The 56,172-nt window shown below is 70.7% G+C and carries 59 protein-coding genes and 1 tRNA gene (2 of these 60 only partly in view); 54 read left to right on the top strand and 6 right to left on the bottom strand.

The features are described from left to right. The 5 genes in view from ACNHYB_RS08015 to ACNHYB_RS07995 are tightly spaced (each overlapping or abutting the next) and all read left to right on the top strand, a layout consistent with a single transcriptional unit that may run on beyond the window. Positions 1–1,043, top strand: partial view of a pyridoxal phosphate-dependent decarboxylase family protein gene (locus ACNHYB_RS08015; protein ID WP_418277900.1) — the 3' portion only. 517 nt of this gene lie to the left of the window's left edge; 1,043 of the gene's 1,560 nt are visible here — the last part of the coding sequence; the start codon falls outside the window, past its left edge; it ends in the stop codon at positions 1,041–1,043. Further along, entirely contained in the window at positions 1,040–2,440 is a 1,401-nt protein-coding gene (locus ACNHYB_RS08010) for a lysine N(6)-hydroxylase/L-ornithine N(5)-oxygenase family protein (RefSeq protein ID WP_418277899.1), read from the top strand. Before ACNHYB_RS08015 ends, ACNHYB_RS08010 begins: the two co-directional genes overlap by 4 nt. Beyond that, complete coding sequence (locus ACNHYB_RS08005; protein WP_418277898.1) at positions 2,437–4,899, top strand: GNAT family N-acetyltransferase; 2,463 nt, start codon at positions 2,437–2,439, stop codon at positions 4,897–4,899. The genes ACNHYB_RS08010 and ACNHYB_RS08005 overlap by 4 nt, the downstream gene beginning before the upstream one ends. Next, positions 4,896–6,986: a penicillin acylase family protein gene (locus ACNHYB_RS08000; protein ID WP_418277897.1), complete on the top strand. Its 2,091-nt coding sequence runs from the start codon at positions 4,896–4,898 to the stop codon at positions 6,984–6,986. Before ACNHYB_RS08005 ends, ACNHYB_RS08000 begins: the two co-directional genes overlap by 4 nt. Then, positions 6,983–7,594, top strand: coding sequence for a GNAT family N-acetyltransferase (locus ACNHYB_RS07995; RefSeq protein WP_418277896.1), 612 nt, complete (start codon positions 6,983–6,985; stop codon positions 7,592–7,594). The genes ACNHYB_RS08000 and ACNHYB_RS07995 overlap by 4 nt, the downstream gene beginning before the upstream one ends. Before the next feature lie 24 nt (positions 7,595–7,618). Here the strand turns inward: ACNHYB_RS07995 and ACNHYB_RS07990 are convergent, their stop codons facing one another. Next, a complete protein-coding gene (locus tag ACNHYB_RS07990; RefSeq protein WP_418277895.1) occupies positions 7,619–8,695 on the bottom strand; it encodes a LacI family DNA-binding transcriptional regulator in 1,077 nt (358 codons plus the stop codon). 93 nt (positions 8,696–8,788) lie between these two features. Between ACNHYB_RS07990 and ACNHYB_RS07985 the strand changes: the two genes are divergently transcribed. Together ACNHYB_RS07985 and ACNHYB_RS07980 are read left to right on the top strand one after the other, a co-directional pair. After that, entirely contained in the window at positions 8,789–10,054 is a 1,266-nt protein-coding gene (locus ACNHYB_RS07985) for an MFS transporter (RefSeq protein ID WP_418277894.1), read from the top strand. Then, positions 10,051–11,292 carry a UDP-N-acetylmuramate dehydrogenase gene (locus ACNHYB_RS07980; protein ID WP_418277893.1) on the top strand — a complete coding sequence of 414 codons (1,242 nt, stop codon included), beginning with the start codon at positions 10,051–10,053 and terminating at the stop codon, positions 11,290–11,292. Before ACNHYB_RS07985 ends, ACNHYB_RS07980 begins: the two co-directional genes overlap by 4 nt. A gap of 18 nt (positions 11,293–11,310) precedes the next feature. On the opposite strand, the gene ACNHYB_RS07975 is transcribed toward ACNHYB_RS07980, so the two are convergent. From ACNHYB_RS07975 to ACNHYB_RS07955, 5 genes are all read right to left on the bottom strand, one after another. Beyond that, positions 11,311–12,315, bottom strand: a complete 1,005-nt coding sequence (locus ACNHYB_RS07975; RefSeq protein ID WP_418277892.1) for a L,D-transpeptidase family protein — start codon at positions 12,313–12,315, stop codon at positions 11,311–11,313. 228 nt (positions 12,316–12,543) lie between these two features. Beyond that, positions 12,544–13,560 carry an adenosine deaminase gene (locus tag ACNHYB_RS07970; RefSeq protein ID WP_418277891.1) on the bottom strand — a complete coding sequence of 339 codons (1,017 nt, stop codon included), beginning with the start codon at positions 13,558–13,560 and terminating at the stop codon, positions 12,544–12,546. A 31-nt stretch (positions 13,561–13,591) separates the two neighbouring features. Beyond that, positions 13,592–14,203 carry a response regulator gene (locus ACNHYB_RS07965; RefSeq protein ID WP_418277890.1) on the bottom strand — a complete coding sequence of 204 codons (612 nt, stop codon included), beginning with the start codon at positions 14,201–14,203 and terminating at the stop codon, positions 13,592–13,594. Between the two features lie 2 nt (positions 14,204–14,205). Then, complete coding sequence (locus ACNHYB_RS07960; protein ID WP_418277889.1) at positions 14,206–15,444, bottom strand: sensor histidine kinase; 1,239 nt, start codon at positions 15,442–15,444, stop codon at positions 14,206–14,208. 87 nt (positions 15,445–15,531) lie between these two features. Beyond that, a complete protein-coding gene (locus ACNHYB_RS07955) occupies positions 15,532–16,509 on the bottom strand; it encodes an ABC transporter ATP-binding protein (RefSeq protein ID WP_418277888.1) in 978 nt (325 codons plus the stop codon). Positions 16,510–16,825: 316 nt separating this feature from the next. On the opposite strand from ACNHYB_RS07955, the gene ACNHYB_RS07950 reads away from it, so the two are divergent. The 47 genes from ACNHYB_RS07950 to rplQ form a co-directional block, all read left to right on the top strand. Beyond that, positions 16,826–16,901 (top strand) — tRNA-Trp (locus ACNHYB_RS07950). 130 nt (positions 16,902–17,031) lie between these two features. Beyond that, a complete protein-coding gene (gene secE, locus ACNHYB_RS07945; protein ID WP_418277887.1) occupies positions 17,032–17,286 on the top strand; it encodes a preprotein translocase subunit SecE in 255 nt (84 codons plus the stop codon). A 62-nt stretch (positions 17,287–17,348) separates the two neighbouring features. Next, positions 17,349–18,170, top strand: coding sequence for a transcription termination/antitermination protein NusG (gene nusG, locus ACNHYB_RS07940; protein WP_418277886.1), 822 nt, complete (start codon positions 17,349–17,351; stop codon positions 18,168–18,170). Between the two features lie 93 nt (positions 18,171–18,263). Beyond that, positions 18,264–18,695 (top strand): 50S ribosomal protein L11, encoded by a 432-nt coding sequence (rplK, locus tag ACNHYB_RS07935; protein ID WP_418277885.1) that lies wholly within the window; start codon positions 18,264–18,266, stop codon positions 18,693–18,695. 103 nt (positions 18,696–18,798) lie between these two features. Beyond that, on the top strand, positions 18,799–19,506 hold the full coding sequence (rplA, locus tag ACNHYB_RS07930) for a 50S ribosomal protein L1 (protein WP_418277884.1): 708 nt from the start codon (positions 18,799–18,801) through the stop codon (positions 19,504–19,506). Positions 19,507–19,769: 263 nt separating this feature from the next. Continuing rightward, positions 19,770–20,378: an RNA polymerase sigma factor gene (locus ACNHYB_RS07925; RefSeq protein ID WP_418277883.1), complete on the top strand. Its 609-nt coding sequence runs from the start codon at positions 19,770–19,772 to the stop codon at positions 20,376–20,378. Further along, positions 20,369–20,866, top strand: a complete 498-nt coding sequence (locus tag ACNHYB_RS07920; RefSeq protein WP_418277882.1) for a hypothetical protein — start codon at positions 20,369–20,371, stop codon at positions 20,864–20,866. The genes ACNHYB_RS07925 and ACNHYB_RS07920 overlap by 10 nt, the downstream gene beginning before the upstream one ends. A gap of 75 nt (positions 20,867–20,941) precedes the next feature. Next, complete coding sequence (locus ACNHYB_RS07915) at positions 20,942–22,741, top strand: S8 family serine peptidase (protein WP_418277881.1); 1,800 nt, start codon at positions 20,942–20,944, stop codon at positions 22,739–22,741. 8 nt (positions 22,742–22,749) lie between these two features. Then, the gene (locus ACNHYB_RS07910; RefSeq protein ID WP_418277880.1) at positions 22,750–25,353 is read left to right on the top strand and encodes a CHAT domain-containing protein; all 2,604 of its coding nucleotides are present in this window, start codon (positions 22,750–22,752) and stop codon (positions 25,351–25,353) included. Positions 25,354–25,571: 218 nt separating this feature from the next. Beyond that, positions 25,572–26,102: a 50S ribosomal protein L10 gene (gene rplJ, locus ACNHYB_RS07905; RefSeq protein WP_418277879.1), complete on the top strand. Its 531-nt coding sequence runs from the start codon at positions 25,572–25,574 to the stop codon at positions 26,100–26,102. A gap of 81 nt (positions 26,103–26,183) precedes the next feature. Continuing rightward, positions 26,184–26,573, top strand: a complete 390-nt coding sequence (gene rplL, locus ACNHYB_RS07900; protein WP_418277878.1) for a 50S ribosomal protein L7/L12 — start codon at positions 26,184–26,186, stop codon at positions 26,571–26,573. Between the two features lie 471 nt (positions 26,574–27,044). After that, positions 27,045–30,557 (top strand): DNA-directed RNA polymerase subunit beta, encoded by a 3,513-nt coding sequence (gene rpoB, locus ACNHYB_RS07895; RefSeq protein WP_418277877.1) that lies wholly within the window; start codon positions 27,045–27,047, stop codon positions 30,555–30,557. Positions 30,558–30,616: 59 nt separating this feature from the next. Continuing rightward, the gene (locus ACNHYB_RS07890) at positions 30,617–34,498 is read left to right on the top strand and encodes a DNA-directed RNA polymerase subunit beta' (RefSeq protein WP_418277876.1); all 3,882 of its coding nucleotides are present in this window, start codon (positions 30,617–30,619) and stop codon (positions 34,496–34,498) included. Positions 34,499–35,040: 542 nt separating this feature from the next. Further along, positions 35,041–35,412, top strand: a complete 372-nt coding sequence (gene rpsL / locus ACNHYB_RS07885) for a 30S ribosomal protein S12 (RefSeq protein ID WP_418277875.1) — start codon at positions 35,041–35,043, stop codon at positions 35,410–35,412. After that, positions 35,412–35,882, top strand: a complete 471-nt coding sequence (gene rpsG / locus ACNHYB_RS07880) for a 30S ribosomal protein S7 (protein WP_418277874.1) — start codon at positions 35,412–35,414, stop codon at positions 35,880–35,882. The genes rpsL and rpsG overlap by 1 nt, the downstream gene beginning before the upstream one ends. A 113-nt stretch (positions 35,883–35,995) precedes the next feature. Beyond that, on the top strand, positions 35,996–38,098 hold the full coding sequence (gene fusA, locus ACNHYB_RS07875; RefSeq protein ID WP_418277873.1) for an elongation factor G: 2,103 nt from the start codon (positions 35,996–35,998) through the stop codon (positions 38,096–38,098). Between the two features lie 129 nt (positions 38,099–38,227). Beyond that, positions 38,228–39,424, top strand: a complete 1,197-nt coding sequence (gene tuf / locus ACNHYB_RS07870; protein ID WP_418277872.1) for an elongation factor Tu — start codon at positions 38,228–38,230, stop codon at positions 39,422–39,424. Positions 39,425–39,891: 467 nt separating this feature from the next. Next, positions 39,892–40,200 (top strand): 30S ribosomal protein S10, encoded by a 309-nt coding sequence (gene rpsJ / locus ACNHYB_RS07865; protein ID WP_013837837.1) that lies wholly within the window; start codon positions 39,892–39,894, stop codon positions 40,198–40,200. 11 nt (positions 40,201–40,211) lie between these two features. Further along, the gene (rplC, locus tag ACNHYB_RS07860; RefSeq protein WP_418277871.1) at positions 40,212–40,865 is read left to right on the top strand and encodes a 50S ribosomal protein L3; all 654 of its coding nucleotides are present in this window, start codon (positions 40,212–40,214) and stop codon (positions 40,863–40,865) included. Positions 40,866–40,870: 5 nt separating this feature from the next. Further along, positions 40,871–41,575 (top strand): 50S ribosomal protein L4, encoded by a 705-nt coding sequence (gene rplD / locus ACNHYB_RS07855; RefSeq protein WP_418277870.1) that lies wholly within the window; start codon positions 40,871–40,873, stop codon positions 41,573–41,575. Further along, positions 41,572–41,874, top strand: a complete 303-nt coding sequence (gene rplW / locus ACNHYB_RS07850) for a 50S ribosomal protein L23 (protein WP_418277869.1) — start codon at positions 41,572–41,574, stop codon at positions 41,872–41,874. Before rplD ends, rplW begins: the two co-directional genes overlap by 4 nt. 31 nt (positions 41,875–41,905) lie before the next feature. Then, entirely contained in the window at positions 41,906–42,742 is an 837-nt protein-coding gene (gene rplB, locus ACNHYB_RS07845) for a 50S ribosomal protein L2 (RefSeq protein ID WP_418277868.1), read from the top strand. A 15-nt stretch (positions 42,743–42,757) separates the two neighbouring features. Continuing rightward, a complete protein-coding gene (gene rpsS, locus ACNHYB_RS07840; protein ID WP_418277867.1) occupies positions 42,758–43,039 on the top strand; it encodes a 30S ribosomal protein S19 in 282 nt (93 codons plus the stop codon). Between the two features lie 43 nt (positions 43,040–43,082). Next, complete coding sequence (rplV, locus tag ACNHYB_RS07835) at positions 43,083–43,451, top strand: 50S ribosomal protein L22 (RefSeq protein WP_418277866.1); 369 nt, start codon at positions 43,083–43,085, stop codon at positions 43,449–43,451. After that, positions 43,451–44,281, top strand: a complete 831-nt coding sequence (gene rpsC, locus ACNHYB_RS07830; RefSeq protein ID WP_418277865.1) for a 30S ribosomal protein S3 — start codon at positions 43,451–43,453, stop codon at positions 44,279–44,281. Before rplV ends, rpsC begins: the two co-directional genes overlap by 1 nt. A 3-nt stretch (positions 44,282–44,284) precedes the next feature. Beyond that, positions 44,285–44,704, top strand: coding sequence for a 50S ribosomal protein L16 (gene rplP, locus ACNHYB_RS07825; RefSeq protein WP_418277864.1), 420 nt, complete (start codon positions 44,285–44,287; stop codon positions 44,702–44,704). Beyond that, entirely contained in the window at positions 44,704–44,943 is a 240-nt protein-coding gene (gene rpmC / locus ACNHYB_RS07820; RefSeq protein WP_418277863.1) for a 50S ribosomal protein L29, read from the top strand. The genes rplP and rpmC overlap by 1 nt, the downstream gene beginning before the upstream one ends. Before the next feature lie 7 nt (positions 44,944–44,950). After that, on the top strand, positions 44,951–45,235 hold the full coding sequence (gene rpsQ / locus ACNHYB_RS07815; RefSeq protein WP_418277862.1) for a 30S ribosomal protein S17: 285 nt from the start codon (positions 44,951–44,953) through the stop codon (positions 45,233–45,235). Positions 45,236–45,368: 133 nt separating this feature from the next. Continuing rightward, entirely contained in the window at positions 45,369–45,737 is a 369-nt protein-coding gene (gene rplN / locus ACNHYB_RS07810; protein ID WP_418277861.1) for a 50S ribosomal protein L14, read from the top strand. Positions 45,738–45,739: 2 nt separating this feature from the next. Continuing rightward, a complete protein-coding gene (gene rplX / locus ACNHYB_RS07805) occupies positions 45,740–46,081 on the top strand; it encodes a 50S ribosomal protein L24 (protein WP_418277860.1) in 342 nt (113 codons plus the stop codon). Further along, positions 46,081–46,665 carry a 50S ribosomal protein L5 gene (rplE, locus tag ACNHYB_RS07800; protein WP_418277859.1) on the top strand — a complete coding sequence of 195 codons (585 nt, stop codon included), beginning with the start codon at positions 46,081–46,083 and terminating at the stop codon, positions 46,663–46,665. The genes rplX and rplE overlap by 1 nt, the downstream gene beginning before the upstream one ends. Before the next feature lies 1 nt (position 46,666). Beyond that, the gene (locus tag ACNHYB_RS07795; protein ID WP_013837851.1) at positions 46,667–46,852 is read left to right on the top strand and encodes a type Z 30S ribosomal protein S14; all 186 of its coding nucleotides are present in this window, start codon (positions 46,667–46,669) and stop codon (positions 46,850–46,852) included. Positions 46,853–46,928: 76 nt separating this feature from the next. Then, positions 46,929–47,327, top strand: coding sequence for a 30S ribosomal protein S8 (gene rpsH, locus ACNHYB_RS07790; protein ID WP_418277858.1), 399 nt, complete (start codon positions 46,929–46,931; stop codon positions 47,325–47,327). A 19-nt stretch (positions 47,328–47,346) separates the two neighbouring features. Then, the gene (rplF, locus tag ACNHYB_RS07785; protein ID WP_418277857.1) at positions 47,347–47,883 is read left to right on the top strand and encodes a 50S ribosomal protein L6; all 537 of its coding nucleotides are present in this window, start codon (positions 47,347–47,349) and stop codon (positions 47,881–47,883) included. After that, positions 47,883–48,254: a 50S ribosomal protein L18 gene (rplR, locus tag ACNHYB_RS07780; protein WP_418277856.1), complete on the top strand. Its 372-nt coding sequence runs from the start codon at positions 47,883–47,885 to the stop codon at positions 48,252–48,254. The genes rplF and rplR overlap by 1 nt, the downstream gene beginning before the upstream one ends. Before the next feature lie 43 nt (positions 48,255–48,297). Continuing rightward, complete coding sequence (gene rpsE / locus ACNHYB_RS07775; protein ID WP_418277855.1) at positions 48,298–48,972, top strand: 30S ribosomal protein S5; 675 nt, start codon at positions 48,298–48,300, stop codon at positions 48,970–48,972. Beyond that, on the top strand, positions 48,972–49,154 hold the full coding sequence (rpmD, locus tag ACNHYB_RS07770) for a 50S ribosomal protein L30 (RefSeq protein WP_418278015.1): 183 nt from the start codon (positions 48,972–48,974) through the stop codon (positions 49,152–49,154). Before rpsE ends, rpmD begins: the two co-directional genes overlap by 1 nt. Positions 49,155–49,156: 2 nt before the next feature. Beyond that, positions 49,157–49,621 carry a 50S ribosomal protein L15 gene (gene rplO, locus ACNHYB_RS07765; RefSeq protein ID WP_418277854.1) on the top strand — a complete coding sequence of 155 codons (465 nt, stop codon included), beginning with the start codon at positions 49,157–49,159 and terminating at the stop codon, positions 49,619–49,621. Between the two features lie 329 nt (positions 49,622–49,950). After that, positions 49,951–51,249, top strand: coding sequence for a preprotein translocase subunit SecY (secY, locus tag ACNHYB_RS07760; protein WP_418277853.1), 1,299 nt, complete (start codon positions 49,951–49,953; stop codon positions 51,247–51,249). Between the two features lie 80 nt (positions 51,250–51,329). Then, a complete protein-coding gene (locus ACNHYB_RS07755) occupies positions 51,330–51,887 on the top strand; it encodes an adenylate kinase (protein WP_418278014.1) in 558 nt (185 codons plus the stop codon). 8 nt (positions 51,888–51,895) lie between these two features. Further along, positions 51,896–52,771 carry a type I methionyl aminopeptidase gene (gene map, locus ACNHYB_RS07750; protein WP_418277852.1) on the top strand — a complete coding sequence of 292 codons (876 nt, stop codon included), beginning with the start codon at positions 51,896–51,898 and terminating at the stop codon, positions 52,769–52,771. 230 nt (positions 52,772–53,001) lie between these two features. Continuing rightward, on the top strand, positions 53,002–53,223 hold the full coding sequence (gene infA / locus ACNHYB_RS07745) for a translation initiation factor IF-1 (protein ID WP_012867920.1): 222 nt from the start codon (positions 53,002–53,004) through the stop codon (positions 53,221–53,223). Between the two features lie 80 nt (positions 53,224–53,303). Then, positions 53,304–53,417 carry a 50S ribosomal protein L36 gene (gene rpmJ, locus ACNHYB_RS07740; protein ID WP_009740505.1) on the top strand — a complete coding sequence of 38 codons (114 nt, stop codon included), beginning with the start codon at positions 53,304–53,306 and terminating at the stop codon, positions 53,415–53,417. Between the two features lie 180 nt (positions 53,418–53,597). Beyond that, complete coding sequence (gene rpsM, locus ACNHYB_RS07735) at positions 53,598–53,972, top strand: 30S ribosomal protein S13 (RefSeq protein ID WP_418277851.1); 375 nt, start codon at positions 53,598–53,600, stop codon at positions 53,970–53,972. 80 nt (positions 53,973–54,052) lie between these two features. Then, a complete protein-coding gene (gene rpsK, locus ACNHYB_RS07730) occupies positions 54,053–54,457 on the top strand; it encodes a 30S ribosomal protein S11 (RefSeq protein WP_068202511.1) in 405 nt (134 codons plus the stop codon). 185 nt (positions 54,458–54,642) lie between these two features. Beyond that, entirely contained in the window at positions 54,643–55,653 is a 1,011-nt protein-coding gene (locus ACNHYB_RS07725) for a DNA-directed RNA polymerase subunit alpha (RefSeq protein WP_418277850.1), read from the top strand. A gap of 76 nt (positions 55,654–55,729) precedes the next feature. Further along, positions 55,730–56,172, top strand: the 5' portion of a protein-coding gene (gene rplQ / locus ACNHYB_RS07720) for a 50S ribosomal protein L17 (RefSeq protein WP_418277849.1). 82 nt of this gene lie beyond the right edge of the window; only the first 443 of its 525 coding nucleotides appear in the window; its start codon is at positions 55,730–55,732; its stop codon lies off the right edge, out of view.

Below are 56,172 nucleotides of genomic sequence, written 5' to 3'. Positions count from 1 at the left end.
TGACCGCCCCGGACGGCAGCAGGATCTCCGGCCTCGCCCGGACCGGCCTGCAGGCGCGGCTGCGCGTCCTGGCCACCGACGTCAGCCACTTCTCGGTCGCCAAGTCGGCCATGCTCCTCGGTCTGGCCGACGACGCCGTCGTGCCCGTGGCGACCGACCCGGACGGCAGGATGTCGCCCGACGCCCTGACCGAGGCCCTGGCCGCCACCGAGCGCGCCGGCGACGTGGTCATGGCGGTCGTCGTCACGGCCGGGACCACCGACCGCGGCACCGTGGACCCGCTGGCCGCCGTCGCGCGGACCTGCGACGCCGCCGGGGTGTGGCTCCACGTGGACGCCGCCTACGGGGGCGGGCTGCTGGTCTCGCCCACCCGGCGTCACCTGCTCGACGGCATCGAGCGCGCCCGCTCCGTGACGGTCGACTTCCACAAGACGTTCTTCCAGCCGGTGTCCTCCAGCGCCGTCCTGGTCCGCGACCGCGCCGACCTCGCCCGGACCGCCTGGCACGCCGACTACCTCAACCCGGCCACCGACCCGGACAACCAGGTCGACCGGTCGCTGCAGACCACGCGCCGCTTCGACGCCCTCAAGCTGTGGGCGACGCTGCGCGCCATCGGGCCCGAGGGCATCGGCCGCCGGGTCGACGCGGTCTGCGACCTCGCCGCCGCGGTCCACGCCGACCTCGTCGACGACCCCGAGCTGCGGCTCGTGGCGTCGACGGACCTGTCCACGGTGATCTTCCGGTACCAGCCGGCCGGGGTGAGCGACGCGCAGGCGGACGCCCTGGTCGCCCAGGTGCGCCGCGTGCTGTTCGACTCCGGCCGCGCCAGCGTCGCCAAGACCGTGATCGACGGCCGGCCCTGCCTCAAGCTGACCCTGCTCGACCCGGGCCGCACCCTGGCCGACGTCCGCAGGGTGCTCACGCTGGTCCGCGACGTCGCCCACGGCCTCCTCGCGGGCGAGGCGCTCGCCGGGCTGTCCGGTCCGCCCTGCCGGGACGTGCACCCCCACCTCGACCGCACCCTGACGGAGGGCGACCGATGACGACCACCACCTACGACGTCGTCGGCATCGGCATCGGTCCCTTCAACCTCGGTCTCGCCGCGCTCGCCGACCCGCTGGCCGACGTCGACGCGGTGTTCCTCGACCAGGCGGACGAGTTCCGCTGGCACCCGGGGATGATGATCGACGGTGCGACCATCCAGGTGCCGTTCCTCGCGGACCTGGTGACGATGGCGGACCCCACCTCGCCGTTCTCGTTCCTGGCGTTCCTCAAGGACGTCGGGCGGCTGTACCCCTTCTACATCCGCGAGTCGTTCTACCCGCTGCGCGCGGAGTACGACGAGTACTGCCGCTGGGTGGCCGACCGGCTCGGCACGCTGCGCTGGGGCCGGCGCGTGGTGTCCGTCGAGCACGACGCCGCTGTGGACGAGTACGTCGTGGTGGCGGAGGCGTCCGACGCCGATGGCGTGCGGCGCGAGGAGTACCGGGGCCGGCACGTCGTCCTCGGCGTGGGCACGACGCCGCGGCTGCCGGCCCCGCTGGCGGACCTCGCCCACCAGGCGCGCGCCCTCGGGGCGGACGCCGGGCCGGTGGTCCACACGGCCGAGTACCTGCCGCACCGTGACGCGCTGCGTGCCTGCGACGCCGTGACCGTCGTCGGCTCGGGACAGTCCGCGGCGGAGGTGTACCGCGACCTGCTGGAGACGGCGGGTCCGCACCGGCTGGACTGGGTGACGCGCTCGCCCCGGTTCTTCCCGATGGAGTACACGAAGCTGACCCTGGAGATGACCTCCCCGGAGTACACGGACCACTACCACGGCCTCGACCCGGGCCTGCGCGACCTCCTCGCCCGGGAGCAGCGCAGCCTCTACAAGGGGATCAGCGCCGACCTGATCGACGACATCTACGAGACCCTCTACCGGCGCACCGCGCTGGGTGCGCAGGTGCCGACCACGCTGCGCAGCGACACCGAGGTGGTCGCGGCCCGGGCGGAGCGGGCCGACGACGGCGCCGTCGACTACGTCCTGACCCTGCGGCACGCGCAGCTCGGCACCACGGCCGAGCACCGCACCCGCGCGGTCGTCGCCGCGACGGGCTACGGCGCACAGGTGCCGGGGTTCCTCGACCCGGTGCGCGAGCGGCTCCGGCTCGACGAGCGTGACCGGTTCGACGTCACCCGCGACTACGTGGTCTCCCACGACGGCCGGGTCCTCACCCTCAACGGCGAGGAGCACACGCACGGCGTCACCGCGCCGGACCTCGGGTTCGGGGCGTGGCGGAACTCGGTGGTGCTCGCCCGCGTCACCGGTCGCGAGCCGTACCGCGTCGAACGTCGCATCGCGTTCCAGGAGTTCGGTCTGCCGGGCGGCTCGGCGCAGGCCCGGGCGGACCGCACGGGCACGGCCCGGGCAGGCTCCACGGCGGAGGTCGCCCGGTGACCGCCACCACCACCGCACCGGTGACCACGTTCTGCGTGGGGACCCGCGTCGGCGACCTGACCCTCTCACCGGCCCGTGGCGACGACGCCGCGACGCTGCAGTCCTGGCTGGCGCACCCCGCGTCGGCCGCCTGGCACATGGGCGACCTCGGCGTCGCCGAGGTGCGCGAGCACCTCGCCCTGCTCACCACCGACCCGGACCAGGCCGCGTGGCTCGTCCGGCTCGACGGCGTGCCCGTGGCGTACACCGAGACGTACGACCCCGCCCACGTCCTGCTGACCGACGTCCACGACGCCGAGCCGGGCGACGTCGGCATGCACCTGCTCGTCGCCCCGCCCCCGGCGGACGGCGGACGTCGCAGCGGGCTCACCGACGCCGTCATGACCGCGGTGGTCCGGTTCTGCCTCGCCCCGGCCGACCGGGGCGGGCGCGGCGGGTCGAGGGTCGTCGTCGAGCCCGACGTCGCCAACGCGGCGATCGCCGCCAAGAACGCCGCGGCGGGGTTCCGGGTGCTGCGCGAGGTCGAGGTGACCGACGGCGGGCACACCAAGACCGCGGCGCTCAGCGTCTGCACCCGCGCCGACCACGCGGCCTCGCCGCTGGGCCCGGGCGTCGACCTCGCCCCCCACCTGCGCCAGGACTTCGCCGAGCACGCCCACCGCCACCTCGCGGCCAAGGCGCTCGCGGAGCTCGCGCACGAGCGCCTGTTCGCCCCGACGCCCGACGGCGAGGGCCGTTACCGGCTCGACCTCGACGGCGTGACGTACACCTTCGCGGCACGCACGTTCGCCCTCGAGCACTGGGTCGTGGACCCCGCGTCGATCACGCGGACCGTCGACGGCCAGGACACCCCCGGCGGGCCGGGCGCCCCCGGCGGCGAGGCGGTGCTGCCCGTGGACGTCCTCGAGCTCGTCGCGGAGCTCCAGCCGCTGCTCGGGGTGCCCGACGACCTGCTGGCCGTCTACCTGGAGGAGCTGTCCTCGACGCTCGCCGCGGCGACGGCGAAGCGGGAGCGCGAGCTCACCGGCGACACCCCCGACGTCGCCCGGCTGACCGCCGGGCTCACCGCCGACGCGGTGGACGCCGTCGAGGACGCCCGCCGCACGGCGGCGACCTTCGCGACCGTCGAGGCAGCCATGAGCGAGGGCCACCCCGGGTTCCTCGCCAACAACGGCCGCATCGGATTCTCCCTGGACGACTACCGCGCCTACGCGCCCGAGCGCGGCGGACGCCTGCGCCTGCACTGGTTCGCGGCGCGTCGCGAGCACACGCACCTCGCGCTGTGCGCCGACCAGACCGAGGCCGGCCTCTACGGCGTCGAGCTGAGCGGGGCCGAGCGCGCCGCGTTCGCCGAGCGCCTCGCCGCCCGCGGCGACGACCCCGCGGAGTTCCTCTACCTGCCCGTGCACCCCTGGCAGGCGACGCACCGCCTGGCGACCACGTTCGCGGCCGACGTCGCGCGCGGCGACCTGGTGCCGCTCGGCCCGGGCGCCGACGAGTACACCCCGCAGCAGTCGATCCGCACGATGGTCAACCGCACCCGCCCCGAGCGTCACTACGTCAAGACGGCGCTCGCGATCCAGAACATGGGGTTCCTGCGCGGGCTGTCCCCGGCGTACATGCGGGTCACCCCGCAGATCAACGACTGGGTCGCCGACCTCGTGACGGGCGACACGACGCTGCAGGGCGCCGGGTTCGGCCTGCTGCGCGAGGTCGCGTCGATCGGGTACACCGGCGACGTCTACCACCGCACCCCCCGACCGAACCCGCACCGCAAGATGCTCGCCGCGCTCTGGCGGGAGTCCGCCCTGCCGCGGGTGGAGCCGGGCGAGCGCCTGGCCACGATGGCGAGCCTGCTGCACCGCGACGCGTCCGGCGTCGCGCTCGCGACCTCGCTCGTGCGCACCTCCGGCATCACGGCCGAGGAGTGGCTGCGCGCCTACCTGGACGCCTACCTCTACCCGCTGGTGCACTGCCTGCGGGCCCACGACCTCGCGTTCATGCCGCACGGGGAGAACCTCATCCTCGTGCTGCGCGACGGCGTGGTGCGACGAGCGCTCATGAAGGACGTCGGCGAGGAGGTGGCGGTGCTGTCGACCGCCCGCGCCCTGCCCGCCGGCGTCGACCGCATCGCCGGCGCCGTGGACGACGACGAGAAGGCGCTCGCCATCTTCACCGACGTGTTCGACGGGGTTCTGCGGCACCTGGCCGGCATCCTCGCCGTCGACGGCGTGCTCGCCGAGGACCGCTTCTGGGCGGTGGTGGCGGACGTCATCGACCGGCACCACGCCGAGCACCCCGACCTGAGGTCCGGGGTGGACCTGCGGGCCGACCGGTTCGCGCACTCGTGCCTCAACCGGCTCCAGCTGCGCAACACCCTGCAGATGGTGGACCTCGCCGACCAGTCGTCGTCGCTCATCTACGCGGGCACGATGGCCAACCCCGTGGCGCGCCCGTGACGCACCCGTTCGAGGTCTTCCGCGACGCGCGCGGCGTCCCGCACGTGCGCGCCGCGGACGAGCTCGACCTCGCGTACGGCCAGGGGTACGTCACCGCCCGCGACCGCGGCTGGCAGCTCGAGACCGACCGGTGGCGGGCCGAGGGCCGGCTCGCCGAACGGTTCGGGCCGGGCGGTCTGGAGTGGGACCGGTTCGCCGTGCGGGTCCGTCTCGCGGACACCGCCCGCCGGGTCCACGCGGCGCTCGCGGAGCCCGAGCGGCAGTGGCTGGCGGCGTACACGGCAGGCGTGAACGCCGGCCTGCTCGACGGCGGTCGCGACGTGCCCGAGACGGACCTCCTCGACCGCGCCCCGGGCGGTCCCGTGCGCCGCTCCCCCTGGCCCGACTGGGCCCCGCTGGGGGTGTTCTGCGTCAACCACGTGCTGTTCAGCGGGTGGCCGGGGCTGCTGTGGCGCGAGCACGTCGCCCGCACCCTGGGCCCGGACCACCCGCTGGTGGGCGTGCCCGACGGCGCGTCGTCCGGGTCGAACGCGTGGGCGCTGGCCGGGTCGCGGACGGCGTCCGGGGCCCCGCTGCTCGCCGGCGACCCCCACCGTCTGCTGGAGCTCCCGGGGATCTACCAGCAGGTGCGCCTCGCCTGCGACGCCTACGACGTCGTCGGCCTCGCGTTCCCCGGCGTGCCGGGGGTGCTGCACTTCGGCCAGGCGGCCACCGCGGGGGCGGACGCGTCGTCCGTCGCGTGGGGCATCACGAACGCGATGGCGCACCACGTCGAGGTGTTCGTGGAGACCCCGCAGTCCCTGGAGGGAGCCGAGCACGGCGTCGAGGTGGTCCCGGTACGGGGTGCCGAGCCCGTCGAGGTCGGGTGGACCGAGACGGCCCGCGGCCCGCTGGTGACGGACCGGCACGCCCTGCGCTGGCCCGTGCGCGTGGACGCCGACCTCGGTGTCGCGTCGTGGCGGCGGCTGCTGCGGGCGCGCACCGCGCACGACGTCGCCGACGCCTTCGCCGGGTGGGTCGACCCGGTCAACCGGGTGCTCACCGCCGACTCCGCCGGCACCGTCCTGAGCCTCACCGCGGGGCGGGTGCCGGAGCGCGAGCGCGCCGACCGCGTGCTGCCGCACGTCGTCGGGCCCGGCGACGACCTGCCGTCGTGGCGCGTGCTGCCCAACCCGACCCCGGTGGTCGACGTCGCCGTGGACGCCAACGACGCCCCCGACGACCAGGCCCGGGTGCCCGACCTCGGCCTGGCCTACGCGCCGCACCGCGGACCCCGGATCCGCGCGCTGCTCGCGGACGCACCCGACGGCGGCGAGCGTGCGGACGACCAGCAGCGGGTGCACGCCGACGTGGCCGACGCCGGGGCCGGAGCCCTGGTCGACCTCCTGCGCGACGTCACCGGTCCGGACCTCGCCGCCCCTGCCCTGCGGCTGCGCGCCTGGGCCGCCGACGGCGCCCGCATGGCCGCCGACTCGCCGGACGCCGCGCTGTTCGCCTGCTGGCGCGACGCCCTGGTGCGGCGGGTCGCCGCGCACCCCGCGCTCGCGGCGCTGCACGCGCCGCCGCAGGCCCCTGCGGTGCTCACGCCCTGGCTGGACGTCACGGCGAACGTCGGTCTGCACCTGCCCGCGCTGCTCGCCACGGGCTCCCTGCGGGAGCCGGCGCTGGACGCCACGGCCGAGGCCGCCGCGGCGCTCGCCGAGGTCGTGGGCAGCACCTCGACGTGGGGCGAGCTGCACCCGGTCGTGCCGTGGCACGCCCTGGTGGACGCCACGGGCGTGCCCCGCGAGCAGATCGCGGGCGTACCCCCTGCGCTCCGGGCCCCCGTGGGCGGCTCGGCCGACACGGTCTGCTGCACCGGCGGTGTCCCGGGGTTGTCGACGGTGTCGTGGCGGGGGAGCGTCGCCCGGTGGGTGTGGGACCTGTCCGACCGGCGTCGTAGCCGGTGGGGCGTGCCGTTCGGTGCGAGCGGCGACCCGCGCTCGGAGCACTACGCCGACCAGCACCCCCGGTGGGTGGCGGCCGGCACCGACGAGATCGAGACCGACTGGGCGCGACTGCGCCCGGAGACCTGGGAGGCGTCATGACGGATCTGCTGGCCGAGGGGGAGCGGGGCGCCGAGGTGTGGCGGTCGGACGACTGGCCCGGCATCACCGCGCACGTGCTCGACCCCGCCCGCGACCTCGACGTCCTGCACGAGTGGGTCACGCGCCCGCACGCGGGGTTCTGGGGGCTCGACGGCCTGACCCGGGACGAGCTGCGCGAGACGTACGAGTTCGTGCAGACCCTGCCCACCCACCGGGCGTACCTGGTGCGGGTCGCGGGCGAGCCCGCGGCGCTGGTGCAGCTCTACCACGCCCAGGACGACCCGGTGGCGACGGCGTACGACGCCCGACCGGGCGACGTCGGCGTGCACTTCTTCCGGGGTGCCGAGGTGGCGCCGTGGAGGGTGCTGGGGCCGGCGATGCTCGCGTTCGCGTTCGCGCCGCCTGCCGTCGAGCGGCTCGTCGCCGAGCCGGACGTGCGGAACCGGGCCGCCGTCGCCCGCACGGCGGCGAGCGGCTTCGAGCTGGCCGGGGAGGTCGTCTTCGACTCCGCCTACGGTCGCAAGGAGGCCGTGCTGGCGTTCTGCACGCGCGAGCGCGCGGAGCAGGTCTTCGGCGCGGCGTCGGCGGCGGCGTCCCCGCCGCGCTGAGCGCGCCGGGGCGCGGCACCGAGGTCAGGTGACCGGTACCGGGCCCGTCGTCGTGCCGGGCACGAGCCCGACGGACAGGGTGACGGTCGTGGGCTCGCCACCGGCGAGCAGGTCGACGACGGCCCGGCCCAGCGCGGAGCCCTTCTCGCGCAGCGGCTGGTGCACGCTCGTGAGCACGTCGGGGGAGAGCCACGGCAGGTCGAGGCCGTCGAACCCGGCGACGGACACGTCCTGCGGGATGCGCAGCCCGAGCTCGCGCGCGCCGATGACGGCTCCTGCGGCGAGCAGGTCGGAGTGCGCCACGATGGCGGTGGGGCGTTCCGAGGACGGCACCCAGGTGCCGAGGATCTCGGTGGCGGCGTCACGCCCGTGCTCGACGAGCGAGGCGGGGCACTCCCAGGTGAGCACGGGCGCGACGACGTCACGCACGCCGGCGAGCCGGTTCACGGTGGGGGTGCGGTCGGCCTGGGCGAGGCGGGCGGCGTCGACGGGTCCGCTGCGCTCGTGCTCGTCGAAGGGCAGGGCGATCTCGGCGATGCGGGTGTGCCCGAGCTCGCGCAGGTGGCGCACGGCCTCGGCGGTGCCGGCGCGGTCCTCGATGGCGACGAGCGGTGCGCCCTCGACGGCGCGGCCCTCGCCGACGACGACGGGCAGGTTGCGGCGTTCGATGGCCGCGAGGGTGGGGTCGTCGCTGAGCGCGCCCCAGACGAGGACGGCGACGTCCATGGCGGCGGTCTCCAGCAGGGGGTCGACGGTGTCGCGGCCGCGCACGCCGGGGATGAGCAGCACGCCGAGGCCTTCGGCGCCGAGCATGTCGACGAGGCCGTCGAGCACCTGGACGGCCACGGGGTCGCGGAAGGCTCGTCCGGGCTGGTCGCCGATGACGACGCCGACGATCCCGGAGCGCCCCCGCCTCAGCTGGCGTCCGAGCGGGTTGGGGCCGGTGTAGCCGAGGTCGGCGGCGGCGGCGAGGACCTTGTCACGGGTCTCGGGGGTGATCGGGCCGGAGCCGGAGAACGCGAGCGAGGCCGTGGAGACGGAGACGCCGGCCTGCTGGGCGACCTTCGCCAGGGTGGGGCGGGAGCCCGGGGTGCGGCCCATGCGGATCCTTCCTGCTGAAGTGGCGTCAGCCTACCGGCGGAAGGGGATCGAAACGATTTGACGACCACGTGGTGGACCAGCCATCGTCATCCGGTGCACCACGATCTCGACGCGCGCCGCCTGCGCGCCGCCACCTGGGCCGTGTTCGGCGTCTTCATCGCCGCCGGCTTCGGGATGGCCACCTGGGCCTCGCGCATCCCCGCGGTCCGCGACGGCCTCGACTTCTCCCAGGGCCAGATGGGTCTGCTCCTGCTGAGCGCGTCGATCGGCTCCCTGTGCGCGCTGCCGCTCTCCGGGATGATCTCCTCCCGCCTCGGCGCCGGCCGCACCGTCCTGACCTTCGCGGTCGTCTCCTCGATCGGGTTCGCCGTGGCCTGCTTCGGGGTGGACGCCGGCGAGCACGTCTGGGTGCGCGTCGGGCTGTTCTTCGCCGGCGTCGGCGTCGGCGTCTGGGACGCCGCCATGAACCTCGAGGGCGCGGTGGTCGAGCAGCGGCTCGGCCGGGCGATCATGCCCCGGTTCCACGCCGCGTTCTCGCTCGGCACCGTCGCCGGTGCGGGCGCCGGTGCCCTCGCCGCCTGGGCGCACGTGCCGCTCACCCCGCACCTGCTCACCGTGCAGGTCGTCGACGCCGTCGCCGTCGCGCTCTGCGTGCGCGCCTTCCTGCCCGCCCACGAGGCCGGACCGACGACGTCGCTCCCCGGGGCGCAGGACGCCCTCGCCGACCCCGCCACCGCCGTCGAGCCCGCCCACGGGCACACCCTGAAGGACACCCTCGCCACCTGGCGCGAGCCCCGCACCCTGCTCATCGGGCTGATCGTCATGGCCGCCGCCCTCACCGAGGGCGCCGCGAACGACTGGGTCGGTCTGGCCACCGTCGACGGGTTCGGCACCGGGGACGGCGTCGGTGCGGTGGCCCTCGCCGTGTTCCTCGTGGCCATGACCGTCACCCGGCTGGCCGGCACCACGCTCATCGACCGGTACGGACGCGTCGTCGTCCTGCGGGCGAGCGGGGCCGCCGCCATCGTGGGCGTCGGCGTGTTCGCCCTCGTGCCGAACCTGCCGACCGCGCTGGTCGGGGTGGCGCTGTGGGGCGCCGGCGCGGGGCTCGGCTTCCCGATGGGCATGTCCGCCGCCTCCGACGACCCGGCGCGCGCCGCCCTGCGCGTCTCGGTGGTCTCCACGATCGGGTACTCCGCGTTCTTCGTCGGGCCCGCGCTCATCGGCTTCCTCGCCGAGGTGACCGGCTACCGCCTCGCCCTGCTCGTGCTCGCCCTGCCGGTCGCCGTGGGCCTCGTCGTGGCGGGCGCCGCCCGGCCGCTCACGCCGGTGCGCACGGCGTCTACGCTGGACGGGTGAGCCAGACCGCCGAGCACGCCCCGACCCCCGCCGACGACGCACCCGTGCCGACCCTCGCCGACCTCACCACGCTGCGGGTCGGCGGCCCGGCCGGGCAGTACGTGGAGGCCACCACCGAGGCGGAGCTGATCGACGCCGTCCGGTCGGCCGACGACGCCGGTGTCCCGCTGCTCGTGGTGGGCGGGGGGTCCAACCTGCTGGTCGCCGACGCCGGCTTCGACGGCATGGTGGTGCGCGACGTCCGCCAGGGCCTGGAGGCTGACCTCACGGACTCCTGCGGCACCGACGGCGCGTGCGGCGGGGCGAGCCTCTCGTTGCCCGCCGGTCAGGACTGGGACGCGTTCGTCGAGCAGGCCGTCGCGAACGAGTGGGTGGGCGTCGAGGCGCTCTCCGGCATCCCCGGCACCCTCGGCGCCGCTCCCGTGCAGAACATCGGCGCGTACGGCCAGGAGGTGTCCGGCGTCGTCGCGTCCGTGCGCACCTGGGACCGTGCCACGGGGCAGCGCAAGACCCTCACCCTGTCCGAGCTGGGGTTCGGCTACCGCACCAGCCTCCTCAAGCGCTCGATGCGCAGCGGGGGCACGGCGCAGGGGCTGGACGTCTGGTACCCGACGCCGCGCTACGTCGTCCTCCAGGTCGACCTGCAGATGCGCCTCGGGTCGCTCTCCGCGCCGATCGGCTACGCCGAGCTCGCGCGCACGCTCGGCGTCGAGGTGGGCGCACGGGCGCCGTCCGCCGACGTCCGCCAGGCCGTGCTCGAGCTGCGCGGCGGCAAGGGGATGCTGCTCGACGGTGTCGGCGGTGTCGGCGGTGTCGGCGGCACGGACGGTGCGACCGCGCCGGACCACGACCGCTGGTCCGCCGGATCGTTCTTCACCAACCCGGTCGTGTCCGCCGACGACGCCGCGCACCTGCCCGACGACGCCCCCCGCTTCCCGGTGCGGTCCTCGGTGCCCCGGTCCACGGTGGGCCCCAGCCTCGGTGCCGTGGACCCGTCGCTGGTCAAGACGAGCGCCGCGTGGCTCATCGAGCGGGCCGGATTCACCAAGGGGTTCGGCGTCGCGGGGGAGCACTCCCCGGCGCGGCTGTCCACGCGGCACACGCTCGCGCTGACGAACCGCGGCGGAGCCACCGCCGCGGACCTCGTCGCGCTCGCGCGCACGATCCGCGACGGCGTGCGGGACCGGTTCGGCGTCGAGCTGGAGCCGGAGCCGGTGCTGGTCGGCCTGGCCCTCTGACGGCGGACCGTCCGGACGTCAGTAGACGATCACGGTGGTGCCCTTCGGCATCCCCCAGGAGTCCCACAGCCAGTTCATCGCCGAGTTCGACACCCGGATGCACCCGTGCGAGGCCGGGTGCGGCGGGATCGACGGCGAACCGTGCACGGCGATGCCGCCGGTGAAGTACTTGGGCCGGTACATCGAGCCGAGCTCCAGCGTCGACTCGTGCAGGTAGTCGCGCTCCATGTAGACCGCGAACTTCCCGCGCGGGGTCGAGGCGGTGTAGGTGCGGCCCTTCGCCTCGAACGTCTCGCCGTTGCCCGACGACGCGTTGATGGTCCGCACGACCTCGCCGTCCTCCACCGCCTTGACGAGCTGACGGTCCAGGTCGATCTCCACGACCTTGCCCGACGACGACTGCGCGCCCGGGCGGACGCCGTCGTCGATCGCCTTCTCCGTCTTCGGGCCGACGACGCCGTCCCGGTACAGGCCGGCGGCCTTCTGCAGCGCCCAGACCGCCTGCTGCGTCATCGGGCCGAACGACCCGTCGACGTCCGGCAGGTAGTAGCCGAGGTCCTGGAGCTGCTGCTGCAACGCCTCGACGTCCGCGCCGTCCGCGCCGACCTGCAGGTACTCCGGCTCGGCCTCCTCGTCCTTCTTCTTCTTCGACTCACCGTCGCCGGTCGTGTCCTCGTCCGCGGTCGCCTCGGGCTCGGGGTCTGCCGACGGCGTGGCCGAGGGCTCCTCGTCGGGCGTCGCCTCGGGCTCCGGGCTGGCCGACGGCGTCGGGTCGGCGGAGGGCTCCACCGGGTCGGGGGAGACGTCGGACGACGCCGCGGGGGACGGCTCGTCGGACGGCGCAGCGGTCGCCGGGTCCGACGCGGTCGAGGCCGTCGACGACGGTGCCGGGTCCGCTGCGGTCAGCTCCGCCAGCGTGCCGCACCCGGTCAGCAGACCCAGGGCGGCGACGAGCGCCACCACCCCGGTGGTGCGTCCGCGCCCGGTGGTGCGCCCGCGCGGCGTGATCTTCGGTGTCCTCATGCCCCCCACCTCTCCGGTCCGGCCGTCGGGCCGGGAGTCCGCGAGTCGATCGCGGAGTACAACCGTGCCCTGCCCGGCGGCCTGCGGCGAGCCGAGCGGGCCGATCTCCCGACGATCGACACCGTCTCGTGACCTGTGTCCCGCGACCTCTTCACGAGGCGGTCCCACCCGCAGGAGGCACACCGGTGACGACTCGCCCCCGCCCGGGTCCGCGCCGGGCGGGACGTCTCAGGCCGCGAGCCAGTCGTCGACCCCCGCGAGCAGCCGCGCCCGCGTGCCGTCCGACGCCCGGGAGGCCCGGATCGACGCCCGCGCCAGGTCCGCCAGCTCCTCGTCGGAGAAGCCGTGCACGTGACGGGCCGACTCGTACTGCGCCACCAGCCGCGACCCGAACAGCAGCGGGTCGTCCGCGCCGAGCGCCACCTGGGCACCCGCCTCGACGAGCGCACGCAGCGGGACGTCGTCGTCCCCCGGGTACACGCCCAGCGAGACGTTCGACGCCGGGCACACCTCCAGCGCCACCCCCGCCTCCACCAGCGAACCCAGGAGGGCGGGATCCTCCACGGCGCGCACGCCGTGCCCGATCCGGTCCGGCGCCAGCGCGCCCACCACCTCGCGCACGTGGGCCGGACCCAGCAGCTCGCCACCGTGCGGGACCGACGCGAGGCCCGCCCGGCGCGCGATCGCGAAGGCGTGGGCGAACTCCTCGGTGTCGCCCCGCCGTTCGTCGTTGCTCAGCCCGAACCCCACGACCTCGCCCGGACCGTCCCCCGCGTACCGGGCCGCGAGCCGGGCCAGTGTCCGGGCGTCCAGCGGGTGCCGCATCCGCGACGCCGCGACGACGACCGCCACCTCGACACCGTGGCGGGCGCTCGCGGCCCGCGCCTCGTCCAGCACGATCTCGAGCGCGGGCGTGATGCCGCCGACGAACGGGGCGTACGACGTCGGGTCCACCTGGATCTCGAGCCGGCCGGACCCCTCGGCGGCGTCGTCCGCGGCCGCCTCGTCCACGAGCCGGCGCATGTCCGTCTCACCGCGCACACAGTGCCGCGCGGCGTCGTACAGGCGCTGGAACCGGAACCAGCCCCGCTCGTCGGCGGGGACGCGCAACGGATCGCCGTCGGTCAGCGCGGAGGGCAGGCGCATGCCGTGCGCGCGGGACATCTCCCGCAGCGAGGCGACGCGCAACGATCCCGTGAAGTGCAGGTGGAGGTGAGCCTTGGGGAGCTGGGCCAGGTCGCGCATCGGCACATTCTGGCAGCCGCGGCCGGCGACGTCAGGCCAGCCAGCCTCGCTCGCGCGCCACCGTCACCGCTGCGGTGCGGTCGTCCACGCCGAGCTTGGCGAAGCAGCGCAGCAGGTGGGTCTTCACCGTCGCCTCCGCGATGAACAGCTCCCGGCCGACGGCGGCGTTCGACAGTCCGCGGGCGACGAGGCGCAGCACCTCGGCCTCGCGCGGGGTCGGGCGGTCCTCGGCCGTGCGCACGGAGGTGACCAGCCGGGTCGCGACCGACGGCGCCAGGACCGTCTCCCCTCGCGCCGCGGCCCGGACCCCGTCCACGAGCGTGCCGCGCGGGGTGTCCTTGAGCAGGTAGCCGGTCGCCCCGGCCTCGACGGCACGCAGGATGTCCGCGTCGGTGTCGTAGGTGGTCAGCACGACCACCCGGACCCCGGTCGGTGCGATCTGCTCGGTGGCTCCCACGCCGTCCAGGCCGGGCATGCGCAGGTCCATCAGCACGACGTCGACCGCCAGCTCGCGGGCGAGCCGCACGGCGGACTCACCGTCCCCGGCCTCTCCGACGACCTCCAGGTCGGCCTCCCCGGCGAGCATCCCCGCGATGCCGGACCTGACCACCGGGTGGTCGTCCGCCACCAGAACCCTGACCATCGTCATCCTCCTCGTACCGGCACCGTGACGCGTACGCACGTGCCGCCTTCCTCGCTCGGGCTGACGGAGAGCGAACCGCCCACCGCCGCCGCACGCTCGCGCATCCCGGTGATGCCGAAACCTTCTCCACGCCCCTGGGCGATGCCCCGACCGTCGTCGACCACCTCGAGGGTGGCGTGGCGCGGCGTGCGCTCCAGACGGAGCACGACCGTGCTCGCCTCGGCGTGCCGGCGCACGTTCGCCAACGACTCCTGGGCCGCACGCAGCAGCACGACGTCGCGGGTCGGGTCGGGCGTCACGGCGCCCGCGTCGTCGACCTCGAGGTGGACGCCGAAGCTGCCCTCGCCGGAGACCCGGTCGGCCAGGCGCGCCAGCGCGTCCGGCAGCGAACCCGCCTGCAGGTCCACCGGGGCGAACGCCGCGACCAGGGCGCGCGCCTCGGCGAGGTTCTCCCGGGCGGTGTCCTCGACGACCCGCAAGCGGTCGCGCGCCGCGGTCTCCTCGCCGCGGTCGAGCGCGGCGGTCGCCGCCTGCGCCTGCATGACGACGCTCGTGAAGCCCTGGGCGAGGGTGTCGTGGATCTCGCGGGCCAGCCGCTCCCGCTCCGCGGCGACACCCGCCGCATGGTGCGACGCCGCGGCCGCCTCCTGCGCCGCGCGCAGCTCCTGCAGGAGGATGGAACGATCCTGGGAACGGCGGATCGTCGCCGCGATCCACAGGCCCAGCAGGACGGCGAACACCAGCGCGATCGTCATCCGCAGCGAGGCGGCCCGCACCGCCGAGGGGTCGAGGTCCGACTCGATGACGAGGCCCAGCCAGACACCCACGGCGAGCGCCGTCGACGCCGTCACGGCCCGCCACACGGGGGTGAGGGAGATCCAGATCTGGCTGTAGGCGGCGAACAGCAGGAACGTCCCGAGCTCGGTCTGCGAGACGGTGATCGTGGTGGTGGCGACGAGCACGGTGACGTAGGCCGTCGCCTTGCCCTGGTCGCGGTGGGCGGCGGCGTCCGCGCCCCACAGGCCGTAGGCGACCAGGAGCAGCGTCAACGACGCCAGGGACGTCCACAACGCGTGGCCGGTGACGTCGCCCAGCACGAGAGAACCCGCCGTCAGCAGCACCACGGCGACGAACACGAGGTGCCACCAGCGGACGATCCGCGGCCAGTCCTCGAGCACGTCGGGCGACGGGAGCGCCCCGGTGGTTGTTCGGGCCGGCCGTTCGTGGTCAGTCGTCGTCATGACGTCGCCGCCAGGACGTCCGTGCACCCGTGACGGGTCCGAGGATCAGCCATGCGCCCAGTACAGCAGCAGCGCCGGCGGCCGCGGTCACGGCGAGAAGTCCTCGGTGGCCGCGGTGGTCTCGGTGGTCTCGGTGGTCTCGGTGAGCAGGCCGAGGTAGACGTCCTCGAGCGTGGGCCGGGTGACCTGGAGGTCGGGGATCTCCCCGCCGGAGGTTCCGTCGAGCCCCATCGCCGCGAGGTAGATGACCATGGCGGTCGGTGTCGTCGTGCGCTGGCTGCGGGTCCCGCCGCCGTCCTGCCAGGTCACGACGGGCACGCGTGCCTCGGGTCGCCCGAGGTGGTCCGGAGGGCCGTCCGCGACGACGCGGCCGTGGTCGACGACGACGACACGGTCGGCGAGCCGGGCGGCCTCGTCGAGGTCGTGCGTCGTGAGCAGGACGGTGGCGCCCTGGCGCCGCAGCCGGCGCAGGAGCTCCCAGCAGCGGCGGCGGGCGACCGGGTCGAGGCCGGTGGTGGGCTCGTCCAGGAAGAGGATCTCCGGCCGGCCGACGACACCGAGCGCCAGGTCGAGGCTGCGGCGCTGGCCGGCGGAGAGCAGGCCGCGGCGCGTGCGCGCGTGGGCGGTCAGCCCGAGGGCGTCCATCAGCTCCTCGGGGTCGGTCGGTCGGGGGTAGTACCGCGCGGTGGAGGCCAGCTCCTCGGCGACGGTGAGATCGGCGCGCGTCCGCGAGCCCTGCGCGACGACGCCGATCCGGGCGCGCCAGAGGCGGCCACCGGTCTGCGGGTCCTCCCCGAGGACCTGGACCTGCCCGCCGTCGCGCGTGCGGTGCCCCTCGAGGATCTCGATGGTGGTCGTCTTGCCGGCGCCGTTGGGCCCGAGCATCGCCACGATCTCGCCGCGCGCGATGTCGAGGTCCAGGCCGTCGACGACGGTCGAGGTCCCGTAGCTCTTGCGCAGGCCCCGGACCCGGACGGCGGCGTCGTCGGTCCGGTGGACCGAGTGGTGCCCCGACGTGGGCAGCACGGAAGTCGGCAGCACGGTCGTCGGCAGCGTGGTGGCCATGACGGACATCGTGGTGGGTCCCGGGCGTCCGGGACCAGCCCCGTCCGAGGGGACGCGGGGTCCACCGATCGGTGGACCCCGCGCCCCTCGGGCGGGCCGGCAGGTCGCTCGTCGCCGCGGTGGTGGGCGCGCCCGCCGGAGCGGCAACGGAGGTGACGGGAGCGTGGTTCGACCTACGCCGCCGCGTCGCGTACAGTTGTCCCTCGGTGGTTGACGACCACCATGCTGGGTCGCGCCCTCGGGTGCGGGTTCTGGCGTGGCGGTCCGGTGCTGCACCCTGTGTTCGGGGCAGGTCGCCGGTGGTCGTGGAGCACGAAGGGTAGTGGCGCAATTGGTAGCGCAGCGGTCTCCAAAACCGCAGGTTGCAGGTTCGAGTCCTGTCTACCCTGCCAGCGTGATCCCCCGCGGGGCCGCGCAGCGGGGCCATGTGGAAACGTGTCCCGGAACGCCAGAGTCTGTGCCGTGGGTGCGTCGCCGGCAGGCGGCGTGGCTGCGGTCCGAACGCGAAACGGGGTAGGTCGAGTGAGCGAGTCGTCGGCGCATGCCGCTGAGACGCACGATGCCGGGAACGGCAGTGAGCGCCGCGGTTTCTTCGGCCGTATCGCGCTGTTCGTCCGCCAGGTCGTGGGGGAGCTCCGCAAGGTCGTCACACCGACCCGGTCGGAGCTGATCAACTACACCATCGTCGTCATCGTGTTCGTCGCGGTGATGATGCTGTTCGTCACCGTGCTCGACTACCTGATCGGGCAGGGAGCGTTCTGGCTCTTCGGGGAATGACCCCGCAGGGCCGGTCCTCGCCCGTCACCAGCACCACCCGAAGCCAGAAAGCAGGTTCGTCAGTGTCCCAGGATCCGCTGGAGCAGACGGAGAACGTCGACCCCACCCAGCTCGACGCCGACGGCGTCGAGGCTGACCTCGACGCGCCCGCCGACGCGGATGTCGCCGCCGAGCAGACGGCGGGCGACGAGGCCGACGAGCCCGCGGCGGAGCCCGAGAACGACGTCGAGGACGCCGCCGAGCCCGAGGCGGACGTCGCGGACGACATCGTCGACCCGGCCGAGGAGCTGCGTCGGACGCTGCGGGGCCAGTTCGGCGAGTGGTACGTCATCCACTCCTACGCCGGCTACGAGAACCGTGTGAAGGCCAACCTGGAGAACCGCACCCAGAGCCTGAACATGGAGGACTACATCTTCCAGGTCGAGGTCCCCATGGAGGAGGTGACCGAGATCAAGAACGCGCAGAAGAAGACCGTCCGCCGCGTCCGGATCCCCGGTTACGTCCTGGTGCGCATGGACCTCACCGACGAGTCGTGGGGCGCCGTGCGCCACACGCCCGGTGTGACCGGCTTCGTGGGCCACACCCACCAGCCCGTGCCGCTCTCGCTCGACGAGGTCTTCGGCATGCTCGCGCCGACCATGCTCGAGGAGTCGCCCGCGAAGCAGGCCGCCGCCAAGGCGTCCGGTGGTGCCACCGCGGGCCCCGCGATCGAGGTCGACTTCGAGGTCGGCGAGTCGGTCACCGTCACCGACGGACCGTTCGACACGCTGCCCGCCACGATCTCCGAGATCAACGCCGAGGCCCAGAAGCTCAAGGTCCTCGTCTCCATCTTCGGCCGGGAGACCCCGGTCGAGCTGTCGTTCAACCAGGTCGCCAAGATCTGATTCCTCGCGCCGCCCGCGCGGCGCGTCGCACGGCAGTCATGCAACCGGGTCATCGCCCACGGCGTCGGCCCACGAACAGAAAGCAGGAGAGTCATGCCTCCCAAGAAGAAGGTCTCCGGCCTCATCAAGCTCCAGATCCAGGCCGGGGCCGCGAACCCCGCCCCGCCGATCGGCCCCGCGCTGGGTCAGCACGGCGTGAACATCATGGAGTTCTGCAAGGCCTACAACGCCGCGACCGAGTCGCAGCGCGGCAACGTGATCCCTGTCGAGATCACGGTGTACGAGGACCGCTCCTTCACCTTCATCACGAAGACCCCGCCGGCCGCCGAGCTCATCAAGAAGGCCGCCGGTGTCGCGAAGGGCTCCTCGACGCCGCACACCGTCAAGGTCGCGCAGCTCAGCAAGGACCAGGTCCGCGAGATCGCCGAGACCAAGATGCAGGACCTCAACGCGAACGACGTCGACGCCGCGATGCTCATCATCGCCGGCACGGCCCGTTCGATGGGTATCACCGTCGAGGCCTGACGGCACCCTCGTCCGTCCTGGACGACCAAGCCCCGACGAGCGTCGGGCACGTGGGAGGGTCTGCGCAGACCCGACGACCACGACTGCAGCAAGGAGAACGCAGATGGCACAGCGCAGCAAGGCATACCGCGCAGCGGCGGCCAAGATCGACCGCGAGAACCTGTACTCGCCGCTCGAGGCCGTGAAGCTCGCCAAGGAGATCGCCGCCACGAAGTCGGAGTCGACCGTCGAGGTCGCGTTCCGCCTGGGTGTCGACCCCCGCAAGGCGGACCAGCTGGTCCGCGGCACGGTCAACCTGCCCCACGGCACCGGCAAGACGGCCCGCGTGATCGTCTTCGCGAACGCCGCCAAGGCGGAAGAGGCCCGTGCGGCGGGCGCCGACGAGGTCGGTGGCGACGAGCTCATCGAGAAGGTGGCCGCCGGCTACACCGACTTCGACGCGGCTGTCGCGACCCCTGACCTCATGGGCAAGGTCGGTCGTCTGGGCAAGGTCCTCGGCCCCCGTGGTCTGATGCCGAACCCGAAGACGGGCACCGTGACCATGGACGTCACCAAGGCCGTGTCCGACATCAAGGGCGGCAAGATCGAGTTCCGTGTCGACAAGCACGCGAACCTGCACTTCATCATCGGCAAGGCCTCGTTCTCCGAGACCGCGCTGGTGGAGAACTACGGTGCGGCGCTCGACGAGGTCCTGCGTCTGAAGCCGTCGTCCTCGAAGGGCCGCTACATCACCAAGGCGACCCTCGCGACGACCTTCGGCCCGGGCATCCCGCTCGACCAGTCGAAGACCACCAAGCTGCTCGAGGGCTGAGTCCCTCCGCACCACCGACGGCCCGGCACCCCTGACAGGGGTGCCGGGCCGTCGGCGTGCGGGGACCTTCGGACGACTTTCCTCAACTCTGTATCAACGACGCCCCGCGCCGCTCCTGACCGGGTGACACTGCCGATGAGTGCGGAGGGTGATTTCTGATGGGTGGAGCCGGGGAGGGACGCGGGTCACCGCGGCGCGCCCTAGGCTCATGGAGTTCCCGAGGGGCGCTCCCTGCCCCCGCCGTCGCCAAGGGGTCGGCCGCCATGACCAGCCACGCTGACACGTCCAGCCTGGGAGACCGGGCCGCGTTCGCCGTGCTCGAGTTTCGCGAGGGCCGCTCGGAAGCCCTGAGCGACCTCGTCCGTGAGGTGTCGCCGCTGCTGTGGCGCACCGTCCGCGCCCAGGGCGTGGAGCGTGACGCGGCGGACGACGTCGTCCAGCAGACCTGGGCGGCGCTGGTCCGGCACGTCGACACGATCAGCGAACCGTTGGCCACCCTCAAGTGGCTGCTGGTCACGGCACGACGGGCGGCGTGGGAGACGGTGCGCAAGGAGCGTGCCGACCTCGTGCACCGCACCGAGCTTCCCGACGACGACGCCGAGAGCAGCGCCACGCTCCCGGACGACGCCCCGGGTCCGGAGGCCGAGGCGCTGCGGGACGAGCGTGACCACGTCCTGTGGGATGCGCTGCGCCGTCTGCCGGAACGCTGCCAGGAGCTACTCCGCCTCATCTCCCTCGCCGACCGCCCGGACTACAAGTCCATCTCCACCGCGATCGGCATGCCGATCGGGAGCATCGGCGCCACTCGGGGGCGCTGCCTCGCCAAGCTGCGGGCCGTCCTCACCGAACAGGGGGAGGCCTCATGGACCTGACCGAACTCGACGACGTCCTGGGCGGTGACGAGCCGCTGGACCGCATCGACGTCGCGCTGCTCGCGCGCATCGCGGAGCTGGACGCCCGACTGGACCCGATGCCCGAGGGGCTGGTCGAACGCTCCCGGTTCGCGATGACGCTCGCGAGCCTGGAGGCGGAGGTCATGGAGCTGCAGGTCGTCGAGGCGCCCGCCGGGTCGGTGCGCAGCGGTGCTCCGGTCGAGACCCGCACCATCACCTTCACCCACGAACGCCTCACCGTGATGATCGCCCTGTCGGCGGGCACCGAGCGCGGCACCGTCCGCGTGGACGGCTGGCTCGCCCCGGCCGAGGTCCTCCACATCGAGCTGCGTCTTCCGGAAGGCACGCTCACGACCAGGTCCGACGAGGACGGCCGGTTCGTGCTCGACGACGTCCCCCGCGGTCCGGCCAGCCTCCTCGTCCGTCAGGGCGAGACCCCGGTGACGACTCCCGTCATCGAGCTTTAGCACCACCTGCACCACCCATCCAGTCCCTGAGCAGCGGGCACGGGCACCGCCCTGACCGGAACCGAGGAGGAGCACGTGAGCGACCGACCTGATCCCGACTCTCCGGAGCGTCTGAGCAGACGGACCCGGGCGCTCGACCCCGTCACCGCGCGACGCAAGGGACAGCGGAGGTCTCCGCAACCGACCTGGTACGTGGGCGACCGCATCCAGATCCCCCTGGCACCGTCGGAGCTGAAGGGCGACAGGGCGCTGACGTGGCTCCAGGAGGCGGCCGCGGACCATGACCTCGAGGTGGAGATCGAGGCCGAGAGCACCGCGGACCAGCAGCTGCTCGCGCGGGCTCGTCTGCCCCGTGAGACCGTCGCCGAGCTGCGTCAGGTGTTCGGTACGTCGGTGCGGCTCCGCTACCGGCCGGAGGCCTCCGGCGAGCTCCCGGACTCCTGGAACCTCATCGACCACCTGGGCTCCCGGTTGTGCCCCCACGACGACTGCAGCCCCCGCATCGCGCTCGACCACATGGTCGTCCCGTCCCCGACCGTCGGCGGACAGCCGTACGTGCAGCCGTTCCCCTACACGCAGTCCCACCCGTACACCCAGTCGCACCCCTACACGCAGTCCCACCCGTACACCCAGTCGCACCCCTACACGCAGTCCCACCCGTACACCCAGTCCCACCCGTACACCCAGTCCCACCCCTACACGCAGTCCCACCCGGTGGCCGGCGCTCCCGAGTACGGCATGCTCGGGGCGGGCGGGCGTCAACCCGTCATGTGGACCGGACCGCGACCGCGTCGTGAGCTGCGAGGGTCCGCCAAGGACCTCTTCGTCACCGACGACGGCACGCGTCGTCCGGTGGTCGCGGTGCTCGACACCGGTGTCGGTGCGCACCCGTGGTTCGACGACGACGAGGCCGGTGACGTCGTCGTCCGTGACCCGCAGCTGCTGGGCGAGCCCCTGTCGGTCCTGGTCGAGCCGGAGTTCGACTACGAGCGCCCGGACGTCGGCGGGGTCTCGATCGCCCCGCTCGCCGGGCCCCTGGACCCCGTCGCCGGCCACGGGACCTTCATCGCCGGTCTCATCCACCAGCAGTGCGCGGACGCGGTCATCCTCGCCCCCGCCCTGTACGGAGGGTCCGGTGTGGTGGCGGAGCGCGACCTGCTCCGCACGCTGCGCCGGCTGCTGCTGTGGCACGTGCTGGGCCTGCACGGCCGCCGCGGGTATGCGCCGGTGGACGTCCTGGTGCTCTCCCTCGGGTACTACCACGAGGACCCTGACGACCAGGAGTTCGACGAGCCGTTGTCCGCCGTGCTGCGGGCGCTGCGCCGGTACGGCGTCGTGGTGGTCACGTCGTCGGGCAACGACGCCCAGACCCGCCCGAGCTACCCGGCGGCGTTCGCTCCCCGCATCGACCGCCGCGCCAGCCCTCCGGTGCCGCAGCGCGGTGTCGTGCTCGCGCTCCGTGAGCCTCCCGTCCTCACGGTCGGTGCCGAGAACCCCGACGGCACCGTCGCGCTCTTCAGCAACGACGGGCCGTGGGTGACCTGCACCCGCCCGGGTGCCTCGGTGGTGTCGACCATGCCGACGTCGATCGACGGGGCGATCGCGCCGTCGCGCTGGGTGACCCCCGTCTGGGGGGACCGTCCGCGGGCGACGATCGACCCGGAGGGCTTCCAGAGCGGGTTCGCCATCTGGAGCGGGACGTCGTTCGCCGCGCCCGTCCTCGCGGGCGAGATCGCCGCACGTCTCCAGGCGTCCGGGCCGCCGCCGGAGGTGAAGCTGACCGAGGGTGCCTCGAAAAGCCGGTGCATCTGGCTGTGGAAGGCGATTACTCTGGTCTCGGGCTTGCGCCCGACCGACGAGGGCGGACCAGCATGAGGTGACACGTGGCCAGCGATGCCCGGACAGTTCTGGCGAGGGCGACGGCGGCCACGGTGCGTGGCCGCTTCAGCCGCGGCGGCCAGCTGTTCCGCGCGACCATCGCTGCAGCGACGGCCGAGTCCGCGCCGGGCGCGCCCCCGGACGCCCACCTCATGTGCCGTTCCCACCTGGGGCTCGCGCTCTGCGGGTACGAGCTCACCGGTGACCTCCGGGCCGCGCTGGTCGCTCTGGACGAAGCCGCGACGTGGGCCGCGGCCGACCCTCGTACCGCGCTCAGCTTCGCGGTCTGCGGGCAGCGGGGCCTGCTCCATCTCCGCTCCGGTGACGTGGACTCCGCGATCGCGGCGTTCGAGGAGGCCGACGCCTTCGCGGCGGACGCGGAGGGTCACGACCGTGCCGTCATGCTCCTCAACCGAGGTTCGCTCCGCCTCGAACGGATGGAGATCGACGCGGCGACGACGGACCTCGAGTCCTGCGTCGAGCTCGCCACCGCGGCCCAGGACGACCTGGTCGCGTCGAAGGCGCAGCACAACCTGGGCTACGCGCACTTCCTGCGCGGTGATCTCCCGCGGGCGCTGCGGGAGATGGACGAGTCCGCCAGGCGAGCGGCCGACCGGCCCGCCGCCGTCGGCCTGCTCGACAAGGCCCAGGTGCTCATCGAGGCAGGTCTGATCACCGAGGCCGAGATCAGGCTGGCGCAGGCCCGGTCGCTCCTGCAGCGTCACCGGTCGTTGCGCGATCTCGCGGAGGTCGACCTGGCGCGCACACGCTGCCTCGTCGACCTGCAGCGGCCTGCCGAGGCGCGGCTGATCGCGCGCCGGACGGCACGCCGCTCGAGGGCGCTGGGGACCGAGACCTTGACGGCGCGCGCCGAGCTCGCCGAGCTGACGGCGCTCGTGCACATCGACCGGGCCGAGGGCGTCTCCCCGAGAGTGGCCAGGGCCCGGGCGGCAGCGGCCGTCGAGCTGGCGGGGTCGAGCTGCTGGCGTCCGGCGGACCCGGAGCCGACGACGGCGCGCCTCCTCGGCGCGGAGTGGGCCATCATGGCGGGCGACCGAGCCTGGTACGAGACCCTTCTGCAGGGACTGCCCCGGCGCACCAGGGCGTCGGTCGCGGATCGGGTCCATCGTGCGGCGGTCACGGCGCAGGCAGCGTTCGAGGACGGCGACCGGCGGGCAGGTCTGCGTGCCGTGCGACGGGGCCACGCGGTGCTCGCCGAGCACCGGGCCCGGCTGGGATCGGTGGACGCGGTGGCGTCGGCGGCGATCCACGGTGCGCGGCTCGGCGTCGTGGACGTGCAGGCGGCGCTCTCGACCGGCAGGCCCGCGGCCGTGTTCGACGCGGTCGAGCGAGGACGTGCTGCGTTCGCCGGCGCGGCCCGCGTGCGCCCCCCGCAGGACGAGGAGCTCGCCGACCTCCTGGTGCGGGCCCGACGCACCGCGGAGGTCGCGCGAGAGCTCCGGGCAGCCGGGGAGTCGTCCGCGACCCGTCTGGCCGTGGAGGTCAGGAGCCTGCAGGAGCAGGCTCGGCAGCGGTCGTGGCAGCTCCGTGGCTCGACCGGCGAGCTCGTCCCGCGAGCCGCGACGACGAGGTCGGTCACGGCGGCCCTGGCCTCCGAGGCGCCCGGTGCGGCAGTGGTCTCGTTCCTGCTCACCGAGTGCGTGACGGCGGTACGGGTGGATGCACGAGGCGCCCGGCTGGTGGAGCTCTGCCCGCTGCCCGAGGTGACCGAGCTGTCGCGCCGTGTCGGGCACGATCTCGAGGTGCTGGCGAACCGGCTGATCCCGGCGTCGATGCGTCAGGTCGCCGCGGCCTCCGCCCGTCGGGCTCTCGGCCGCCTGGACGACGTCCTCCTCGCGCCGTTGGAAGTGGACGGTCCGCTCTACGTGGCCGCGCGCGACGGGTTGCTCTCGTTGCCGTGGTCCTCCATGCCGTCCCGTGCGGGCCGTGCGACCAGGGTCCACTCGTGGGTCGACCTGCGCGAAACGTCGCCTCCCCCGAACGGCAGGGGAGTGCTCGTGGTCGGTGGACCGGACGTGGAGTCCGCCGAGCAGGAGGCCGGCGTCGTCGCGGCGGAGTGGGACGACGCCCTCCTCCTGACCGGCGCCGACGCGACGTGTGCCGCGACGGTGGCCGCGCTGTCGAGCGCGTCGGTCGTCCATGTCGCCGCGCACGGCGTCCACGTCCCCGACAACCCGCTCTTCTCCTTCGTGCGGCTGTGCGACGGTCCGCTGTTCGCCCACGAGCTCGACGGCATCGACCTCGCCGGTGTGGTCGTCGTGCTCTCGGCGTGCGAGGTGGGGCGCGCCGAGACGCGGGTCGGTGGCGAGCCGCTCGGGCTGAAGAGCGTCCTGCTGCGACTGGGTGCCCGGGCCGTGATCGCCTCCGTGGCGCCGCTGCGCGACGACGTGGCCGCGCGGGTGATGCCGCGCCTGCACGCGGCGCTGGCCGCCGGCGTGCCGCCCTCCACGGCGCTGGCGTCCGCGGTCGCCCCGGAGCCCGAGCCGGTTCCCCTGGTGTGCTTCGGCGCGTTCGGCACCTCGACCGGCGGGGGTGACGTGCCGCACAGGGGCCCCGGGCGGCTTGAGGTGGCCGACGAGATGACGTAGTCTTCCCGGGTAACCCCAGACCGCCGGTCGTCCGACGCTGCCCGGAGCTCCGCTCCGAACGGCTGAAGACCGAAGTCCCGCTCACGAGCGGAGTCCAGCGCAGGTGACACTGACGAAGATCGCGCAGCACTCCTGCGTCGTCCGAGCCCCGTGCGCCTGCGCCGGGGCTCTTTTTCATGGGCAGGACGACCGGTGGCTCCACCATCGGAAGGATTGCCATGGCGAGGCCGGACAAGGCAGCCGCCGTCGCGGAGATCTCGGACAAGCTCCGAAACTCCACCGCGGCCGTGCTGACCGAGTACCGCGGGCTCACCGTCACGCAGCTCCAGGAGCTGCGGCGGTCGCTGCGCGGCAACGCATCCTACGCCGTGGTGAAGAACACGCTGACCACCATCGCCGCCAAGGAGGCGGGTGTCGAGGGTCTCGACGCCGAGCTCCAGGGACCCACGGCGATCGCGTTCGTGACCGGTGACCCGGTCGAGGCCGCGAAGGGTCTGCGTGACTTTGCCAAGGCGAACCCCGCGCTGGTCATCAAGGGCGGTGTCCTCGAGGGGAACGCCCTGACCGCCGCGGAGATCACCAAGCTCGCGGACCTCGAGTCCCGCGAGGTCCTGCTGGCCAAGGTCGCCGGCGCGCTGAAGGCGAAGCAGTCCCAGGCTGTCTACGCGTTCACCGCCAAGGGTGCCCAGGTCGCCCGAGTCATCGATGCCCTGCGTCAGAAGCAGGAATCGGCAGGCGCAGCCGCCTGATCAGGCGGTCGCGCTGAATCACAACCCCTGCTTCTGGCGGGCCGTCCGGCCCGCGAAGCGCTGAACGAAAGGAACGCCACCATGGCGAAGCTCAGCACCGACGAGCTCCTGTCTGCCTTCGAGGAGCTGACCCTCATCGAGCTCTCCGAGTTCGTGAAGGCCTTCGAGGAGAAGTTCGACGTCTCCGCCGCCGCCCCGGTCGCCGTGGCCGCCGCGGCCCCCGCCGGCGGTGCCGGCGACGCCGCCGCCGAGGAGGAGAAGGACGAGTTCGACGTCATCCTCACGGCTGCCGGCGACAAGAAGATCGGCGTCATCAAGGAGGTGCGCGCGCTCACGTCCCTCGGCCTGAAGGAGGCCAAGGACCTGGTCGACGGCGCCCCGAAGCCGGTTCTCGAGGGTGTCAACAAGGAGGCCGCGGAGAAGGCCAAGGAGGCCCTCGAGGCCGCCGGCGCCTCCGTCGAGCTCAAGTGATCCCTGCGGCCTAGGCCGCATCTCATCGGCCGTGGCAGCACGGACCGGATGGACGAAGGCCCGCACCCTCCCCAGGGTGCGGGCCTTCGTCGGATCTACGGGGACCGGCCGTGGCGACCGTCGCGGTGTGACCAAACCCGCCCGCGTCCGGCTGGCGGGGGAGCTGTGCGGCGGGTAACGTTGGCAGGTACCGTTTCTTGGGCGGCATATGGCGGCCACCGAGACAACGTCCTCAGAACCCATGAAGCCCGAGGACGTCTGCTCGCGCGCCCACGCGGGTGGACACGTCCAACGGTTTCGGCTACGTTAGCGCTTTGCGCTCGACTGTGCCCCGACGCCGCTCCCGCCGACCGAACCCCCGCCCCGCGTCACCCCTGTGTGACTTCTGGACCGGGTGCTCGCCCTGCGAACCGGCGCCTGCCGCACGACTGAGCGTACAGCGTGCCATCGAACTGCAGGGAAGGACCCCTCTTGGCTGCCTCGCGCACCCCTTCTGCACCGTCCGCCGACGCTATCGCGAACCGTACCGCCTCCCGCCGCGTCTCCTTCGCTCGGATCTACGAGCCCCTCCAGGCCCCCGACCTCCTCGGTCTGCAGACCGAGAGCTTCGACTGGCTCCTGGGCAACGAGGCCTGGCAGGCCCGGGTCGAGGCCGCGATCGAGGCCGGTCGCCACGACGTCCCGGAGTCCTCCGGCCTCGAGGAGATCTTCGAGGAGATCTCCCCGATCGAGGACTTCGGTCAGTCGATGTCCCTCTCCTTCTCCAACCACCGCTTCGAGCCGGCCAAGTACACGGTCGACGAGTGCAAGGAGAAGGACTTCACCTACGCCGCGCCGCTCTTCGTCACCGCGGAGTTCGTGAACTACACCACCGGTGAGATCAAGAGCCAGACGGTCTTCATGGGCGACTTCCCGCTCATGACCGACCGCGGCACCTTCGTCATCAACGGCACCGAGCGCGTCGTCGTCTCGCAGCTCGTGCGTTCCCCGGGCGTGTACTTCGAGCGCACCCCGGACAAGACGAGCGACAAGGACGTCTTCTCCGCGAAGATCATCCCGTCGCGCGGTGCGTGGCTGGAGTTCGAGATCGACAAGCGCGACGCCGTCGGCGTGCGCGTCGACCGCAAGCGCAAGCAGCCCGTCACGGTCCTGCTCAAGGCGCTCGGGATGACCGAGGCCGAGATCCGTGAGGAGTTCGCCGAGCTCCCCGCCGTCCTCGACACGCTCGAGAAGGACCACGTCCACACCCAGGACGAGGCGCTGGTCGACCTGTACCGCAAGATCCGTCCGGGCGAGCCGCCCACGGTCGAGGCGGGTCGTGCGCTGGTCGAGAACTTCTACTTCAACCCCAAGCGCTACGACCTGGCGAAGGTGGGTCGCTACAAGCTGAACAAGAAGCTGGGCGTCAGCGCCGAGCTGAGCGACTCCACGCTGGCCGTGACCGACGTCGTCGCGACGATCAAGTACCTCGCCGCGCTGCACGCCGACATGGAGACCCTCGAGGGCACCCGCGACGGCGAGCCGGTGGAGGTGCGCGTCGAGACCGACGACATCGACCACTTCGGCAACCGCCGCATCCGCGCCGTCGGTGAGCTCATCCAGAACCAGGTGCGCACCGGTCTGTCCCGCATGGAGCGCGTCGTGCGCGAGCGCATGACGACGCAGGACGTCGAGGCGATCACGCCGCAGACGCTGATCAACATCCGCCCGGTGGTGGCGTCGATCCGCGAGTTCTTCGGCACCTCGCAGCTCTCGCAGTTCATGGACCAGAACAACCCGCTGGCCGGCCTGACGCACAAGCGTCGTCTGTCCGCGCTCGGCCCGGGTGGTCTGTCCCGCGACCGCGCCGGCATGGAGGTCCGTGACGTCCACCCGTCGCACTACGGCCGCATGTGCCCCATCGAGACGCCGGAAGGCCCGAACATCGGTCTGATCGGTTCGCTCGCCTCCTTCGGTCGGATCAACGCGTTCGGATTCATCGAGACGCCGTACCGCAAGGTCGTGGCCGGTCGGGTCACCGACGAGGTCGTCTACCTCACCGCCGACGACGAGGACCGCGAGGTCATCGCGCAGGCGAACACCGAGCTCGGTGCGGACGGCACGTTCCTGTCCGACCGCGTCCTGGTCCGCACCAAGGGTGGCGAGACGGACGACGTCCCGGCGTCCGAGGTCGACTACATGGACGTCTCGCCGCGCCAGATGGTGTCGGTCGCGACCGCGCTGATCCCGTTCCTCGAGCACGACGACGCGAACCGTGCGCTCATGGGCGCCAACATGCAGCGTCAGGCCGTGCCGCTGGTGCGTTCCGAGGCGCCGCTGGTCGGAACCGGCATGGAGCGTCGTGCCGCCGTCGACGCCGGTGACGTCATCGTCGCGGCGAAGCCCGGCGTGGTCACGCAGGTCTCCGCCGACCTCATCACCATCGCGAACGACGACGCGACGACGACCACCCACCGGGTGGCGAAGTTCCGCCGGTCGAACCAGGGCACGAGCTACAACCAGCGCGTGCTGGTCGACGCCGGCCAGCGGGTCGAGGTCGGCTCCGTGCTGGCCGACGGTCCCGCGACGGACGAGGGCGACCTCGCGCTCGGCCGCAACCTGCTCGTGGCGTTCATGTCGTGGGAGGGCCACAACTACGAGGACGCGATCATCCTGTCGCAGCGCCTCGTGGAGGACGACGTCCTGTCCTCGATCCACATCGAGGAGCACGAGGTCGACGCGCGCGACACGAAGCTCGGGCCCGAGGAGATCACGCGGGACATCCCGAACGTCTCCGAGGAGGTCCTGGCGGACCTCGACGAGCGCGGTGTCATCCGCATCGGTGCCGAGGTCGGGGCGGGCGACGTCCTGGTCGGCAAGGTCACCCCGAAGGGCGAGACCGAGCTGACCCCGGAGGAGCGCCTGCTGCGCGCCATCTTCGGCGAGAAGGCCCGCGAGGTGCGCGACACCTCGCTCAAGGTGCCGCACGGCGAGTCCGGCACGGTCATCGGTGTGCGCGAGTTCAACCGCGAGGACGGCGACGAGCTGCCCGCCGGCGTGAACCAGCTGGTGCGCGTCTACATCGCCAACCGTCGCAAGATCACCGTCGGTGACAAGCTCGCCGGTCGTCACGGCAACAAGGGCGTCATCTCGAAGATCCTGCCGCAGGAGGACATGCCGTTCCTCTCCGACGGCACGCCCGTGGACATCGTGCTCAACCCGCTGGGTGTGCCGGGTCGTATGAACGTCGGTCAGGTCCTCGAGACGCACCTCGGCTGGGTCGCCAGCCGTGGCTGGGACGTGGAGCTGGCCGAGGGTGACGACCTGTCGTGGCGGGACAAGCTGCCGGAGCACGCCAAGAGCTCCGAGCCGGGTGTCCCGGTCGCGACGCCGGTCTTCGACGGCCTGGAGGAGGACGCCCTGCGCGGCCTCATCTCGACCACGCTGCCCAACCGTGACGGCGACCGCATGGTCGGCCTGGACGGCAAGGCGCCGCTGTTCGACGGTCGCTCCGGCGAGCCGTTCCCGGACCCGGTCGCGGTCGGCTACATGTACATCCTCAAGCTCCACCACCTGGTCGACGACAAGATCCACGCCCGCTCGACCGGTCCGTACTCGATGATCACGCAGCAGCCGCTGGGTGGTAAGGCGCAGTTCGGTGGACAGCGTTTCGGCGAGATGGAGGTGTGGGCCCTGGAGGCGTACGGCGCCGCCTACACCCTGCAGGAGCTGCTCACCATCAAGTCGGACGACATCCCCGGCCGCGTCAAGGTGTACGAGGCGATCGTCAAGGGCGAGAACATCCCCGACTCGGGCATCCCGGAGTCCTTCAAGGTCCTCCTCAAGGAGATGCAGTCGCTCTGCCTGAACGTCGAGGTGCTCTCGAGCGACGGCGTGCAGATCGAGATGAAGGAGTCGGACGACGAGGTCTACCGCGCCGCGGAGGAGCTCGGCATCGACCTGTCCCGCCGTCCCAACTCGGCGACCACGGTCGACGAGATCTGATCCAGCGACCAGCTGAACACCACGGATATTCCGCAAGTGCTTTGAGGAAGTAGGACATCTTGCTCGACGTCAACGTCTTCGACGAGCTTCGCATCGGCCTGGCCACGGCCGACGACATCCGCGCCTGGTCGCACGGAGAGGTCAAGAAGCCCGAGACCATCAACTACCGCACGCTCAAGCCGGAGAAGGACGGGCTCTTCTGCGAGAAGATCTTCGGTCCGACCCGGGACTGGGAGTGCTACTGCGGCAAGTACAAGCGGGTGCGCTTCAAGGGCATCATCTGCGAGCGCTGCGGTGTCGAGGTGACCCGTTCGAAGGTGCGTCGTGAGCGCATGGGTCACATCGAGCTCGCGGCCCCGGTCACGCACATCTGGTTCTTCAAGGGTGTGCCGTCCCGCCTGGGCTACCTGCTCGACCTCGCCCCGAAGGACCTGGAGAAGGTCATCTACTTCGCGGCCTACATGATCACGTGGGTCGACGACGAGGCCCGCACCGAGGACCTCCCCAACCTCCAGAACGAGATCGACCTGGAGAAGAAGGAGATCACCGACCGCCGCGACAACGACATCAACGCTCGTGCCACGCGGCTCGAGGCCGACCTGGCCGAGCTCGAGGCCGAGGGTGCCAAGGCCGACGCGCGCCGCAAGGTCCGCGACTCGGCCGAGCGCGAGATGGCCCAGCTGCGCAAGCGTTCCGACGCCGAGCTGGACCGCCTGGACCAGGTCTGGGACCGCTTCAAGAACCTGAAGGTCGCTGACCTGGAGGGTGACGAGCTGCTCTACCGTCAGCTCGTCGACCGCTTCGGCACGTACTTCGAGGGCTCGATGGGCGCGAACGCGATCCAGAAGCGTCTGGAGAGCTTCGACCTGGACGCCGAGGCGGAGTCGCTGCGCGAGACCATCCGGTCCGGCAAGGGCCAGCGCAAGACCCGTGCCCTCAAGCGGCTCAAGGTCGTCAACGCGTTCCTGACGACGACGAACTCGCCGTCGGCGATGGTGCTCAACGCCGTCCCGGTCATCCCGCCGGACCTGCGCCCGATGGTGCAGCTCGACGGTGGCCGGTTCGCGACGTCGGACCTCAACGACCTCTACCGTCGTGTGATCAACCGCAACAACCGTCTCAAGCGTCTGCTCGACCTGGGCGCGCCGGAGATCATCGTCAACAACGAGAAGCGGATGCTCCAGGAGGCCGTGGACTCGCTGTTCGACAACGGTCGTCGCGGACGTCCGGTGACCGGCCCGGGCAACCGCCCGCTGAAGTCGATCTCCGACATGCTCAAGGGCAAGCAGGGCCGGTTCCGTCAGAACCTGCTCGGCAAGCGCGTGGACTACTCGGGCCGTTCGGTCATCGTGGTGGGTCCGCAGCTCAAGCTGCACCAGTGCGGCCTGCCCAAGCAGATGGCGCTGGAGCTGTTCAAGCCGTTCGTCATGAAGCGGCTCGTGGAGCTCAACCACGCGCAGAACATCAAGTCGGCCAAGCGCATGGTCGAGCGCACCCGTGCCGTGGTGTGGGACGTGCTCGAAGAGGTCATCACCGAGCACCCCGTGCTGCTCAACCGTGCACCGACGCTGCACCGTCTGGGCATCCAGGCGTTCGAGCCGCAGCTCGTGGAGGGCAAGGCCATCCACCTGCACCCGCTCGTGTGCGGTGCGTTCAACGCGGACTTCGACGGCGACCAGATGGCGGTCCACCTGCCGCTGTCCGCCGAGGCGCAGGCCGAGGCCCGCATCCTGATGCTGTCGAGCAACAACATCCTCAAGCCGTCGGACGGTCGTCCGGTGACCATGCCCTCCCAGGACATGATCATCGGCCTGCACCACCTGACGGCCGGTCGTCCGGGCGCTCTGGGCGAGGGTCGCGTCTTCGCGTCGCAGGCCGAGGCCATCATGGCGTTCGACCGCGGTGCGCTCGACATCAACGCGACCATCAAGCTCCGTGTGGACGACCTCGTCCCGCCGGTGCGCGGCTTCGAGGCCCCCGAGGGCTGGGAGCCGGGCGAGTCGCTGCTGTTCGAGACGACGCTGGGTCGCACGATCTTCAACGAGGCGCTCCCGCTGGACTACCCGTTCCAGAACTGGGTGGTCGGCAAGAAGGAGCTCTCGGCGATCGTCAACGACCTCGCGGAGCGTTACCCGAAGGTCGACGTCGCCACGTCGCTGGACGCGCTCAAGGACGCCGGCTACCGCTGGGCGACCCGCTCGGGCGTGACCATCTCGATCACCGACGTCGCGATGCCGGTGGCGAAGAACGAGATCCTCGACGAGCACGAGGCGCGTGCGCTGAAGGTCCAGGGCCAGTACGAGAAGGGTCTGATCACCGACGACGAGCGCCGTCAGGAGCTCATCGAGATCTGGACCCAGGCCACGGACCGCATCGCCGCCGTCATGCGCGAGAACCTCGAGAGCGACGAGCGCAACACGCTGTACCGCATGGTGTCCTCGGGCGCCCGAGGTAACTGGATGCAGGTTCGTCAGATCGCCGGTATGCGCGGTCTCGTGGCGAACCCGAAGGGCGAGATCATCCCGCGCCCGATCAAGTCCAACTACCGCGAGGGCCTGTCCGTCCTCGAGTACTTCATCGCCTCGCACGGTGCCCGCAAGGGTCTGGCGGACACGGCGCTGCGTACCGCGGACTCGGGCTACCTGACCCGTCGTCTCGTGGACGTGTCGCAGGACGTCATCATCCGCGAGGAGGACTGCGGCACGCTGCGCGGTCTGCCGCTGCCGGTCGCCGAGCGCATCGGCGACCAGCTCGTGCCGGACGCCCGCGTGGAGACGTCGATCTACTCGCGGACGTTCGCCACGGACGTCGTGGCGGAGGACGGCACGGTCATCGCCGAGGCGGGCTCCGACGCCGGTGACGTCATCATCAACGAGGTCATCGCCGCGGGGATCGAGGAGGTCAGGGTCCGTTCGGTCCTGACCTGCGAGTCGCGGGTCGGCACGTGCGCGAAGTGCTACGGCCGTTCGCTCGCGACGGGCAAGCTCGTCGACATCGGCGAGGCCGTCGGCATCATCGCGGCACAGTCGATCGGTGAGCCCGGCACCCAGCTGACGATGCGGACCTTCCACACCGGTGGTGTGGCGTCCGCGGAGGACATCACGCAGGGTCTGCCGCGCGTCACCGAGCTCTTCGAGGCCCGCACCCCCAAGGGTGAGGCCCCTATCGCGGAGTACACGGGAACCGTCGCGATCGAGGACACGGAGCGTACGCGCCACCTCGTCCTCACCCCGGACGACGGCGGCGAGGAGCTGCGCTACCCGGTCACCAAGCGTGCCCGGCTGCTCATCGCCGACGGCGACCACGTGACGGTCGGCACCCAGCTCGTCCAGGGTGCCGTCGACCCGAAGAAGGTGCTGCGCATCCTCGGCCCGCGTGCTGCCCAGAAGCAGCTCGTGGACTCGGTGCAGGAGACCTACCGGTCGCAGGGCGTGGACATCCACGACAAGCACATCGAGGTCATCGTGCGCCAGATGCTGCGTCGCGTGACCGTGCTCGACGCCGGTGACGCGGACCTGCTGCCGGGTGAGCTCGCGGAGCGCACCCGCTTCGAGGACGCCAACCGCAAGACGGTGGCGGAGGGTGGCCAGCCGGCCGCCGGCCGTCCCGAGCTGATGGGTATCACCAAGGCGTCGCTCGCGACCGACTCGTGGCTCTCGGCCGCCTCCTTCCAGGAGACGACCCGCGTGCTGACCGAGGCGGCGATGAGCGGTCGTCGTGACCCGCTGCTCGGCCTCAAGGAGAACGTCATCATCGGTAAGCTCATCCCGGCCGGTACCGGCCTGGCGCGCTACCGGAACATCGACGTGGAGCCGACGGAGCAGGCCAAGGCGGAGCTCTACCCGAGCTTCGGCTACGACGAGATCGACTTCCCGACGCTCGGCATGGGCTCGGGCGAGGCGATCCCGCTGGAGGACCTGGACTTCGGCGACTTCCGCTGATCCATCGTTGGTGCGGCGCGGGGGGACCCGCCGTCGTACCGGTCGCGTTCACGCGCCCCCGGGGCGCACCCTGGGGGAACGCGCACGACCGGTACGACGGCGGGTCCCCCCGCGTCGTCGTCCCCCGCGTCCGCGCGACGCGTGCCGTGTGCCCGGCGGACGGGGGGTGCGGAGGCAGGGGGGCGACGGACGTCACAGAGCCGGCCTCCCGTCCACCTTTGACCCTGCTTGGTTCCGCGGGTAATATAGGAAGCCGTGCCCGTGCTGTCGCGCCGTGCATCCCGCTGATGGCCCGAGACGTGGTAGAGACCACCTCTCGGGAGATCAGCCGGAGGCGCCGCCGACGTCCCGCGGACACGTCCCGGACGACTGCTCGGACCGCCATCCGGCGGGGGAGCGGACCCGGGCCATCGAGCCGGTGGTAAGTGGCGTTGCGATCCGTGAGGGTCGCGGGTGCCGCCTGCGATCGGCACGCACAGCCAGACAGACCACCGACGGGGACCGACCGGTCCTCGTGAGCTCGAGAAGACGACGGAGACGTAGTGCCTACGATCCAGCAGCTCGTCCGCAAGGGCCGGACCTCGAAGGCCGGGAAGTCGAAGACTCCGGCGCTCAAGGGTTCGCCTCAGCGGCGCGGCGTGTGCACCCGTGTGTACACCACCACCCCCAAGAAGCCGAACTCGGCGCTCCGCAAGGTCGCGCGTGTGAAGCTCTCCTCCGGCATCGAGGTCACCGCCTACATCCCCGGTGTCGGCCACAACCTCCAGGAGCACTCGATCGTGCTCGTCCGCGGCGGCCGTGTGAAGGACCTTCCCGGTGTCCGCTACAAGATCGTGCGCGGCGCCCTCGACACCCAGGGTGTCAAGGGCCGCCAGCAGGCACGCTCCCGTTACGGCGCAAAGAAGGGCAACTGATGCCTCGCAAGGGTCCGGCCCCGAAGCGGCCGCTCATCGTCGACCCCGTCTACGGGTCGCCCGTCGTCACGCAGCTGATCAACAAGGTCCTGCTCGACGGTAAGAAGTCCACCGCCGAGTCGATCGTCTACGGCGCCCTCGAGGGCGTCCGTGCCAAGACGGACCAGGACCCGGTCGTCGTGCTCAAGCGCGCGCTGGAGAACGTCCGCCCGGCTCTCGAGGTCCGCTCCCGCCGTGTCGGTGGCGCCACGTACCAGGTTCCGGTCGAGGTGCGTCCCACGCGCTCCCAGACCCTGGCGCTGCGCTGGCTCACGGACTTCTCGCGCGCCCGTCGCGAGAAGACGATGACCGAGCGGCTGATGAACGAGATCCTCGACGCGTCGAACGGTCTCGGTGCCGCGGTCAAGCGCCGCGAGGACATGCACAAGATGGCCGAGTCCAACAAGGCCTTCGCGCACTACCGCTGGTGATGCGCACGGACGACCTCGGGGAACACCTCGAGGTCGTCCGCGGATCCGGAGCCGGCCTGGCCGGTCCTCCGGCCCCGGTTCCCACGACCCACTGACCCGAGGGGTAAGACACCGTGGCACTTGACGTGCTGACCGACCTGAAGAAGGTCCGCAACATCGGCATCATGGCGCACATCGATGCCGGCAAGACGACCACCACCGAGCGCATCCTGTTCTACACCGGTGTGAACTACAAGATCGGTGAGACGCACGACGGCGCCTCGACGATGGACTGGATGGAGCAGGAGCAGGAGCGCGGCATCACGATCACGTCGGCCGCGACGACCTGCTACTGGAACGACAACCAGATCAACATCATCGACACCCCCGGGCACGTCGACTTCACCGTCGAGGTGGAGCGCTCGCTCCGCGTCCTCGACGGCGCAGTCGCCGTGTTCGACGGCAAGGAAGGTGTCGAGCCCCAGTCGGAGACGGTCTGGCGCCAGGCCGACAAGTACGACGTCCCGCGCATCTGCTTCGTCAACAAGATGGACAAGCTCGGCGCGGACTTCTACTTCACCGTCAAGACGATCGTGGAGCGCCTCAAGGCCAAGCCGCTGGTCATCCAGCTGCCGATCGGCTCCGAGAACGACTTCACCGGTGTCGTGGACCTGCTGCAGATGAAGGCGCTGGTCTGGCACGGCGAGACCGCCCTCGGCGAGAAGTACGAGGTCGAGGACATCCCCGCCGACCTCCAGGAGAAGGCCGAGCAGTACCGCGCGGAGCTCATCGAGGCCGTCGCCGAGTCCGACGACGACCTGCTCGAGAAGTTCCTCGGCGGCGAAGAGCTCACGATCGACGAGATCAAGGGCGGCATCCGCAAGCTCGTCGTCAACTCCGAGGCCTTCCCGGTCCTGTGCGGCTCGGCGTTCAAGAACAAGGGCGTCCAGCCCATGCTCGACGCCGTCATCGACTACCTCCCGTCCCCGATCGACGTCCCGGCCGTCCAGGGCCACGACGTCAAGGACGAAGAGGTCGTCATCGAGCGTCACGCCGACGCGTCGGAGCCGTTCTCGGCCCTCGCGTTCAAGGTCGCCTCGCACCCGTTCTTCGGCAAGCTCACCTACGTCCGCGTCTACTCGGGCAAGGTCGAGCAGGGCGCCCAGGTCCAGAACACGACCAAGGGCAAGAAGGAGCGCATCGGCAAGCTGTTCCAGATGCACTCCAACAAGGAGAACCCGGTCCCCGAGGCGCAGGCCGGACACATCTACGCGTTCATCGGCCTCAAGGACGTCACCACCGGTGACACCCTGAGCGCCCCCGACGCCCCGGTCATCCTCGAGTCGATGACGTTCCCGGAGCCGGTCATCGACGTGGCCATCGAGCCCAAGACGAAGGCCGACCAGGAAAAGCTCTCCACGGCGATCCAGAAGCTCGCCGAGGAGGACCCGACGTTCCGCGTCAAGCTGGACGAGGAGACCGGCCAGACCGTCATCGGCGGCATGGGCGAGCTCCATCTCGACATCCTCGTCGACCGCATGAAGCGGGAGTTCAAGGTCGAGGCCAACGTCGGCAAGCCGCAGGTCGCGTACCGCGAGACGATCCGCCGCACGGCGGAGAAGATCGACTACACGCACAAGAAGCAGACCGGTGGTTCGGGTCAGTTCGCGAAGGTCCAGGTGACCTTCGAGCCGCTGGAGACCACGGAGGGCGAGCTCTACGAGTTCGCCAACGCGGTCACCGGTGGTCGCGTGCCGCGTGAGTACATCCCGTCGGTGGACGCCGGTATCCAGGCGGCCATGCAGCAGGGTGTGCTGGCCGGGTTCCCCGTCGTGGGGGTCAAGGCCACGCTCATCGACGGTGCGTACCACGACGTCGACTCCTCGGAGATGGCGTTCAAGATCGCCGGCTCGATGGTGTTCAAGGAGGGTGTCCGCCGGGCCGACCCGGTCCTGCTGGAGCCCGTCATGGCCGTCGAGGTGCGCACGCCCGAGGAGTACATGGGCGAAGTCATCGGCGATCTCAACTCGCGTCGTGGACTGATCCAGTCCATGGAGGACGCTACCGGCGTCAAGGTCGTGCGCGCCCAGGTACCGTTGAGCGAGATGTTCGGATACATCGGCGACCTGCGTTCCAAGACGCAGGGCCGCGCGGTGTACTCGATGCAGTTCGACAGCTACGCCGAGGTTCCCAAGGCCGTGGCTGAAGAGATCATCAAGAAGACCCGGGGCGAGTGAGTCCCCACAGGTCGAGCACCTGCACGACCATCAACCTGTAGGAAACCGCGCGCCCCGAGGGTTTAGGCTTGTTCGGCCGACGCACTCGATACGTTCGGAACATCTACCCCAAGTCCCAGGAGGACCCCAGTGGCTAAGGCCAAGTTCGAGCGGACCAAGCCGCACGTCAACATCGGCACCATCGGTCACGTCGACCACGGTAAGACGACGCTGACGGCTGCGATCTCGAAGACGCTCGCCGACACCTACCCCGGCCTGCCGGCGAACACCCAGAAGAACTTCGACGAGATCGACGCCGCGCCGGAGGAGAAGCAGCGCGGTATCACGATCAACATCGCGCACATCGAGTACGAGACGGAGAACCGTCACTACGCGCACGTCGATGCTCCGGGTCACGCCGACTACATCAAGAACATGATCACGGGTGCGGCGCAGATGGACGGCGCCATCCTCGTGGTCGCCGCGACCGACGGCCCGATGGCCCAGACGCGCGAGCACGTCCTCCTGGCCCGCCAGGTGGGCGTCCCCTACCTGCTCGTGGCGCTGAACAAGTCCGACATGGTCGAGGACGAGGAGCTCCTCGAGCTCGTCGAGATGGAGGTCCGCGAGCTGCTGTCGTCGCAGGAGTTCGACGGCGACAACGCTCCCGTGGTCCGCGTCTCCGGCCTCAAGGCTCTCGAGGGCGACCCCGAGTGGACCGCCAAGGTCCTCGAGCTCATGGCCGCCGTGGACGAGAACGTCCCGGAGCCGGAGCGCGACCTCGACAAGCCGTTCCTGATGCCGATCGAGGACGTCTTCACGATCACCGGTCGTGGCACCGTCGTCACCGGCAAGGTGGAGCGCGGCGCGCTCGACATCAACTCCGAGGTCGAGATCGTCGGCATCCGCTCCCCGCAGAAGACGACCGTCACCGGTATCGAGACCTTCCACAAGCAGATGGACCAGGCTCAGGCCGGCGACAACACCGGTCTGCTCCTGCGTGGTCTCAAGCGCGAGGACGTCGAGCGCGGCCAGGTCGTCGTGAAGCCGGGTTCGATCACCCCGCACACGAACTTCGAGGCTCAGGTCTACATCCTGGGCAAGGACGAGGGTGGCCGTCACAACCCGTTCTACTCGAACTACCGTCCGCAGTTCTACTTCCGCACCACGGACGTCACCGGCGTCATCACGCTGCCCGAGGGCACCGAGATGGTCATGCCCGGCGACAACACCGAGATGTCGGTCGAGCTCATCCAGCCGATCGCCATGGAAGAGGGCCTCGGCTTCGCCATCCGCGAGGGTGGCCGCACGGTCGGTTCGGGCCGCGTCACCAAGATCACCAAGTGATCTGCTGATCACCAGGTGATCCTGGGGAGCTCCGGCTCCCCACCGGTCCCACCGAGGCCCGGGTCCCCCAGGGGTCCCGGGCCTCGGTGCGTCCGGCGTCACACATGCCAGGGGTTGGAATCACTGGCCCTCGTGTGGCAAGATAGTCAAGTTGCCTGTCACGGGCGCGTTCTTTCTCGTGTCGAACAGTGTGTAGCACCGCGGTGCACGCCACGGCCCTCCGGTCGGTGGCGGTACCTGGAGCGGTCACCCTCTACGGAGGGGATCGTGGGAGCCGACTGTCGACGCGCATGAGCGCCCCACGGACACATGTCTCGACAGGCTGGACACACGTCGTGGTCCGCGCCGCGGACCACACCCACGGCCCCTCGCCGGATCGGCATGCGCCCGGTTGCGTCGCTACATGCGACACGCCCGAGCGCGGGGGTCGGACAGTAGCGGTTCGAGAGAGAGAGTCAGACGACGCCATGGCGGGACAGAAGATCCGCATCCGGCTCAAGTCCTACGACCACGAGGTCATCGACAGCTCGGCGCGCAAGATCGTCGACACGGTGACGCGCGCTGGTGCGACGGTCGTGGGTCCGGTGCCGCTGCCGACGGAGAAGAATGTCTTCACCGTCATCCGGTCGCCTCACAAGTACAAGGACAGCCGCGAGCACTTCGAGATGCGTACGCACAAGCGGCTCATCGACATCATCGATCCCACGCCGAAGGCCGTCGACTCGCTCATGCGTATCGACCTGCCGGCTGACGTGAACATCGAGATCAAGCTCTGAGGCTGGAGATCATGACCAACCAGCAGAAGAACGTGACCGCGGTGCTCGGCACCAAGCTCGGCATGACCCAGACCTGGAACGAGGACGGCAAGCTCGTCCCCGTGACGGTCGTCGCCGTCCCCACCAACGTGGTGACGCAGGTCCGCGCCGCTGAGGTCGACGGCTACGCCGCGATCCAGCTCGCCGCCGGGCAGATCGACCCGCGCAAGGTCACCAAGCCGCTCAAGGGCCACTTCGAGAAGGCCGGCGTCACGCCGCGCCGACACGTGGCCGAGATCCGCACCGAGTCCGCCGCCGAGTTCACGCTCGGTCAGGAGATCACCGCCGCCGTCTTCGAGGCCGGCGCCGTGGTCGACGTGGTCGGCACGACCAAGGGCAAGGGCACCGCCGGTGTCATGAAGCGTCACGGCTTCTCCGGCGTCGGCGCCTCGCACGGTGCGCACCGCAACCACCGCAAGCCGGGTTCGATCGGTGGCGCTTCGACGCCGTCGCGCGTCTTCCGTGGCATGCGCATGGCCGGTCGTATGGGCCACGACCGCAAGACCGTCCAGAACCTGACCGTCCACGCGGTCGACGCGGAGAAGGGTCTGCTGCTCGTCAAGGGCGCGGTCCCCGGCCCCAAGGGCGGCGTCGTCCTCGTCCGTACCGCCGCGAAGGGAGCCTGAGAACCATGGCTAACCTGACCGTCGACGTGCTCGACGCCTCGGGCAAGAAGGCCGGCAAGGCCGAGCTCCCCGCCGAGGTGTTCGACGTCGAGCTCAACGTCCCGCTGATCCACCAGGTGGTCGTCGCGCAGCGCGCCGCGTCCCGCCAGGGGACCGCGTCCACCAAGACCCGCGGCGAGGTCCGCGGCGGTGGCAAGAAGCCCTACAAGCAGAAGGGCACCGGCCGCGCCCGCCAGGGTTCGACCCGCGCCCCGCAGTTCGCCGGTGGTGGCACCGTCCACGGCCCGCAGCCGCGCAGCTACGACCAGCGCACGCCCAAGAAGATGAAGGCCGCCGCCCTGCGCGCAGCCCTCTCGGACCGCGCTCGCGCCGGTCGTGTGCACGTCGTGTCCGGCTTCGGTGTCGACGGGGTCCCGTCGACCAAGACGGCGCTCAGCACGCTGGCGACGCTCACCGAGCGCACGCACGTGCTCGTCGTGACCGAGCGTTCGGACGAGCTGACCGTCAAGTCGCTCCGCAACCTCGAGCAGGTCCACCTGCTCAGCGCGGACCAGCTGAACACCTACGACGTCCTCGTCTCCGACGACGTCGTCTTCACCGAGGCCGCCCTCGAGGCGTTCCTCGCCGGCCCGGCCACCGGCCGGTCCGTGAAGGCGGTCGCCACCGAGGCCGAGGCCGAGGCTGCAGCCGAGAAGGAGGCCACCAAGTGACCGCCGTGACGAAGGACCCGCGCGACATCCTGATCGCGCCGGTCGTCTCCGAGAAGTCCTACAACCTCCTCGACGAGGGCAAGTACACCTTCGTCGTGGACCCGAACGCCAACAAGACCGAGATCAAGATCGCGGTCGAGCAGGTCTTCGGGGTCAAGGTCGCCTCGGTGAACACGATCAACCGCAAGGGCAAGGCGCGTCGCACGCGCTACGGCCTGGGCAAGCGCAAGGACACGAAGCGTGCGATCGTCACCCTCCGCGAGGGTTCGATCGACATCTTCGGCGGTCCGGTCGGCTGACCCGGACGAGAGCAGATCGAGGACTACTTCCATGGGAATCCGTAAGCACAAGCCGACGACGCCTGGCCGCCGTGGCTCGAGCGTCGCCGACTTCGTCGAGATCACGCGCTCGCAGCCGGAGAAGTCGCTGGTCCGGCCGCTGTCGAAGACTGGTGGTCGCAACAACACCGGTCGTATCACCACCCGCCACAAGGGTGGTGGCCACAAGCGCGCCTACCGCGTGATCGACTTCCGTCGTCACGACAAGGACGGCGTGCCGGCGAAGGTCGCTCACATCGAGTACGACCCGAACCGCACCGCACGCATCGCGCTGCTGCACTACGCGGACGGCACCAAGCGCTACATCGTGGCGCCGAACAAGCTGTCGCAGGGTGACGTCGTCGAGGCGGGTCCCGCCGCGGACATCAAGCCCGGCAACAACCTGCCGCTGCGCAACATCCCGACGGGTACCGTCATCCACGCCGTCGAGCTCCGCCCCGGTGGCGGCGCGAAGATCGCCCGCTCCGCGGGTGCTTCGGTCCAGCTCGTCGCGAAGGACGGCCCGTACGCGCAGCTGCGCATGCCGTCCGGCGAGATCCGCAACGTCGACCTGCGCTGCCGCGCGACGGTCGGCGAGGTCGGCAACGCCGAGCAGTCGAACATCAACTGGGGCAAGGCCGGCCGCAAGCGGTGGAAGGGCGTTCGCCCGACCGTCCGTGGTGTCGTCATGAACCCGGTCGACCACCCGCACGGTGGCGGTGAGGGCAAGACCTCGGGTGGACGCCACCCGGTCAGCCCGTGGGGCAAGCCCGAGGGCCGCACCCGCCGTCCGAACAAGTCCAGCGACCGGCTGATCGTCCGCCGTCGTCGTACCGGCAAGAAGCGCTGATAGGAGCCTGACAGCATGCCTCGTAGCCTGAAGAAGGGCCCCTTCGTCGACGACCACCTGCAGAAGAAGGTGGACGTCCAGAACGAGAAGGGGACCAAGAACGTCATCAAGACCTGGTCCCGCCGGTCGGTCATCACGCCGGACTTCCTCGGTCACACCTTTGCCGTGCACGACGGTCGCAAGCACGTCCCGGTCTTCGTGACCGAGTCGATGGTCGGGCACAAGCTGGGCGAGTTCGCCCCTACGCGGACCTTCCGCGGCCACGTGAAGGACGACAAGAAGGGTCGCCGCCGCTGAGCGGCGCGACCCCGACGGTCTGAGAAAAGGAAGCAGGACAGCAATGGAAGCCAAGGCGCAGGCGCGGTTCGTCCGTGTCACGCCCCAGAAGGCCCGGCGCGTCGTGGACCTCATCCGTGGCAAGCAGGCCTCCGAGGCCGTCGCGGTGCTCAAGTTCGCGCCGCAGGCTGCGAGCGAGCCGGTCCGCAAGGTCGTCGAGTCTGCCGTGGCGAACGCCCGGGTGAAGGCCGACCGCGCGAGCGAGCGTTTCGACGAGACGGAGCTCTTCGTCTCGGCCGCGTTCGTCGACGAGGGGCCCACCCTGAAGCGGTTCCGTCCGCGGGCTCAGGGGCGTGCGAGCCAGATCCTCAAGCGCACCAGCCACATCACCGTGGTCGTCGCACCGCGTGAGCAGAAGGAAGGGGCCCGATAGTGGGGCAGAAGATTCACCCGCACGGGTACCGCCTCGGCATCACCACCGACCACCGGTCGCGCTGGTTCGCCGACAGCACCAAGCCTGGGCAGCGGTACCGCGACTACGTCCGCGAGGACGTCGAGATCCGCAAGCTCATGAGCACCGGCCTCGAGCGTGCCGGCATCTCCAAGGTCGAGATCGAGCGCACCCGCGACCGTGTCCGCGTGGACATCCACACGGCACGTCCGGGCATCGTCATCGGCCGTCGTGGTGCTGAGGCCGACCGCATCCGCGGTGAGCTCGAGAAGCTCACGGGCAAGCAGGTGCAGCTCAACATCCTCGAGGTCAAGAACGCCGAGATCGACTCGCAGCTGGTTGCTCAGGGCATCGCCGAGCAGCTCGCCAGCCGCGTGTCCTTCCGTCGCGCGATGCGCAAGGGCATCCAGTCCGCGCAGCGTGCCGGCGCGAAGGGTATCCGCGTGCAGGTCGCGGGTCGCCTCGGTGGCGCCGAGATGAGCCGGTCGGAGTTCTACCGCGAGGGTCGTGTGCCGCTGCACACGCTGCGCGCGAACATCGACTACGGCTTCTTCGAGGCCCGCACGACCTTCGGCCGCATCGGCGTGAAGGTCTGGATCTACAAGGGCGACCTCACCGAGAAGGAGTTCGCCGCGCAGCAGGCGACCGCCGCTCCGCGCCAGGGCCGTGGTGCCCGCGGTGGCGAGCGTCGTGGTCCCGGCCGCCGCACCGAGCGTCCGGGTCAGCCGCGGCAGTCCGCTGCCGAGGCGCCTGCCGCGACCGACGCGCCCGCCGAGCAGGCCACGGCGCCCGAGTCCGGAACGGAGGCCTGAGTCATGCTGATCCCCCGCAGGCTCAAGCACCGCAAGCAGCACCACCCCAAGCGCTCCGGCGTGGCCAAGGGTGGCACCACGATCTCGTTCGGCGACTACGGCATCCAGGCTCTCGAGCCCGCCTACGTCACGAACCGCCAGATCGAGGCTGCTCGTATCGCGATGACCCGCCACATCAAGCGTGGCGGCAAGGTCTGGATCAACATCTACCCGGACCGCCCCCTCACGAAGAAGCCCGCCGAGACCCGCATGGGTTCCGGTAAGGGTTCGCCCGAGTGGTGGGTTGCCAACGTCAAGCCCGGCCGTATCGTCTTCGAGCTGGCCGGGGTCCCCGAGGAGCTTGCCCGCGAGGCCCTGCGCCGCGCGATGCACAAGCTCCCGATGAAGTGCCGTTTCGTGGTGCGCGAGGGTGGTGCGAACTGATGGCTATCGGTACCCAGGGCTTTGCCCCGGCCGACCTCGACGGCTTCGACGACGAGTCTCTCGTGGCGAAGCTCAAGGAGCAGAAGGAAGAGCTCTTCAACCTTCGCTTCCAGGCCGCCACCGGCCAGCTCGAGTCGCACGGTCGCCTCAAGGCGGTCAAGCGCGACATCTCGCGGATCTACACGATCCTGCGTGAGCGCGAGCTCGGCATCCGTACGGCTCCGAGCGTGAGTGAGTGAGGCACTGATGAGTGAGAACACCGAGACGGTGACCACCGAGGAGCGGGCCTCCCGCAAGGTGCGCCGCGGCTACGTCGTCAGCGACAAGATGGAGAAGACCATCGTCGTCGCGGTCGAGGACCGTGTGAAGCACCCCCTCTACGGCAAGGTCATGCGCCGCACCAACAAGGTGAAGGCACACGACGAGCAGAACACCGCCGGCATCGGCGACCTGGTCGTCATCATGGAGACCCGCCCGCTGTCCGCGACCAAGCGGTGGCGCCTGGTGGAGATCCTCGAGAAGGCCAAGTAAGCAAGTCCTTCCCGGTGGGGCGCCGGTGTGACACACGTATGCGTCGGCTCCCCACCACAGCAACTATCCGTTCGGCCAGGCTCGACCGGGACGTCCCGGCCCGAGAACCAGCTCGACGACAGGAGATCAATCAATGATCCAGCAGGAGTCGCGACTGCGCGTCGCCGACAACACGGGTGCCAAGGAGATTCTCTGCATCCGCGTTCTCGGTGGCTCCGGCCGTCGCTACGCCGGTATCGGCGACACCATCGTCGCCACCGTCAAGGACGCAATCCCGGGCGGCAACGTGAAGAAGGGTGACGTCGTCAAGGCGGTCGTCGTCCGGACCGTCAAGGAGCGCCGTCGTCCCGACGGTTCCTACATCAAGTTCGACGAGAACGCCGCGGTCATCCTCAAGAACGACGGCGAGCCCCGTGGCACGCGCATCTTCGGCCCGGTCGGGCGCGAGCTGCGCGACAAGCGGTTCATGAAGATCGTCTCGCTGGCGCCGGAGGTGCTCTGACCATGGCGAAGATCAAGAAGGGCGACCAGGTGATCGTCATCTCCGGTCGCGACAAGGGCCTCACCGGCCGGGTGCTCGAGGTCCTCAAGGACTCCGACCGCGTGATCGTCGAGGGCGTCCAGCGCGTCACCAAGCACGTGAAGGCCGGTCAGTCGGCTCGTGGCACCCGCACGGGTGGCATCGAGACCGTCGAGGCGCCGATCCACGTGTCGAACGTGATGCTGGTCGACCCCGAGTCCAAGAAGGGCACCCGCGTCGGGTTCCGCTCCGAGCAGGTCGAGCAGGACGGTCGTACCCGCACGGTGCGCGTCCGCTATGCCAAGCGTTCCGGGAAGGACATCTGATGACCGCGACGACTCACGACGATGTCATCGAGGCCCCGGCACTGCCGCGCCTCAAGGAGAAGTACCGCGAGGAGATCGTCGCCGCGCTCCGCGAGGAGTTCGGCCACGCCAACCTCCACCAGGTCGCCGGTCTGACGAAGATCGTCGTCAACATGGGTGTCGGTGACGCGGCCAAGGACTCCAAGCTCATCGAGGGCGCGATCCGCGACCTGACCGCGATCACCGGTCAGAAGCCGCAGATCAACCGTGCCAAGAAGTCCATCGCGCAGTTCAAGCTGCGCGAGGGCATGCCGATCGGCGCGCACGTCACGTTGCGCGGCGACCGCATGTGGGAGTTCCTCGACCGTCTGCTGTCGACCGCTCTGCCGCGCATCCGCGACTTCCGCGGGCTGTCGCCGAAGCAGTTCGACGGCCACGGCAACTACACGTTCGGTCTCACGGAGCAGTCGATGTTCCACGAGATCAACCAGGACAAGATCGACCGGGTCCGCGGTATGGACATCACGGTCGTGACGACGGCGACGACCGACGACGAGGGCCGCTCTCTGCTGCGCCGTCTCGGTTTCCCCTTCAAGGAGAACTGACATGGCGAAGAAGGCCCTGATCAACAAGGCGAACGCCAAGCCGAAGTTCGCCGTGCGCGCCTACACCCGGTGCCAGCGGTGCGGTCGTCCGCACTCGGTCTACCGCAAGTTCGGCCTGTGCCGTATCTGCCTGCGGGAGATGGCCCACCGCGGTGAGCTCCCCGGCGTCACCAAGAGCAGCTGGTAAAACAACTACGCCGTAGGTCCGTGCGGTGCTCGCAGAGCACCGCACGGATACCCCGGCGAGGAAGGGCTAGAGCCCGATGACTATGACCGACCCGATCGCAGACATGCTGACGCGTCTGCGTAACGCGAACTCGGCGCACCACGACACGGTCACCATGCCGTTCTCGAAGCTGAAGTCGCGGATCGCTGAGATCCTCCAGGCCGAGGGTTACATCACCGGCTGGACCGTCGAGGACGCGACGGTGGGGCAGAACCTCACCCTCACGCTCAAGTACGGCCCGAGCCGAGAGCGCGCGCTGACCGGCGTGCGCCGTGTGTCCAAGCCCGGCCTGCGTGTCTACGCGAAGTCCACCAACCTGCCCAAGGTCCTCGGCGGCCTCGGCGTGGCCATCCTGTCCACCTCCTCCGGCCTCCTGACTGACCGTCAGGCCCAGGCCAAGGGTGTGGGCGGCGAAGTCATCGCCTTCGTCTGGTAATCGGAAAGGAGAGACGCCAATGTCTCGAATCGGCAAGCTCCCCGTTCCGGTCCCGGCCGGCGTGGACATCACCATCAGCGGCGCGCTCGTGACCGTGAAGGGCCCCAAGGGTTCTCTCGAGCACAACGTCGCCGCCCCCATCACCGTCGCCCAGGAGGACGGGACCATCAAGGTCTCGCGCCCGGACGAAGAGCGTAAGTCGCGTGCCCTGCACGGCCTGACCCGCACGCTCCTGGCCAACATGATCACCGGTGTCACCGATGGTTATGTCAAGAAGCTCGAGATCGTCGGCACCGGTTACCGCGTGACGGCCAAGGGCTCGGACCTCGAGTTCGCGCTCGGCTTCTCGCACCCGGTGCAGGTCACCGCTCCGGAGGGCATCACCTTCGCGGTGGAGAGCCCCACGAAGTTCTCCGTGGCCGGCATCGACAAGCAGCAGGTCGGCGAGGTCGCTGCGAACATCCGCAAGATCCGCAAGCCCGAGCCCTACAAGGGCAAGGGTGTGCGCTACGCCGACGAGGTCGTCCGTCGCAAGGTCGGAAAGGCTGGTAAGTGATGGCTCTCAAGATTCTGGGCAAGGGCAAGAGCGTCGCTCGCCAGCGTCGCCACCTGCGCCTGCGCAAGAAGGTCAAGGGCACCGAGGCGCGTCCGCGCCTCGTCGTGACCCGTTCGTCGCGCCACATGGTCGCGCAGATCGTGGACGACACGGTCGGCAAGACCGTCGCGTCCGCATCGACCCTCGAGGCCGACCTGCGTGCGCTGGACGCCGACAAGACCGCCAAGGCCCGCAAGGTCGGCGAGCTCGTCGCCGAGCGTGCGAAGGCTGCCGGCGTCGAGTCCGTCGTCTTCGACCGCGGCGGCAACAAGTACCACGGTCGGGTGGCTGCGGTCGCCGACGGCGCCCGGGAAGCGGGGCTGGAGCTGTGATGGCCGACCTCCGCGATTTCGCACGGAAGATGAGGATCCTCTGATGGCTGCAGGGCAGCGCAACACCGGCGCCCCCCAGGGCGCCAACGAGTCCAAGACCGACGGTCGCCGCGGTGGCGGCGGTCGTCGCGACGACCGCCGCGGCGGTGGCCGCGACGCAGCCGACAAGAACGCCTTCGTCGAGCGCGTCGTGACGATCAACCGCGTCGCCAAGGTCGTCAAGGGTGGTCGCCGCTTCAGCTTCACCGCGCTCGTCGTGGTGGGTGACGGCGACGGCACCGTCGGCGTCGGCTACGGCAAGGCCAAGGAGGTGCCCGCGGCGATCGCCAAGGGTGTCGAGGAGGCGAAGAAGAACTTCTTCCGCGTCCCGCGCATCCAGGGCACCATCCCGCACCCCATCCAGGGTGAGGAGGCCGCCGGCGTCGTGTTCCTCCGTCCGGCCTCCCCGGGTACCGGTGTGATCGCCGGTGGTCCGGTGCGCGCCGTGCTGGAGTGCGCCGGCATCCACGACGTGCTGAGCAAGTCGCTCGGCTCGTCGAACGCGATCAACATCGTGCACGCCACCGTCGCGGCCCTCAAGGGTCTCGAGGAGCCGGCCGCCGTGGCCGCTCGTCGTGGCCTGCCGCTCGAGGACGTGGCCCCGGCCGCGCTCCTGCGTGCACAGGCCGCCGGCATCGCCGACAAGGCCAAGAAGACTGACGAGAAGGTGGGTGCGTGATGCCTCGTCTCAAGGTCAAGCAGGTCCGGTCCGCCATCGGCGGCAAGCAGAACCAGCGTGACACGCTGCGGACCCTCGGTCTCAAGCGGATCGGCGACACCGCCGTGAAGGAAGACCGTCCGGAGATCCGCGGCATGGTCGCCACGGTGGCGCACCTCGTCACCGTCGAGGAGGTCGACTGACAATGGCTGACAACACCGAGAAGTCGCAGCCGCTCAAGGTCCACCACCTGCGTCCGGCTCCCGGCGCCAAGACCGCCAAGACCCGTGTGGGTCGTGGTGAGGCGTCGAAGGGTAAGACGGCAGGCCGTGGTACCAAGGGCACGAAGGCTCGCTACCAGGTGCCCGCGCGCTTCGAGGGTGGGCAGATGCCTCTGCACATGCGCCTCCCGAAGCTCCGGGGCTTCAAGAACCCGTTCCGCGTCGAGTACCAGGTCGTGAACCTGGACAAGCTCGCCGCGCTGTACCCCGAGGGTGGCTCCGTCACCGTCGAGGACCTCGTCGCCAAGGGCGCGGTCCGCAAGGGGCAGCCGGTGAAGCTGCTCGGCACGGGTGAGATCACCGTCAAGCTGGACGTCGCGGTCGACGCGCTGTCCGGCTCCGCCAAGGAGAAGATCCTGGCGGCCGGCGGTTCGGTCTCGGAGGACTGAGAACGGACGTGGGGCCGGTGGCGCAGTGCGCCACCGGCCCCACGTGCTGTCCCCGGCCGGTGACGACGGTCCCGGGGAGTGAGCCGTTCGAGTAGGCTGTCCGGGCGTTCTGCTAGGTTCGACCGGACGACAGTGGCCCAGGTCACTCCTGGAGGCACGTAGAATCCGTCACGGTCCTTGCCGCGCCACTGCGTGCGGTACCCGGGGAGACCCGGCCGGACCACGACCGACCGGTACATCGCCGCTGCGGAGACCTCGCAGAGGCGGAGTGCCACACCTCGCCGTCCATCGGCGACACGACAACCCGCCTCGGCGGGCCAGGAGGATAGGTGCTCAGCGCATTCGGCCGGGCTTTCCGGACACCGGACCTGCGGCGCAAGCTGCTGTTCACACTCGCGATCATGGCGCTGTTCCGCGTGGGGTCGTTCATCCCCGCGCCGGGCGTCGACTACGGCAACGTCCAGCAGTGCGTGGCGGCGCTGGAGGGAAGCACCTCGCTGCTCGGGCTCGTGAACACCTTCAGCGGTGGTGCGCTGCTCCAGCTGTCGATCTTCGCGCTCGGGATCATGCCGTACATCACCGCCAGCATCATCGTGCAGCTGCTGCGCGTGGTGATCCCGCGGTTCGAGGCTCTCCACAAGGAGGGCCAGTCCGGCCAGGCGAAGCTGACGCAGTACACGCGGTACCTGACCATCGCGCTGGCGATCCTGCAGGCGACCACCATCGTGACGACCGCGCGCACCGGGCTGCTGTTCCCGGGCTGCGCCGTCGACGTCGTCGTCGACGACCACTTCATGACGGCGGCGATCATGGTGATCACGATGACCGCCGGTACCGGTCTGGTCATGTGGCTCGGCGAGCTCATCACCGAGCGCGGCGTCGGCAACGGCATGTCGCTGCTGATCTTCACGTCCATCGTCGCGAGCCTCCCGACGGCCCTCTGGTCGATCGCGGGTGGCGCGAACGGGCCGCTGAACTTCGCCATCGTGGTGATCATGATCGTGCTGGTCATCGGCATGGTCGTGTTCGTCGAGCAGTCCCAGCGCAGGATCCCGGTGCAGTACGCCAAGCGCATGGTCGGTCGCCGCATGTACGGCGGCACGAGCACCTACATCCCGATCAAGATCAACATGGCCGGCGTCATCCCGGTGATCTTCGCGGCCTCGATCCTCGCGATCCCCGCGCTCCTGGCACAGTTCGGCGACCAGAACGCCGACTGGGTCATCTGGATCTCGCGGAACCTCGCGCAGCAGGACCAGGCGCTCTACATCGTGTGCTACGTGCTCATGATCATCTTCTTCGCCTTCTTCTACACGTCGATCACGTTCAACCCGGACGAGGTCGCGGACAACATGAAGAAGTACGGGGGGTTCATCCCCGGTATCCGCGCCGGCCGTCCCACGGCCGAGTACCTGGACTTCGTGATCACGCGCATCACGTCCGCCGGCGCTCTCTATCTGGCCATCGTCGCGCTCATCCCGACGCTGGTGCTGGTGCTGCTGGGAGTGACCACCCAGATCCCGTTCGGCGGGACGTCGATCCTCATCATCGTCGGCGTCGGGCTGGAGTTCGTGAAGCAGGTCAACTCCCAGCTGCAGCAGCGACACTACGAAGGGTTCCTCCGTTGACCGAGTCGTCCACCCCGACCACCCGCCGCGAGCTGCACGGGTCCCCGAGCCCCGAGGGCCGCGTCACGCGCCTGGTCATCATGGGTCCCCAGGGGGCCGGCAAGGGCACCCAGGCGGCGCGTCTCGCCGAGATCTTCGGTATCCCCGCGATCTCCACCGGCGACATCTTCCGGGCCAACATCAAGGGCGGCACCGACCTGGGCAAGCTGGCCCAGGAGTACTCCGCCAAGGGTGACCTCGTGCCGGACGAGGTCACCGACTCGATGGTCAAGGACCGTCTCGCCGAGGACGACGTCCGGGGCGGGTTCCTGCTGGACGGCTACCCGCGCAACGCGCACCAGGTCGAGGCGCTGGACGAGATCCTGACGGGTCTCGGCTGGGAGCTCGACGGCGTCATCGAGCTGACGGCACAGCGCGCCGAGCTCCTCGAGCGGATCTCCAAGCGTGCCGAGGTCGAGGGCCGCGAGGACGACACCCCGGACGCGATCGCCCGTCGGCTGGACATCTACGACGCCGAGACGGCCCCGCTCACCGCGGCCTACGCCGAGCGGAACCTGCTGGTGCAGGTGGACGGCATCGGCGAGATCTCCGAGGTCACCGACCGGATCGTCGCCGGGCTCGCCCAGCAGCTCGGCTGATCGTCCCCGTGTTCGGAGCCCGCTCGCGCATCGAGCTGAAGTCTCGTGACGAGGTGCTCGTCATGCGGCGGGCCGGCATCGTCGTGGCCGACGCGCTCGCCGCAGTCCGTGCCGCGGCACGGCCGGGGACGACGACGGCGGAGCTGGACGCGGTCGCCGCAGGGGTGATCTCCGCTGCGGGAGCCACGCCCTCGTTCCTCGGCTACCAGGGGTTTCCGGCGACGATCTGCGCCTCGGTGAACGACGAGGTGGTCCACGGGATCCCCGGCGACCGGGCGCTCGGCGAGGGTGACGTCGTCTCCGTCGACTGCGGTGCCGTCGTGGACGGCTGGCACGGGGACTCGGCGATCACGTTCCTGCTCGGACCCGACGGCGCGGTCGACCCGGCCTCCGCTGCGGTCGACGGGGTCGATCCGCTGGACCAGGCTCTGGCACTGGTGACCCGCACCGCGCTGTGGGCCGGTGTCGCGGCCCTCGCGTCGGCGCGACGCGTGGGTGAGGTCGGGGAGGCGGTCGAGGCGGCCGTCGAGCTCGCCGGGGACCTGCAGGGCGTCGAGCTGGGCATCGTCGAGGAGTACACGGGCCACGGCATCGGGACGGCCATGCACCAGCCTCCCGACGTCCTCAACTACCGCACGTCGGACCGTGGGCCCAGGCTGCGCCCGGGGATGTGCCTCGCCGTCGAGCCCATGCTCACCCGCGGGACCGCCGACACCCGAGTCCTGGCCGACGACTGGACGGTGGTCACCGTCGACGGGTCCCGCGCCGCCCACTGGGAGCACACCGTCGCCGTGCTCGAGGACGGGATCGCGGTGCTGACGGCGCACGACCTGGGTGCCGAGGGGCTGGAACCCTTCGGCGTCGTCCCGGTCCCGATCGACTGACCAGGATCACCGCCGGCGGGTGCTGAGAGTGTGACGTACATCGGGTTGCCCACTGCATCTGATGGAGTACGATGGTCTGTCGGGTGTAGTCCGCTCTTGCCTGCCCGCGGGTCGGGGGAGCGGAAGCACACGATCCACGTCTCCCGTCTCGTTCCAGTGGCCTTGCCACGGGCCCGGAGGGTGCGTGGTGCAGTCCCGTCGAAAGACACAGACGAGAGTTAGCGGAGGACATGGCAAAGAAGGACGGTGTCATCGAGATCGAGGGCAGCGTGGTCGAGGCCCTGCCGAACGCGATGTTCCGCGTGGAGCTGGCCAACGGGCACAAGGTTCTCGCCCACATCTCGGGCAAGATGCGTCAGCACTACATCCGGATCCTCCCCGAGGACCGGGTGGTGGTGGAGCTCAGCCCGTACGACCTGTCCCGTGGCCGGATCGTCTACCGCTACAAGTAGTCGTCATCCCCCACCCGATCGACAACGCCGACGGCTCGGCCGGTCCCTGACCGGCCGAGGATCTCGGCGGAGGAACACTGATGAAGGTCAAGCCGAGCGTCAAGAAGATCTGCGACAAGTGCAAGGTGATTCGCCGGCACGGTCGCGTCATGGTGATCTGCGAGAACCTGCGCCACAAGCAGCGCCAGGGCTGATCCCCAGCATCACCCTGCGACCCGCCCGCTGCGGGTAGGTCGCACACAGCGCACCAGCACGAAGCCGACGCCCGCACGGGGCGGTGGCGGAACCCTCGGTCCAGGGGCCGGGGCCCGCGAGCTCTCGCGGGAGGCAGGTGCGGTAGACCTCTGGACGAAGTAACAGGAGCCGGAAGGCACATGGCACGTCTTGTCGGCGTCGACCTCCCCCGCGAGAAGCGGATCGTGGTCGCGCTCACCTACATCTACGGCGTCGGGCGTACCCGCGCCGAGCAGACCATCGCAGCGACGGGCATCTCGCCCGACGTCCGCGTGAAGGACCTCGGCGACGCCGAGCTCGTCGCGCTGCGTGACTACCTCGAGGGCAACTACCAGCTCGAGGGTGACCTCCGCCGCGAGGTCGCCGCCGACATCCGCCGCAAGGTGGAGATCGGTACCTACCAGGGTCTGCGTCACCGTCGCGGACTGCCGGTGCGCGGTCAGCGCACCAAGACCAACGCGCGTACCCGCAAGGGCAAGAAGCGCACCGTCGCGGGCAAGAAGAAGGCCCGCTGACGTCAGCAGTCCGTGGAGCGGACCAGCACTGCTGACCACCGCCCCGGTCCGACGACCTCAGACCAGGAGTATTTGCACACATGCCTCCCAAGACCCGATCCGCTGCCTCGCGCAAGCCGCGTCGCAAGGACAAGAAGAACGTCCCGCTCGGCCAGGCGCACATCAAGAGCACGTTCAACAACACGATCGTCTCGATCACCGACCCCTCGGGCGCCGTCATCTCGTGGGCGTCCGCCGGCCACGTCGGCTTCAAGGGCTCCCGCAAGTCGACGCCGTACGCCGCGCAGCTCGCTGCCGAGTCGGCCGCGCGTCGTGCCCAGGAGCACGGCGTCAAGAAGGTCGACGTCTTCGTCAAGGGCCCGGGTTCCGGTCGTGAGACCGCCATCCGCTCCCTGCAGGCGACCGGCATCGAGGTCGGCTCGATCCAGGACGTGACCCCGCAGGCGCACAACGGCTGCCGCCCCCCCAAGCGTCGCCGCGTCTGATCTCCGGCCGGCCGGACCAGCGGTGCGGTGCCTGACGGACGCTCGTCGTCCCGCTCGGCACCGCACCGTCGGCCAGGTCGGCCACCACCTGCCCGGACGGGTGGACCGAATCCCGTCGGGGACCGCGCCTGAGCGCGGATCCGTGATGCGTCATATGGCGGACGCACACTGAAAGGACCATCACAGTGCTCATCGCACAGCGCCCCTCGCTGACCGAAGAGGTCATCTCGGAGTATCGCTCGCGCTTCTCCATCGAGCCGCTCGAGCCCGGCTTCGGCTACACGCTCGGCAACTCGCTGCGTCGCACGCTGCTGTCGTCCATCCCGGGCGCGGCGGTCACCTCCATCCGCATCGACGGTGTGCTCCACGAGTTCACCACCGTGCCGGGTGTGAAGGAGGACGTCACCGAGATCATCCTCAACGTCAAGAACCTCGTGGTCTCCTCGGAGAACGACGAGCCGGTCGTGATGTACCTGCGCAAGCAGGGCGCCGGTGCGGCGACCGCGGCGGACATCGTCCCGCCTGCGGGCGTCGAGGTGCACAACCCCGACCTGCACATCGCCACGCTCAACGACGAGGGCAAGCTCGAGATCGAGCTGACCGTCGAGCGGGGTCGTGGCTACGTGTCCGCCGCGCAGAACAAGACCCCGGACGCGGAGATCGGTCGCATTCCCGTCGACTCGATCTACTCCCCGGTGCTCAAGGTCACGTACAAGGTCGAGGCGACCCGTGTCGAGCAGCGCACGGACTTCGACAAGCTGATCGTCGACGTCGAGTCCAAGCAGGCCATCGCCCCGCGCGACGCCCTCGCTTCGGCCGGCAAGACGCTCGTCGAGCTCTTCGGCCTCGCCCGTGAGCTCAACGTCGAGGCCGAGGGCATCGAGATCGGCCCGTCGCCGACGGACTCCGCGCTGGCCGCGGACCTGGCGCTGCCGATCGAGGAGCTCAACCTCACCATCCGGTCCTACAACTGCCTCAAGCGCGAAGGGATCCACCAGGTCGGTGAGCTCGTGGCGCGCAGCGAGGCGGACCTGCTCGACATCCGCAACTTCGGTGCCAAGTCGATCAACGAGGTCAAGGAGAAGCTCGCCGAGCTGGGCCTTGCGCTCAAGGACTCGCCGCTCGACTTCGACCCCTCGGCCGCCCAGTACTTCGGCGGGGACGACGACACCACGTACGGCGACGAGCAGTACTGATGAACCACGCCCGCTGCGGCACCGCTCGACATGACGGGGCCGCGCGGCGTGGAACCACACCCAAGGAGAACCTGAAATGCCTACCCCCACCAAGGGTCCGCGGCTCGGTGGCAGCCCGGCTCACGAGCGCCTGATCCTCGCGAACCTGTCGACCGCCCTGTTCGAGCACGGCCGCATCACGACCACCGAGACGAAGGCCAAGCGCCTGCGTCCGCTGGCCGAGCGTCTGATCACCTTCGCCAAGCGCGGTGACCTGCACGCCCGCCGTCGCGTCCTGCGGGTCGTGCGCGACAAGTCCGTCGTGCACACGCTGTTCACCGAGATCGCCCCGGCCATGGCCGAGCGCAACGGTGGCTACACGCGCATCACGAAGGTCGGCAACCGCAAGGGCGACAACGCCCCCATGGCGGTCATCGAGCTCGTGACCGAGCCCGTCAGCCCGAAGCAGGCCGTCGTCGCCGAGGCCACCAAGGCCACGGAGAAGTCCGCCAAGGCCGACAAGCCGGCGAAGGACGAGAA

Source organism: Isoptericola jiangsuensis, from assembly GCF_048320105.1.
GTDB classification, from domain to species: domain Bacteria; phylum Actinomycetota; class Actinomycetes; order Actinomycetales; family Cellulomonadaceae; genus Isoptericola; species Isoptericola jiangsuensis_A.
The sequence above is the reverse complement of the archived record's forward strand: the minus strand, read 5'-3'. Positions and strand labels throughout refer to the sequence as shown.

What these genes read in the sequence shown, in the direction of transcription:
- ACNHYB_RS07975 (WP_418277892.1), bottom strand. Translation starts at nt 12,315, where the DNA reads ATGAGGACACCGAAGATCACGCCGCGCGGGCGCACCACCGGGCGCGGA.
- rplX (WP_418277860.1), top strand. Translation starts at nt 45,740, where the DNA reads ATGGCGAAGATCAAGAAGGGCGACCAGGTGATCGTCATCTCCGGTCGC.
- ACNHYB_RS07755 (WP_418278014.1), top strand. Translation starts at nt 51,330, where the DNA reads ATGGGTCCCCAGGGGGCCGGCAAGGGCACCCAGGCGGCGCGTCTCGCC.
- ACNHYB_RS07920 (WP_418277882.1), top strand. Translation starts at nt 20,369, where the DNA reads ATGGACCTGACCGAACTCGACGACGTCCTGGGCGGTGACGAGCCGCTG.
- rplB (WP_418277868.1), top strand. Translation starts at nt 41,906, where the DNA reads ATGGGAATCCGTAAGCACAAGCCGACGACGCCTGGCCGCCGTGGCTCG.
- rplC (WP_418277871.1), top strand. Translation starts at nt 40,212, where the DNA reads ATGACCAACCAGCAGAAGAACGTGACCGCGGTGCTCGGCACCAAGCTC.
- rplA (WP_418277884.1), top strand. Translation starts at nt 18,799, where the DNA reads ATGGCACAGCGCAGCAAGGCATACCGCGCAGCGGCGGCCAAGATCGAC.
- rplN (WP_418277861.1), top strand. Translation starts at nt 45,369, where the DNA reads ATGATCCAGCAGGAGTCGCGACTGCGCGTCGCCGACAACACGGGTGCC.
- rpmC (WP_418277863.1), top strand. Translation starts at nt 44,704, where the DNA reads ATGGCTATCGGTACCCAGGGCTTTGCCCCGGCCGACCTCGACGGCTTC.
- ACNHYB_RS07925 (WP_418277883.1), top strand. Translation starts at nt 19,770, where the DNA reads ATGACCAGCCACGCTGACACGTCCAGCCTGGGAGACCGGGCCGCGTTC.
- ACNHYB_RS07795 (WP_013837851.1), top strand. Translation starts at nt 46,667, where the DNA reads ATGGCGAAGAAGGCCCTGATCAACAAGGCGAACGCCAAGCCGAAGTTC.
- rpsQ (WP_418277862.1), top strand. Translation starts at nt 44,951, where the DNA reads ATGAGTGAGAACACCGAGACGGTGACCACCGAGGAGCGGGCCTCCCGC.
- ACNHYB_RS07965 (WP_418277890.1), bottom strand. Translation starts at nt 14,203, where the DNA reads ATGGTCAGGGTTCTGGTGGCGGACGACCACCCGGTGGTCAGGTCCGGC.
- ACNHYB_RS07970 (WP_418277891.1), bottom strand. Translation starts at nt 13,560, where the DNA reads ATGCGCGACCTGGCCCAGCTCCCCAAGGCTCACCTCCACCTGCACTTC.
- ACNHYB_RS07995 (WP_418277896.1), top strand. Translation starts at nt 6,983, where the DNA reads ATGACGGATCTGCTGGCCGAGGGGGAGCGGGGCGCCGAGGTGTGGCGG.
- rpmJ (WP_009740505.1), top strand. Translation starts at nt 53,304, where the DNA reads ATGAAGGTCAAGCCGAGCGTCAAGAAGATCTGCGACAAGTGCAAGGTG.
- rplK (WP_418277885.1), top strand. Translation starts at nt 18,264, where the DNA reads ATGCCTCCCAAGAAGAAGGTCTCCGGCCTCATCAAGCTCCAGATCCAG.
- rplE (WP_418277859.1), top strand. Translation starts at nt 46,081, where the DNA reads ATGACCGCGACGACTCACGACGATGTCATCGAGGCCCCGGCACTGCCG.
- rplF (WP_418277857.1), top strand. Translation starts at nt 47,347, where the DNA reads ATGTCTCGAATCGGCAAGCTCCCCGTTCCGGTCCCGGCCGGCGTGGAC.
- ACNHYB_RS07960 (WP_418277889.1), bottom strand. Translation starts at nt 15,444, where the DNA reads ATGACGACGACTGACCACGAACGGCCGGCCCGAACAACCACCGGGGCG.
- infA (WP_012867920.1), top strand. Translation starts at nt 53,002, where the DNA reads ATGGCAAAGAAGGACGGTGTCATCGAGATCGAGGGCAGCGTGGTCGAG.
- rpsH (WP_418277858.1), top strand. Translation starts at nt 46,929, where the DNA reads ATGACTATGACCGACCCGATCGCAGACATGCTGACGCGTCTGCGTAAC.
- ACNHYB_RS08010 (WP_418277899.1), top strand. Translation starts at nt 1,040, where the DNA reads ATGACGACCACCACCTACGACGTCGTCGGCATCGGCATCGGTCCCTTC.
- rplJ (WP_418277879.1), top strand. Translation starts at nt 25,572, where the DNA reads ATGGCGAGGCCGGACAAGGCAGCCGCCGTCGCGGAGATCTCGGACAAG.
- rpsS (WP_418277867.1), top strand. Translation starts at nt 42,758, where the DNA reads ATGCCTCGTAGCCTGAAGAAGGGCCCCTTCGTCGACGACCACCTGCAG.
- rpsE (WP_418277855.1), top strand. Translation starts at nt 48,298, where the DNA reads ATGGCTGCAGGGCAGCGCAACACCGGCGCCCCCCAGGGCGCCAACGAG.
- rplV (WP_418277866.1), top strand. Translation starts at nt 43,083, where the DNA reads ATGGAAGCCAAGGCGCAGGCGCGGTTCGTCCGTGTCACGCCCCAGAAG.
- rpsG (WP_418277874.1), top strand. Translation starts at nt 35,412, where the DNA reads ATGCCTCGCAAGGGTCCGGCCCCGAAGCGGCCGCTCATCGTCGACCCC.
- rplL (WP_418277878.1), top strand. Translation starts at nt 26,184, where the DNA reads ATGGCGAAGCTCAGCACCGACGAGCTCCTGTCTGCCTTCGAGGAGCTG.
- rplP (WP_418277864.1), top strand. Translation starts at nt 44,285, where the DNA reads ATGCTGATCCCCCGCAGGCTCAAGCACCGCAAGCAGCACCACCCCAAG.
- rplO (WP_418277854.1), top strand. Translation starts at nt 49,157, where the DNA reads ATGGCTGACAACACCGAGAAGTCGCAGCCGCTCAAGGTCCACCACCTG.
- rpmD (WP_418278015.1), top strand. Translation starts at nt 48,972, where the DNA reads ATGCCTCGTCTCAAGGTCAAGCAGGTCCGGTCCGCCATCGGCGGCAAG.
- rpsJ (WP_013837837.1), top strand. Translation starts at nt 39,892, where the DNA reads ATGGCGGGACAGAAGATCCGCATCCGGCTCAAGTCCTACGACCACGAG.
- rplD (WP_418277870.1), top strand. Translation starts at nt 40,871, where the DNA reads ATGGCTAACCTGACCGTCGACGTGCTCGACGCCTCGGGCAAGAAGGCC.
- rpsK (WP_068202511.1), top strand. Translation starts at nt 54,053, where the DNA reads ATGCCTCCCAAGACCCGATCCGCTGCCTCGCGCAAGCCGCGTCGCAAG.
- rpsM (WP_418277851.1), top strand. Translation starts at nt 53,598, where the DNA reads ATGGCACGTCTTGTCGGCGTCGACCTCCCCCGCGAGAAGCGGATCGTG.
- ACNHYB_RS07955 (WP_418277888.1), bottom strand. Translation starts at nt 16,509, where the DNA reads ATGGCCACCACGCTGCCGACGACCGTGCTGCCGACTTCCGTGCTGCCC.
- ACNHYB_RS07990 (WP_418277895.1), bottom strand. Translation starts at nt 8,695, where the DNA reads ATGGGCCGCACCCCGGGCTCCCGCCCCACCCTGGCGAAGGTCGCCCAG.
- rplR (WP_418277856.1), top strand. Translation starts at nt 47,883, where the DNA reads ATGGCTCTCAAGATTCTGGGCAAGGGCAAGAGCGTCGCTCGCCAGCGT.